General features: G+C 65.9%; 56 protein-coding genes (2 of these 56 only partly in view). 44 read left to right on the top strand and 12 right to left on the bottom strand.

All coding sequences use genetic code 11. From position 1 onward, the window contains the following. On the bottom strand, positions 1-1,495 hold the 5' portion of the coding sequence (locus ACN0SE_RS07000) for a peptide ABC transporter substrate-binding protein (RefSeq protein ID WP_417523789.1). Its footprint begins 203 nt before the window's first position; 1,495 of the gene's 1,698 nt are visible here — the first part of the coding sequence; it begins with the start codon at positions 1,493-1,495; its stop codon lies off the left edge, out of view. 250 nt (positions 1,496-1,745) lie between these two features. Here ACN0SE_RS07000 and ACN0SE_RS07005 point away from each other — a divergent pair, with 250 nt between their 5' ends. After that, the gene (locus tag ACN0SE_RS07005; RefSeq protein WP_417523790.1) at positions 1,746-3,566 is read left to right on the top strand and encodes a dipeptide ABC transporter ATP-binding protein; all 1,821 of its coding nucleotides are present in this window, start codon (positions 1,746-1,748) and stop codon (positions 3,564-3,566) included. Between the two features lie 56 nt (positions 3,567-3,622). Beyond that, entirely contained in the window at positions 3,623-4,786 is a 1,164-nt protein-coding gene (locus ACN0SE_RS07010) for a M20 aminoacylase family protein (protein WP_417523791.1), read from the top strand. A gap of 302 nt (positions 4,787-5,088) precedes the next feature. On the opposite strand, the gene rsgA is transcribed toward ACN0SE_RS07010, so the two are convergent. Continuing rightward, a complete protein-coding gene (rsgA, locus tag ACN0SE_RS07015) occupies positions 5,089-6,108 on the bottom strand; it encodes a ribosome small subunit-dependent GTPase A (protein ID WP_417523792.1) in 1,020 nt (339 codons plus the stop codon). A 225-nt stretch (positions 6,109-6,333) separates the two neighbouring features. Further along, entirely contained in the window at positions 6,334-6,741 is a 408-nt protein-coding gene (locus ACN0SE_RS07020; RefSeq protein ID WP_417523793.1) for a DUF2934 domain-containing protein, read from the bottom strand. 187 nt (positions 6,742-6,928) lie between these two features. On the opposite strand from ACN0SE_RS07020, the gene ACN0SE_RS07025 reads away from it, so the two are divergent. Then, the gene (locus ACN0SE_RS07025) at positions 6,929-7,708 is read left to right on the top strand and encodes a glycosyl transferase (protein ID WP_417523899.1); all 780 of its coding nucleotides are present in this window, start codon (positions 6,929-6,931) and stop codon (positions 7,706-7,708) included. A 162-nt stretch (positions 7,709-7,870) separates the two neighbouring features. Here the strand turns inward: ACN0SE_RS07025 and moaA are convergent, their stop codons facing one another. Further along, the gene (moaA, locus tag ACN0SE_RS07030; protein ID WP_417523794.1) at positions 7,871-8,878 is read right to left on the bottom strand and encodes a GTP 3',8-cyclase MoaA; all 1,008 of its coding nucleotides are present in this window, start codon (positions 8,876-8,878) and stop codon (positions 7,871-7,873) included. 82 nt (positions 8,879-8,960) lie between these two features. Here moaA and ACN0SE_RS07035 point away from each other — a divergent pair, with 82 nt between their 5' ends. Beyond that, entirely contained in the window at positions 8,961-9,464 is a 504-nt protein-coding gene (locus ACN0SE_RS07035; protein WP_417523795.1) for a lipoprotein, read from the top strand. Here the strand turns inward: ACN0SE_RS07035 and ACN0SE_RS07040 are convergent. From ACN0SE_RS07040 to glmU, 4 genes are read right to left on the bottom strand one after another with little or no spacing between them, the layout of a single operon-like run. Continuing rightward, complete coding sequence (locus ACN0SE_RS07040) at positions 9,454-10,134, bottom strand: DNA alkylation repair protein (RefSeq protein ID WP_417523796.1); 681 nt, start codon at positions 10,132-10,134, stop codon at positions 9,454-9,456. The two genes, ACN0SE_RS07035 and ACN0SE_RS07040, sit on opposite strands and share 11 nt — an antisense overlap. Continuing rightward, complete coding sequence (locus tag ACN0SE_RS07045) at positions 10,131-10,682, bottom strand: pyridoxamine 5'-phosphate oxidase family protein (protein ID WP_417523797.1); 552 nt, start codon at positions 10,680-10,682, stop codon at positions 10,131-10,133. Before ACN0SE_RS07045 ends, ACN0SE_RS07040 begins: the two co-directional genes overlap by 4 nt. Next, on the bottom strand, positions 10,682-12,505 hold the full coding sequence (gene glmS, locus ACN0SE_RS07050) for a glutamine--fructose-6-phosphate transaminase (isomerizing) (protein WP_417523798.1): 1,824 nt from the start codon (positions 12,503-12,505) through the stop codon (positions 10,682-10,684). Before glmS ends, ACN0SE_RS07045 begins: the two co-directional genes overlap by 1 nt. Continuing rightward, entirely contained in the window at positions 12,505-13,860 is a 1,356-nt protein-coding gene (gene glmU, locus ACN0SE_RS07055) for a bifunctional UDP-N-acetylglucosamine diphosphorylase/glucosamine-1-phosphate N-acetyltransferase GlmU (RefSeq protein WP_417523799.1), read from the bottom strand. Before glmU ends, glmS begins: the two co-directional genes overlap by 1 nt. Before the next feature lie 109 nt (positions 13,861-13,969). On the opposite strand from glmU, the gene ACN0SE_RS07060 reads away from it, so the two are divergent. Both ACN0SE_RS07060 and ACN0SE_RS07065 read left to right on the top strand, forming a co-directional pair. After that, on the top strand, positions 13,970-14,641 hold the full coding sequence (locus ACN0SE_RS07060) for an HAD-IA family hydrolase (RefSeq protein ID WP_417523800.1): 672 nt from the start codon (positions 13,970-13,972) through the stop codon (positions 14,639-14,641). Between the two features lie 433 nt (positions 14,642-15,074). Then, entirely contained in the window at positions 15,075-16,280 is a 1,206-nt protein-coding gene (locus tag ACN0SE_RS07065) for a DegT/DnrJ/EryC1/StrS family aminotransferase (RefSeq protein WP_417523801.1), read from the top strand. Here ACN0SE_RS07065 and ACN0SE_RS07070 read toward each other — a convergent pair. Continuing rightward, positions 16,256-16,732: a CreA family protein gene (locus ACN0SE_RS07070; protein ID WP_417523802.1), complete on the bottom strand. Its 477-nt coding sequence runs from the start codon at positions 16,730-16,732 to the stop codon at positions 16,256-16,258. The two genes, ACN0SE_RS07065 and ACN0SE_RS07070, sit on opposite strands and share 25 nt — an antisense overlap. 339 nt (positions 16,733-17,071) lie before the next feature. On the opposite strand from ACN0SE_RS07070, the gene ACN0SE_RS07075 reads away from it, so the two are divergent. From ACN0SE_RS07075 to ACN0SE_RS07260, 38 genes are all read left to right on the top strand, one after another. Beyond that, the gene (locus ACN0SE_RS07075; RefSeq protein WP_417523803.1) at positions 17,072-17,719 is read left to right on the top strand and encodes a DUF1236 domain-containing protein; all 648 of its coding nucleotides are present in this window, start codon (positions 17,072-17,074) and stop codon (positions 17,717-17,719) included. 742 nt (positions 17,720-18,461) lie between these two features. Beyond that, positions 18,462-19,625 carry an isovaleryl-CoA dehydrogenase gene (locus tag ACN0SE_RS07080; RefSeq protein ID WP_417523804.1) on the top strand — a complete coding sequence of 388 codons (1,164 nt, stop codon included), beginning with the start codon at positions 18,462-18,464 and terminating at the stop codon, positions 19,623-19,625. Positions 19,626-19,688: 63 nt separating this feature from the next. Further along, positions 19,689-20,087, top strand: coding sequence for a DUF1622 domain-containing protein (locus ACN0SE_RS07085; RefSeq protein WP_417523805.1), 399 nt, complete (start codon positions 19,689-19,691; stop codon positions 20,085-20,087). A 38-nt stretch (positions 20,088-20,125) separates the two neighbouring features. Further along, positions 20,126-20,857: a flavodoxin family protein gene (locus ACN0SE_RS07090; RefSeq protein ID WP_417523806.1), complete on the top strand. Its 732-nt coding sequence runs from the start codon at positions 20,126-20,128 to the stop codon at positions 20,855-20,857. 34 nt (positions 20,858-20,891) lie between these two features. Further along, on the top strand, positions 20,892-21,449 hold the full coding sequence (locus ACN0SE_RS07095; RefSeq protein ID WP_417523807.1) for a hypothetical protein: 558 nt from the start codon (positions 20,892-20,894) through the stop codon (positions 21,447-21,449). 62 nt (positions 21,450-21,511) lie between these two features. Further along, the gene (locus tag ACN0SE_RS07100; RefSeq protein ID WP_417523808.1) at positions 21,512-23,119 is read left to right on the top strand and encodes a carboxyl transferase domain-containing protein; all 1,608 of its coding nucleotides are present in this window, start codon (positions 21,512-21,514) and stop codon (positions 23,117-23,119) included. A 66-nt stretch (positions 23,120-23,185) separates the two neighbouring features. Next, a complete protein-coding gene (locus ACN0SE_RS07105; RefSeq protein WP_417523809.1) occupies positions 23,186-25,129 on the top strand; it encodes an acetyl/propionyl/methylcrotonyl-CoA carboxylase subunit alpha in 1,944 nt (647 codons plus the stop codon). Further along, the gene (locus ACN0SE_RS07110; protein WP_417523810.1) at positions 25,126-25,782 is read left to right on the top strand and encodes a glutathione S-transferase family protein; all 657 of its coding nucleotides are present in this window, start codon (positions 25,126-25,128) and stop codon (positions 25,780-25,782) included. Before ACN0SE_RS07105 ends, ACN0SE_RS07110 begins: the two co-directional genes overlap by 4 nt. Positions 25,783-25,784: 2 nt before the next feature. Further along, complete coding sequence (locus ACN0SE_RS07115) at positions 25,785-26,657, top strand: hydroxymethylglutaryl-CoA lyase (RefSeq protein ID WP_417523811.1); 873 nt, start codon at positions 25,785-25,787, stop codon at positions 26,655-26,657. Next, on the top strand, positions 26,650-27,429 hold the full coding sequence (locus ACN0SE_RS07120; protein WP_417523812.1) for a crotonase/enoyl-CoA hydratase family protein: 780 nt from the start codon (positions 26,650-26,652) through the stop codon (positions 27,427-27,429). The genes ACN0SE_RS07115 and ACN0SE_RS07120 overlap by 8 nt, the downstream gene beginning before the upstream one ends. A 267-nt stretch (positions 27,430-27,696) precedes the next feature. Further along, entirely contained in the window at positions 27,697-28,062 is a 366-nt protein-coding gene (locus ACN0SE_RS07125; RefSeq protein ID WP_417523813.1) for an NADH-quinone oxidoreductase subunit A, read from the top strand. A 122-nt stretch (positions 28,063-28,184) separates the two neighbouring features. Continuing rightward, positions 28,185-28,661, top strand: coding sequence for a NuoB/complex I 20 kDa subunit family protein (locus ACN0SE_RS07130; RefSeq protein ID WP_417523900.1), 477 nt, complete (start codon positions 28,185-28,187; stop codon positions 28,659-28,661). Between the two features lie 10 nt (positions 28,662-28,671). Then, positions 28,672-29,301: an NADH-quinone oxidoreductase subunit C gene (locus ACN0SE_RS07135; RefSeq protein ID WP_417523814.1), complete on the top strand. Its 630-nt coding sequence runs from the start codon at positions 28,672-28,674 to the stop codon at positions 29,299-29,301. Continuing rightward, a complete protein-coding gene (locus ACN0SE_RS07140; protein WP_417523815.1) occupies positions 29,301-29,474 on the top strand; it encodes a hypothetical protein in 174 nt (57 codons plus the stop codon). Before ACN0SE_RS07135 ends, ACN0SE_RS07140 begins: the two co-directional genes overlap by 1 nt. Before the next feature lie 2 nt (positions 29,475-29,476). After that, the gene (locus tag ACN0SE_RS07145) at positions 29,477-30,706 is read left to right on the top strand and encodes an NADH-quinone oxidoreductase subunit D (protein WP_417523901.1); all 1,230 of its coding nucleotides are present in this window, start codon (positions 29,477-29,479) and stop codon (positions 30,704-30,706) included. Then, positions 30,703-30,993 (top strand): hypothetical protein, encoded by a 291-nt coding sequence (locus tag ACN0SE_RS07150; protein ID WP_417523816.1) that lies wholly within the window; start codon positions 30,703-30,705, stop codon positions 30,991-30,993. Before ACN0SE_RS07145 ends, ACN0SE_RS07150 begins: the two co-directional genes overlap by 4 nt. A gap of 40 nt (positions 30,994-31,033) precedes the next feature. Beyond that, positions 31,034-31,588 carry a hypothetical protein gene (locus ACN0SE_RS07155; protein ID WP_417523817.1) on the top strand — a complete coding sequence of 185 codons (555 nt, stop codon included), beginning with the start codon at positions 31,034-31,036 and terminating at the stop codon, positions 31,586-31,588. Beyond that, the gene (locus tag ACN0SE_RS07160) at positions 31,588-32,877 is read left to right on the top strand and encodes an NADH-quinone oxidoreductase subunit E (RefSeq protein WP_417523818.1); all 1,290 of its coding nucleotides are present in this window, start codon (positions 31,588-31,590) and stop codon (positions 32,875-32,877) included. Before ACN0SE_RS07155 ends, ACN0SE_RS07160 begins: the two co-directional genes overlap by 1 nt. A gap of 43 nt (positions 32,878-32,920) precedes the next feature. Further along, entirely contained in the window at positions 32,921-33,559 is a 639-nt protein-coding gene (locus ACN0SE_RS07165; protein WP_417523819.1) for a hypothetical protein, read from the top strand. 15 nt (positions 33,560-33,574) lie between these two features. Beyond that, entirely contained in the window at positions 33,575-33,793 is a 219-nt protein-coding gene (locus tag ACN0SE_RS07170; RefSeq protein WP_417523820.1) for a DUF5337 domain-containing protein, read from the top strand. A 15-nt stretch (positions 33,794-33,808) separates the two neighbouring features. Then, positions 33,809-35,107, top strand: a complete 1,299-nt coding sequence (gene nuoF / locus ACN0SE_RS07175; RefSeq protein WP_417523821.1) for an NADH-quinone oxidoreductase subunit NuoF — start codon at positions 33,809-33,811, stop codon at positions 35,105-35,107. A gap of 4 nt (positions 35,108-35,111) precedes the next feature. Continuing rightward, complete coding sequence (locus ACN0SE_RS07180) at positions 35,112-35,450, top strand: hypothetical protein (RefSeq protein ID WP_417523822.1); 339 nt, start codon at positions 35,112-35,114, stop codon at positions 35,448-35,450. Then, positions 35,447-35,842, top strand: a complete 396-nt coding sequence (locus ACN0SE_RS07185; RefSeq protein WP_417523823.1) for a DUF5333 domain-containing protein — start codon at positions 35,447-35,449, stop codon at positions 35,840-35,842. The genes ACN0SE_RS07180 and ACN0SE_RS07185 overlap by 4 nt, the downstream gene beginning before the upstream one ends. A 5-nt stretch (positions 35,843-35,847) precedes the next feature. Next, entirely contained in the window at positions 35,848-37,872 is a 2,025-nt protein-coding gene (nuoG, locus tag ACN0SE_RS07190) for an NADH-quinone oxidoreductase subunit NuoG (protein WP_417523824.1), read from the top strand. Then, positions 37,869-38,276 carry a hypothetical protein gene (locus tag ACN0SE_RS07195; RefSeq protein ID WP_417523825.1) on the top strand — a complete coding sequence of 136 codons (408 nt, stop codon included), beginning with the start codon at positions 37,869-37,871 and terminating at the stop codon, positions 38,274-38,276. Before nuoG ends, ACN0SE_RS07195 begins: the two co-directional genes overlap by 4 nt. Before the next feature lie 6 nt (positions 38,277-38,282). Next, entirely contained in the window at positions 38,283-39,320 is a 1,038-nt protein-coding gene (gene nuoH / locus ACN0SE_RS07200) for an NADH-quinone oxidoreductase subunit NuoH (RefSeq protein WP_417523826.1), read from the top strand. 1 nt (position 39,321) lies between these two features. Beyond that, positions 39,322-39,591 (top strand): hypothetical protein, encoded by a 270-nt coding sequence (locus tag ACN0SE_RS07205; protein ID WP_417523827.1) that lies wholly within the window; start codon positions 39,322-39,324, stop codon positions 39,589-39,591. Next, positions 39,591-40,085 (top strand): NADH-quinone oxidoreductase subunit NuoI, encoded by a 495-nt coding sequence (gene nuoI / locus ACN0SE_RS07210; protein WP_417523828.1) that lies wholly within the window; start codon positions 39,591-39,593, stop codon positions 40,083-40,085. Before ACN0SE_RS07205 ends, nuoI begins: the two co-directional genes overlap by 1 nt. Further along, complete coding sequence (locus ACN0SE_RS07215; protein ID WP_417523829.1) at positions 40,082-40,489, top strand: carboxymuconolactone decarboxylase family protein; 408 nt, start codon at positions 40,082-40,084, stop codon at positions 40,487-40,489. The genes nuoI and ACN0SE_RS07215 overlap by 4 nt, the downstream gene beginning before the upstream one ends. Beyond that, positions 40,486-41,088, top strand: coding sequence for an NADH-quinone oxidoreductase subunit J (locus ACN0SE_RS07220; protein ID WP_417523830.1), 603 nt, complete (start codon positions 40,486-40,488; stop codon positions 41,086-41,088). Before ACN0SE_RS07215 ends, ACN0SE_RS07220 begins: the two co-directional genes overlap by 4 nt. A gap of 86 nt (positions 41,089-41,174) precedes the next feature. Then, the gene (gene nuoK, locus ACN0SE_RS07225) at positions 41,175-41,480 is read left to right on the top strand and encodes an NADH-quinone oxidoreductase subunit NuoK (RefSeq protein WP_417523831.1); all 306 of its coding nucleotides are present in this window, start codon (positions 41,175-41,177) and stop codon (positions 41,478-41,480) included. A gap of 4 nt (positions 41,481-41,484) precedes the next feature. Next, positions 41,485-43,710: an NADH-quinone oxidoreductase subunit L gene (nuoL, locus tag ACN0SE_RS07230; RefSeq protein WP_417523832.1), complete on the top strand. Its 2,226-nt coding sequence runs from the start codon at positions 41,485-41,487 to the stop codon at positions 43,708-43,710. Then, positions 43,710-45,251: an NADH-quinone oxidoreductase subunit M gene (locus ACN0SE_RS07235; protein WP_417523833.1), complete on the top strand. Its 1,542-nt coding sequence runs from the start codon at positions 43,710-43,712 to the stop codon at positions 45,249-45,251. Before nuoL ends, ACN0SE_RS07235 begins: the two co-directional genes overlap by 1 nt. An 11-nt stretch (positions 45,252-45,262) precedes the next feature. Further along, the gene (gene nuoN / locus ACN0SE_RS07240; protein WP_417523834.1) at positions 45,263-46,702 is read left to right on the top strand and encodes an NADH-quinone oxidoreductase subunit NuoN; all 1,440 of its coding nucleotides are present in this window, start codon (positions 45,263-45,265) and stop codon (positions 46,700-46,702) included. A 104-nt stretch (positions 46,703-46,806) separates the two neighbouring features. Continuing rightward, a complete protein-coding gene (locus ACN0SE_RS07245; protein WP_417523835.1) occupies positions 46,807-47,541 on the top strand; it encodes a biotin--[acetyl-CoA-carboxylase] ligase in 735 nt (244 codons plus the stop codon). A gap of 14 nt (positions 47,542-47,555) precedes the next feature. After that, the gene (locus ACN0SE_RS07250; protein WP_417523836.1) at positions 47,556-48,344 is read left to right on the top strand and encodes a type III pantothenate kinase; all 789 of its coding nucleotides are present in this window, start codon (positions 47,556-47,558) and stop codon (positions 48,342-48,344) included. After that, entirely contained in the window at positions 48,334-50,001 is a 1,668-nt protein-coding gene (locus ACN0SE_RS07255) for a ribonuclease J (RefSeq protein ID WP_417523837.1), read from the top strand. The genes ACN0SE_RS07250 and ACN0SE_RS07255 overlap by 11 nt, the downstream gene beginning before the upstream one ends. A gap of 456 nt (positions 50,002-50,457) precedes the next feature. Continuing rightward, positions 50,458-50,883, top strand: a complete 426-nt coding sequence (locus ACN0SE_RS07260; RefSeq protein WP_417523838.1) for an OsmC family protein — start codon at positions 50,458-50,460, stop codon at positions 50,881-50,883. 55 nt (positions 50,884-50,938) lie between these two features. On the opposite strand, the gene ACN0SE_RS07265 is transcribed toward ACN0SE_RS07260, so the two are convergent. The 3 genes from ACN0SE_RS07265 to ACN0SE_RS07275 all read right to left on the bottom strand — a co-directional run. Next, the gene (locus ACN0SE_RS07265; protein ID WP_417523839.1) at positions 50,939-52,444 is read right to left on the bottom strand and encodes a DEAD/DEAH box helicase; all 1,506 of its coding nucleotides are present in this window, start codon (positions 52,442-52,444) and stop codon (positions 50,939-50,941) included. 207 nt (positions 52,445-52,651) lie between these two features. Continuing rightward, positions 52,652-53,596, bottom strand: coding sequence for a glycosyltransferase family 2 protein (locus ACN0SE_RS07270; protein ID WP_417523840.1), 945 nt, complete (start codon positions 53,594-53,596; stop codon positions 52,652-52,654). Further along, a protein-coding gene (locus ACN0SE_RS07275) for a glycosyltransferase family 2 protein (RefSeq protein WP_417523841.1) crosses the window boundary here: on the bottom strand, positions 53,593-55,005 show its 3' portion. 390 nt of this gene lie beyond the right edge of the window; 1,413 of the gene's 1,803 nt are visible here — the last part of the coding sequence; the start codon falls outside the window, past its right edge; its stop codon occupies positions 53,593-53,595. Before ACN0SE_RS07275 ends, ACN0SE_RS07270 begins: the two co-directional genes overlap by 4 nt.

The following is a 55,005-nucleotide window of genomic DNA, read 5'->3' on the forward strand; positions in this document are numbered from 1 at the left end:
CGTAGAGTGCATCGAACTCCGGGTTGCAGTAGCGCGAGATGTTCTCGCCCTGCCATTGCTTTTCAGGGGTCGGTGCCTTGTCGCAGAGACCATTGCCGAAATAGCCCTGCGGATCGGTGCCGCCGAAGGTGTTGGAATACATCTGGATGTCGGCATAGAACTTCTGGAAGGTGTCCGGGCTGCCGGCATCGCCGCCGAAGAAGACGCTGGCGTTGATGTTGCGCAGTTCGGTCTCGATGCCGATGTCCGACCACATCTGCTTGACCAGTTCCTGGGTGTCCTGGCGCACGGCGTTGGTCGAGGTCTGGAACAAGAGCTTCAGCGGCACGCCGTCCTTTTCGCGGATGCCGTCGCCGTCGGTGTCGACGATGCCGGCCTCGTCGAGCAGCTTGTTGGCGCCCTCAACGTCCTGTTCGTCACAGTCGAAGGTGTCGGAGTTGTGCCATTCCGGCGCCGGCACCCAGTTGCAGGTGATCTTGCCGGCCGGACCATAGCCCACTTCGACCAGAAGCTGCCGGTCGATCGCCATCGACATCGCCTTGAAGACCGCGGGCTCCTGCAGGAAGGGATGCGGCCGCACGATGGCACGCTCGTCGGGGCCGAGCGCCGGGTCGGGGTTGGTGTGGTTGAGCATCAGCCGTTCGACCGTCGGGCCGAATTCCGACAGGATGCTGCCTTTGCCGGCCTCTTCCATGCTGGCGATGATGTCGGGCGCGAGCTGCAGGTTCCAGGCGTAGTCGAATTCGCCGGTCTCCATCACCGCGCGTGCCGCCGCTGCCGCGTCGCCGCCGCCCTTGAGCGTGACCTTGGCGAAATGCGGCTTGTCCTCCATGCGGAACCTGTCGTTGGCGGCATAGACGATGACGTCGTTCGGCTTGAACTCCTCGACGACGAAGGGGCCGGTGCCGATGGGGCCGAAGTTGGCCTCGGTGCAGCTCGAAGCCGCGGCGCCCAGGCACTCGGCAAATTGCGCCGCCTGCAGGATCGGGCTTTCGAGACCGACAAAGGCCACATGCGGATTGGGGGTCGGCGCGTCGAAGGTGACCACGACGGTCAGGTCGTCCGGCGTCTCGACCGAGGTGATGCCGCCGAACTTGGTCTGCTGGGCACAGCCGCCTTCGGGGTGGGTGCAATAGTCATAGGTGAACTTGACGTCGGCCGAGGTCAGCGGCGTGCCGTCCGACCAGGTGATGCCCTCTGTCAGCTTCCAGGTGATCTGCGTCAGGTCCTCTGACACGCCGCCGTTGTCGACCGTGGGAATTTCGTCCACCAGCCAGGGCGTCAGCTCGCCACGTTCGTCAAACCGCGCCAGCGGCTCGAGGATCAGGCCGGCGGCCTCGGTATCCTTGCGCCCGCCCGACAGGAAGGGGTTCAGCGTCGACGGCGCCTGCCAGTAGAGCACCCGCACCTCGCCGTCGCTGCCGCGTTCGGCCTGGGCGCTTGCAGCGATGGCGAGGCTCGCAGTCGCCCCGAGCAGAAGGGGTCTTGCATCCATGTCGATCTCCTTGCTGGTTCTGCGCGGCACGGGGTGTCGCAGGGCCGCGGCGCAGGGTCTTGTTTTGAGTGTTGCGACCGGAATTACCCGTATGAGCGGTATTTTGCCACTCTCGCACATGTCGGCATCGAAACAGATGCTGACGAAAATGCAAGAGTTGTCGTGCACGTGCTGTCACAGCGATTTGACACCGTGCCGGGCCCCGCCTAGCGTGCGGGGCATCATTTTCCCACAACCGGAGTTTCGCCAGATGCTCGATCAGCCGATCGCCAGGATCGAAGGCCTGCGGGTCTCTTTCCAGACCGGCCAGGGGCCGGTGATCGGTGTCGAGGACCTGACATTCGACATTCATCCCGGCGAGACGGTCTGCGTGGTGGGCGAATCCGGCTCCGGCAAGTCGGTCTCCTCTCTGGCGCTGATGCGGCTGGTCGAATTCGGCGGCGGCGAGATTGCCGGCGGGCGGCTGCTGTTCGACCGGCGGCAGGGCGGCGAGATCGACCTGGCGCAGAGCGGACAGGACGCCATGCGCGCGATTCGCGGCAACGAGATCGGCATGATCTTTCAGGAGCCGATGACCGCGCTCAACCCGGTGTTCACCATCGGCCGGCAGCTCACCGAAGGGCTGCGCCTGCATCGCGGCATGAGCCGGGGGCAGGCGCAGGCCCGCGCGCTGGAGCTTCTGCAGCAGGTGCGGATGCCGGAACCCGAGCGGCGGCTGCGGCAATATCCGCACGAGCTTTCCGGCGGAATGCGGCAGCGGGTGGTGATCGCCATGGCGCTGGCCTGCAAGCCGCGTCTGCTGATCGCCGACGAGCCGACCACCGCGCTCGACGTCACCATCCAGGCCGAGATCCTGGCGCTGATGGACCGTCTGAAGCGCGAGACCGGCACTGCGGTGCTCTTCATCACCCATGACATGGCGGTGGTGGCGCAGATGGCCGACCGGGTGGTTGTCATGCACCGGGGCCGCAAGGTCGAGGAAGGGCCGGTAGAGCGCATTTTTGCCGCGCCGCAACACGACTACACCAAAGCACTGCTGGCCGCTGTGCCACGGCTGGGCGAGATGCGTGGCAAGCCGGCGCCGGAGCCGATGCGCCTGCTGGGCGACAGCCCGCGCGCCGCCGCGCCGATCCCCGGCAGCGCCGAGCCGCTGCTCGAGGTGCGCAACCTGACCACGCGCTTTGCGGTCAAGGGCGGGCTCTTTCGCCGGACGATGGCGCAGGTGCATGCGGTCGAGGACGTCTCCTTCAGCCTCAACCGCGGCCGCACGCTCAGCCTTGTCGGCGAATCGGGCTGCGGCAAATCCACCGCCGGCCGCTCGATCCTGCGGCTGGTCGAGCCGCTCTCGGGGCAGGTGCGGCTGGGCGAGACCGACATCATGGCGCTGGACCCGAATGCCCTGCGCCGCGCGCGGCGCGACATGCAGATGATCTTTCAGGACCCCTTTGCCTCGCTCAATCCGCAGATGCGGCTGTTCGACCAGGTCAGTGAACCGCTGCGCAACTTCGGCATCGCATCCGGCGCGGAGCTTGCCGACCGGGTTGCGTCGCTCTTCGACCGGGTGCATCTGCCGCGCAGTTTCATGCGGCGCTACCCGCACGAGATGTCGGGCGGCCAGCGCCAGCGCATCGCCATCGCCAGGGCGCTGGCGCTGAACCCCAAGCTGATCATCGCCGACGAGGCGGTCTCGGCGCTCGATGTCTCGGTGCAGGCGCAGGTGCTCAACCTGATGATGGAGCTGCAGGCCGAACTGGGCCTCTCCTATCTCTTCATCAGCCATGACATGGCGGTGGTCGAGCGGGTGAGCCATGACGTCGCCGTCATGTACCTTGGCCGGATTGTCGAGATCGGGCCGCGGGCCGCGGTCTTCGACAACCCGCAACACCCTTATACGCAGGCGCTGATCAAGGCGGTGCCCGTGGCCGATCCGGCCCGGCGCAAGACCGAGGCCGACCTGAATTTCAAGCCGATCCCTTCGCCGATCCACCCGCAGGGCTATGTGCGGCCGCCCTCGGCCTATCGCACCGCCGGCCCCGATCACTTTGTCCTGACGACCGATAGCGGATATTGACGACCGGCGCGGAAAGGCGCACCTCACGTTCAACGCTGCATTCAAGGAGACCGATCATGCCCGTGAAGAACCGTTTTGCCGAGCTTCAGGACGAGATCACCGCCTGGCGCCGCGACCTGCACGAGAACCCCGAACTGCTGTTCGACACCCATCGCACCGCCGCCACCGTCGCCGACAAGCTGCGCGCCTTCGGCTGTGACGAGGTGGTGACCGGCATCGGCCGCACCGGCGTGGTCGGCGTGATCCGCGGCAAGGCCACCGGCTCTGGCAAGGTGATCGGGCTGCGCGCCGACATGGACGCGCTGCCGATCCACGAACAGACCGGGCTCGACTATGCCTCCAAGACCCCCGGCGCCATGCATGCCTGCGGCCACGACGGCCATACCGCCATGCTGCTGGGCGCTGCCAAGTACCTGAGCGAGACGCGCAATTTCGACGGCACCGTGGTGGTGATCTTCCAGCCCGCCGAAGAGGGCGGCGGCGGCGGCAAGGTGATGTGCGACGAGGGCCTGATGGAGCGCTGGGGCATCCAGGAGGTCTATGGCATGCACAATTGGCCGGGCCAGCCGGTGGGGGCCTTTGCCATCCGCCCCGGCGCCTTCTTTGCCGCCACCGACGAGCTTCAGGTGACTTTCGAAGGGAAGGGCGGCCATGCCGCCAAACCGCAAGAGACCGTCGACAGCACGGTGATGGCGGCGCAGGCGGTGCTGGCGCTGCAGACCATCGCCTCGCGCAATGCCGATCCGGTCGATCAGATCGTGGTGTCGATCACCTCGTTCCAGACCTCGTCGAACGCCTTCAACGTGATCCCGCAGCGCGTCGACCTGCGCGGCACCGTTCGCACCATGTCGCCCGGGATGCGCGACATGGCCGAGACCCGGGTCAAGGCGATCTGCCACGGGATCGCGGCGACCTTCGGCGGGACGGCGGAGGTGACCTATCACCGCGGCTACCCCTGCATGGTCAACCACGAGGAACAGACCGCCTTTGCCGCCGATGTCGCGCGCAAGGTCTCCGGCAACTGCGACACCGCCCCGCTCGTGATGGGCGGCGAGGATTTCGCCTACATGCTCGAGGAACGTCCGGGGGCCTACATCCTGGTCGGCAACGGCGACACCGCCTCGGTGCACCACCCGAAGTACAACTTCAACGACGAGGCCATTCCCGCCGGCTGTTCCTGGTGGGCGGAGATCGTCGAGAGCCGCATGCCGGCGGCGTGAGGTTTGGCAGGGGCTCCGAGTGACGCCGAGGGTGCCGCGCCCCGGACCTGATCCGGGGCCCCGCCCTCAACGTCAACCATGAGGTCCCGGGTCAAGCCCGGGACGGCACCAGGGGACAACCGTAGCCACCCGCGACCGCCGCCCCGGACTTGATCCGGGGCCTCCCCTCAAACGCCGCTCAAACGTCAACAATGAGGTCCCGGGTCAAGCCCGGCAGGTCGCCAGGGGACAACCTTCACCACCCACGCGACCACCGCCCCGGACCTGATCCGGGGCCTCGCCTCACGCCAACGAGCGCCCGCTCACCGCTCCACGTCCCGCTTGATCTGCGCCTTCTGCATCGCGCCCTTCACCCGCTTGGTGAACCGCTTCTGCCGGTCGCGCGACTGCGCCAGGGTCTCGGAGTTGTGCTGGTCCTCGCGCAACAGCTTCTGCCAGCGTGCCACCCGTTCCGGCTCGATCGCGCCACTGTCCACCGCCGCCTTGATCGCGCAGCCCGGCTCGCTGGCATGGCCGCAGTTGCTGAAGCGGCAGTTGGTCGCCAGCTCCTCGAGATCGTCGAACACTGCGCCGATCCCCTCGGCCGCATCGGTGAGCTGAAGTTCGCGCATCCCCGGCGTGTCGATCAGCCAGCCCCCCGCCAGTGTGGGCCGCAAAGCGCGAAACGTGGTGGTGTGCCGGCCGCGCGCATCGTCTTCGCGAATCTCCCGGGTCTCGGCGGCCTCGCCGGTCAGCGCATTGCGCAGGGTGGTCTTGCCCACCCCGGACGAGCCGATCAGCGCCAGGGTCTGCGCCCCCGAACACCAGGGCGTCAGCCGCCCGGCATCCTCGGTGTCCTTGGCATTGAGCGCCAGCGCGGTCACCAGAGGCGAGAGCTGCTCGGCCCGGCGCAGGTAGTCGCGCGGGTTGTCGACCTTGTCGGCCTTGGTCAGGATCACCAGCGGCAGGCAGCCGGCAGACGACACCAGCGCCAGGTAACGCTCCAGCCGCGGCACCGAGAAATCCTCGTTGCAGCTGGTGACGATGCCGATGGTGTCGATATTGGCGGCGATGCGCTGCGCGGCCACGCCGGGCCCGGCAGCGCGGCGGCTGAGATCGCTGCGCGGCTCCAGCCGGCGCACCGCCGAGGTGCCATCGGTCAGCACCCAGTCGCCCACGGCATAGGCGCCGCTGGCCTCTCGCGGGTGCAGGTTGAAGGAGCCCTCGGGCGTGATCGCCACCAGCCGGTCGCGGTGGATTTCCGCAATGCGGGCAGGGGTGAGGTCCGCGTCGCTGTCGGTCAGCTGACGCGCGAAGTCTTCTGACCATCCGAGGTCAGACAAGGTTTTGTCATTCAATGGTTTTGTCCTGTTTCAGAAGGATCGCATGCTCGGGGTCCAAGCATTAGTCCGAACCGGGCGCCGTCAGACGGAGGCCCGCAGGGTGCCGACATTTTCCATGAAGCCCTCCTGCGCTGAAACATTGGCTGCGGTGACCTTAATCCGCCGGATGCGGCGGATCAAGGGATTTGGCGGGCGGCTGCAGCGCGCGCCCCGCCGGTGCAAGGCTCAGGCCTTGGACTTGGCCGCGGCTTTCGCAGCGGTCTTGGTGGCCGTCTTCCTGGCCGCAGCCGGCTTCGAGGCCGTCTTGGTGGCAGCCTTGGCCGCGGCAGGTTTGGCCGCCGCTTTCGCCGCAGCAGGCTTGGCCGCCGCTTTCGCCGCTGCCGGCTTTGCAGCCGCCTTGCTCGCGGCCTTGGGCGCAGCTTTCTCCGCCGGTTTCGCAGCCGCCTTCTTCGGCGCAGCGGCCTTCTTGGTGACAGCGCGGCGCGCCTTGGGCTTGGCAATCGCCGCGGTCAGCGATTTCTCGGCGCGCAGCCAGAATTCCTGGTCCCGGCCATGCGGCTGGCCCTCTTCAAGCCACAGGTAGAATGCGGCTTCGGCAATTGCAGTGGTGTCGGTGGCATGACCCTCGGACATGGTTTCCCCCTCGCTCGTAGGATGTGTTTAGCGCTAACATGGATAGCAAATTTTCTGCATCTGCACAATTCCCCGCCCCTGTGCAGAAATGTCACGCCCCGTCTGGCGTGGCAAAACTATCCGCGATAAGCCGGGGAGGGCAGCAAGAAGGAGCCGAAGGGTGACGCAAGCGCAGACCGCCAACATCATGTGCATCAAGTGGGGCACGCTCTTCGGCCCGGAATACGTCAACCGGCTCTATTCCGGCGTGCGGCGCAACATCGACCGGCCGGTGCGCTTCTTCTGCATGACCGAGGAACGCGCCGGGCTGCACCCCGACATCGAATTGCTCGACCTGCCGGTCGAACCCTTCGCCGAACCGATGGCAGCCGCCCTTGCGGTGGCCAACCGACAGGGCGCCATGCGCAAGGTCTCGCTGTTCCGCCCCGGTCTGGTGCCCGACCTCGACGGCCCGGTGCTGGGCTTCGACCTCGACGTGGTGATCACCGGCGATCTCACCCCGATCTGGGAGATGTCCCCGGGCCGCATCGCCATGCGCCATGACTGGACAGAAGCGCGTAAGGGCCGGCCCACCGGCCACGGCTCGGTCTTCCGCTTCGACCCGGCGCAGCATGGCTTCCTCTACGAGGACCTCGCCGCCAATCCCTATGAAGAGGTCGAAAAGGCCCGCGGCTCCGAGCAGCGCTACACCTCGCACAAGGCGATGGACAATGGCGTCTTCGACTACATCCCCGGCGACTGGGTGGTGAGCTACAAATACGACTGCAACCCGTTCCCGCGCAACTATGTCGCCGCCCCGCGTCTGCCGGAGGAGGCGCGCGTCGTCTGCTTCCACGGAAGGCCGAAAATGCCTGACGCCGTCGAGGGTTACACCGGGTCCTTCATCCGCTATTCCAAGCCCTGCGACTGGCTGCAAGATCACTGGATCGACCGCGCCCGCGACGATCTCGGGCCTGACTGGGCCTGAGCTCGCGGCCACTTTTTGCCGAGGGCAGCGCGCCAACCCGGCGTCGGACAAAGTGCAACGGGAGTCGCAGGCGTATTTAGGAAAGAGAAGAAACACCTGCTGCTTCTTCTCTTTGGCAAATACGCTGCGTGACGGCAGCCACCGGGCGCGTCGTTTGTGATGTCAGCCGCCGGTATGGCTCATGTGGCGCGAGACCTGGCCATCGGCGCGCTGGCGCGAGTAGTCGAAGTCGTGGCCCTTGGGCTTCAGCGCGATGGCGGCGCGGATTGCGGCCTCGAGGGGGGCATTGTCGCCGGGGTGATTGCGCAGGGCGGCGCGCAGGTCGGCGTTGTCTTCCTGGCCCAGGCACATGAAGAGCTCGCCGGTGCAGGTCAGGCGCACGCGGTTGCAGCTTTCGCAGAAATTATGCGTCAGCGGGGTGATGAAGCCGATCTTCTGGCCGGTCTCCTCGAGCCGCACGTAGCGGGCCGGGCCACCGGTGCGTTCCGGCAGATCGGTGAGCGTGTAGGTCTGACCCAGCTGGCCGCGCAGGTCGTCGAGCGACCAGTACTGGCCGACCCGGTCCTCGTTGCCAAGATCGCCCATCGGCATGACCTCGATGAAGGTGAGGTCGATATCGCGGCTGGCGCACCATTCGGTGAGGGTGAAAAGCTCGTCCTCGTTGAAGCCCTTCAGCGCCACGGTATTGATCTTGACCCTGAGACCGGCGTTCTGCGCCGCGTCGATGCCGCGCAGCACCTGGGGCAGGCGGCCCCAGCGGGTGACGCGGGCGAATTTCTCTTCATCCAGCGTGTCGAGCGAGACGTTGACCCGGCGCACCCCGGCGGCAAAGAGCTGATCGGCGAAACGCTCCAGCTGGCTGCCGTTGGTGGTCAGCGTCAGCTCCTTGAGCGCACCGCTGTCGAGATGGCGGGTCATCGACTGGAAGAAGGTCATGATATCGCGGCGCACCAGCGGTTCTCCGCCGGTGATGCGCAGCTTTTCCACACCCAGGCCGACAAAGGTCGAACACATCCGGTCGAGCTCTTCCAGCGTCAGCAGTTCCTTCTTCGGCAGGAAGGTCATGTTCTCGGCCATGCAGTAGACACAGCGGAAATCGCAGCGGTCGGTGACCGAGACCCGAAGGTAGGAGATCGGGCGCAGGAAGGGATCGACGAGTTTCAAGGTCATGTGCTGAACGTAAGGGGGCGGCAAGGTCCGAACAAGGGGAATGTGGCGTTGACGACCGGGACCAATGGCGTAACCTGCGGCCATGATGAACCGGATTTTGCTTGGCGCTTCGGCGCTTGTTGTGCTGACGGGCTGCACCGACATGGGCGGCCTGTTCCAGCAACGTGAGCGGCAGGCCGAGGCGCCTGCCGAAGCCCCCGTAGACGACACGGCGCCGCTCGACACGGTGGCGCCGGCAGACCCGCCGCCGGCGAATGCCGCCTCGGAAGAGGATTTCGACACCACCACCGCCGAAGACCGGGAAAAGGCCGCGGCGGTGCCGGAGCCGGGCGGCGAGCAGCTCTTGGGCACCACGGTGGCCTCTCTGGGCGATCCGACGCGGTCGGGCTTCTGGCTCGAGACGCCGCTGGTCGACGTGGTGACGCAGGGCCGCGTCGAATTTCCCGAATCGGGCAAGTCGGCGCAGGTCGAGCTGATCCCGATCGACGGGCCGGCCACCGCCGGCAGCCGCATCTCGCTGCCCGCCATGCGGCTGATCGAGGCGCCGCTGACCGACCTGGCGACAATCCGCGTGTTCAGGAACTGAGGTACTTGCCCGCCTCGCGGCGGGCAAAGGGCTTCATCGCCTCGCCATGGGTCTCGAGGAAGGCGCGCGTCTGGTCGGGCGCGTGTTTCGACAGGTCACGCAGCCACCAGGCCACGGCCTTCTGGATGAACCAGTTCCGATCCTCGACGTAGCCCGCCGCCCAGGACAGGATGCGGGCGCGCTCGGCTTCTTGCGCGGGTTTCAGGTGATCCATCTTGGCCCAGGGCAGGGTGATGACCAGAGCGGCGCGGCGGGTCCACATGTGATCCGACGTGGTCCAGGCCTCGACCTCGTCGAGCCGCGCCGGATCGGCGATCAGCCGCCGCTCACCGGCGGAACAGACGTGATCTGCAATCGCCCAGCCGTCGAACTCCGGCACCCAGGACCGGATCACCTCCCAGACCTCGGTATCGGGGCGAATGCGGGCCTGGGTGAGCAGCTTGGCGGCCAGGACCCGCGCCTCGTGGATGTCGCTTTGCCAGAGCGCCTGTGCCAAGGCCAGTCGGTCGGGCAGTGAAAGCGCCTGTCGCCAGGCCTTGGCGAGGTCGTTGAGCGCCGGGTTGCGTACGCCCAGGTAGCTGCGCGGGGTCTTGTGATAGGCGGCCATCTCCTCGGCGCGGCCGGGCTCGACATGGGCCTGAAGCGCGGCCAGCGCCTCGTCGAGGGTCATTCGAGGTTGGCTTCGATGCCGGTGGGCAGCCCGTCAATGGTCTTGCGGTTGCGCTCGTCCCAATAGGTGCGAATGCCCTCGGGGCCGCGGTCCTCGGCCCAGCGGGTCAGGGTGTCGCGCTCACCGGCGAAGTCCATGAAGGGGATCGAATAGCCGCAGGAGGTCTGCACCATCTCGATGGTCAGATCATAGATCTGCCGAGCCCCCAGCCTGTCGCCGAAATGCGCCAGCATCTCGTCCCAGTCGGCGGCATCGCGGTGCAGCGCGCGGGCGGTGCCATAGGTGCGCAGGATCTGCGGCCGCTTGTCGAAGGAGCACCACATCAGCGTCATCCGCGGGTTCAGCGCAAGGTGACCGGCGGTCTCGTTGCCGGAACCGGTCATGTTGAGCCAGACGATGCGGTCGGGGCCGAGCACCCGCAGGCTGTCCATCCCCTTGGGCGAGACATTGACCCGTCCCTCGGCGGCAGCGGTGCCGCAGAAGAACATGTGCTGCGCCTCGATAAAGGTGCGGTGGGCGTCGCTGAGGCTGTCGAACTGCTTGCCCATTACTCCACCGTGACCGATTTCGCGAGGTTCCGCGGCTGGTCGACGTCGGTGCCCTTGGCGATGGCGGTGTGATAGGCCAGAAGCTGCGCCGGGATGGCGTAGAGGATCGGCGACAGCACCTCAGGCACCGTCGGCAGGGCCAGGCTGTGCCAGACGTCGCCGCCGGCCTCGGACTGGCCCTTGGCGTCGGTGATCAGCACCACGCGGCCGCCGCGGGCGATGACCTCCTGCATGTTCGACACGGTCTTGTCGAACAGCGAGTCGCGCGGCGCCATGACCACCACCGGCACATTGGGATCGACCAAGGCGATGGGGCCGTGCTTGAGTTCGCCTGACGCATAAGCTTCGGCGTGGATATAGCTGATTTCCTTGAGCTTCAGCGCGCCTTCCAGCGCCAGCGGATACATCAGCCCACGACCGAGGAACAGCACGTCGCTGGCTTCCGAGATGTCGTGCGCGATGCTCTTGAGTGCGTCGCTCAGGGTCAGGGCATCGTTGATCTGGCCGGGCAGAGCCCGCAGGGTGGCGAGGTGATCCTGAAGCTCTTCGGTGCTGATCTGCTTGCGGTCATGCGCCGCCTTGAGCGCCAGCAGGAACAGTACGGTCAGCTGGCAGGTGAAGGCCTTGGTCGAGGCGACGCCCACCTCGACACCGGCATGGATCGGCAGGGCGGTATCGCTCTCGCGGGCGATCGAGCTTTCGGGGACGTTGACCACCGAGATCACGTGATCGGCCTTGTCGCGGACATAGCGCAGGGCGGCGAGGGTATCGGCGGTCTCGCCCGACTGGCTGACGAACAGCGCGGCGGTGCGCGGCGAGATCGGCGGCTCGCGGTAGCGGAATTCCGAGGCGATATCGACCTCGACCGGCAGGCGGGCAATGCGTTCGAACCAGTATTTCGCGGTGAAACAGGCGTAGAAGGCAGTGCCGCAGGCAACCATGGTCAGCCGGTCGATCTGCGAGAAATCCGGCACGCTCTCGGGCCAGTCGAGGCCGGTGCCGGCCTCGTTCAGGTACTTGGTGATGGCGTTCTGGATCACCGCCGGCTGTTCGGCGATCTCCTTGGCCATGTAATGCTTGTAGCCGGCCTTGTCGACGCGGGTGGCATCGAGCGCCACGGTCTTGGTGGCGCGGTTGGCCAGCTGGCCGCGTTCGTCACGGATCTCGAGGCTGGTGCGGGTCACGACCGCGCGGTCGCCTTCTTCGAGATAGGTGATCTTGTCGGTCAACGGTGCCAGGGCGATGGCGTCGGAACCCACGTACATCTCGCCCTCGCCATGGCCGATGGCCAGGGGCGAGCCCTTGCGGGCGGCGACCATCAGATCCTCTTCGCCGTCAAACAGGAAGGCCAGCGCAAAGGCGCCTTCCAGCTGGTCGAGCGCGGCATTGGCGGCCTCGACCGGGGTCTTGCCTTGGCTCATGTGGTAGTGGGTCAGCAGGGCGACTGTCTCGGTGTCGGTGTCGGTCTCGGTGGCGATGCCGGCGGCGGCAAGCTCTTCGCGCAGGGCGCGGAAGTTCTCGATGATGCCGTTGTGCACAACGGCGACCTTGCCGGTGAAATGCGGGTGCGCATTGACCTCGGACGGCGCGCCATGGGTGGCCCAGCGGGTGTGGCCGATGCCGGACTTGCCGGCCAGCGGTTCGTGCACCAGCTTGTCGGACAGGTTCACCAGCTTGCCGACCGCGCGGCGCCGCTCCAGCTTGCCATCGTGAACGGTGGCGATGCCGGCGCTGTCATAGCCGCGATATTCCAGCCGTTTCAGCGCGTCCACAAGTATCGGTGAGGCCTCATGGCTGCCGAGGTATCCGACAATTCCGCACATTATTGCTTGCTCCCGGCCTGTTCGGCCTTTTTGGATTTTAACATTTCGAACAATTTACGGGCGAGCCCGGGTTTGTTCACCTGATCGGCCCGTGCCAGCGCCAGCGCGCCCTCGGGCACGTTTTTGGTGATCACCGCGCCGCTGGCGGTCATCGCTTCGTCACCGATGGTGACCGGGGCCACCAGCATGGTGTTCGAGCCGATGAAGGCGCGTTTGCCGATCTCGGTGTGATGCTTGAAGACGCCATCGTAGTTGCAGGTGATGGTGCCGGCGCCGACGTTGGTTTTCTCGCCGATATGGGCGTCGCCGATGTAGGTCAGGTGGTTGACCTTGGCGCCCTCGTCAAGCACCGCGTTCTTGATCTCGACGAAGTTGCCCACCCGGACATCTTCGGCCAGTTCCGCGCCCGAGCGCAGGCGGGCGTAGGGCCCGACGACGGCGCCGCGCGAGACGTGGCAGCCTTCGAGATGGCTGAAAGCGCGGATATGCGCGCCGTTCTCGACGGTGACGCCGGGTCCGAAGACGACATTGGGTTCGATCTCGCAATCCGGCCCGATCCAGGTGTCATGGCCAAACCAGACGGTGTCCGGTGCGGCCATGGTGACGCCAGAGACCAGCAGCTCTGAGCGTTTGCGGGCCTGGAACCCCGCCTCGGCAGCGGCGAGGTCGACACGGGAATTCACGCCCATGGTCTCGGCCTCGTCGCAAGACACGGCTGTGGCCGACAGCCCGGCCTCGCGGGCCAGTGCCACGATATCGGTCAGGTAGTATTCGCCGGAGGCATTGTCGTTGCCGACCCGGTCGAGCAGGGCGAAGAGCGTCTCGGAACTGGCTGAGATCACGCCGGAATTGCAGAAATCTATGGCGCGTTCGCGCAGGCCTGCGTCCTTGAACTCGACGATCTGCATCAGCTCGTCGCCGTCCATCACCAGCCGGCCGTATTTGCCCGGATCGGCTGCGGTGAAGCCCAGCACTACCACGTCGTGGCTCTTGCGCGCCTCGGCCATCGCCTCGAGCGTCTCGGGGCGGATGAAGGGCGTGTCGCCATACAGCACGATGACATCGCCGTCGAAGCCTTCGAGCGCCGGACGCGCCTGCAGCACCGCGTGGCCGGTGCCCAGCTGTTCGAATTGCAGGACGCAGGTGGCGGTCTCGTCGATCTCGCGCGCGGCGGCCTCGACCTGCTCGGCGCCGTGGCCGGTGACGATCACCGTGCGTTCCGGCGACAGGCTGCTGCCCGAGGCCATGGCATGGGCCAGAAGCGGCGCACCGGCCACCTTGTGCAATACCTTGGGCAGGCCGGAGCGCATCCTTGTGCCTTTGCCGGCGGCAAGAATGACGAGTGCAATGCTCATAACAGATTCTCTTTGTAATTAGGTCGGTCCCGTTTTATCCGCTGAGGCGCGCGCCGCAAGGTTGCGCCCCTCACTTTGGATTTCCGTCTGTGTCAGGAAAGGCACGCCGATGCGCACCGTGATCTTCGACCTCGACGGCACCCTGGCCGACACCAGTGGCGACCTGATCGCCGCCGCCAACGCCTGTTTCCGGGCGATGGGCGAGGGCGAACTGCTTGATCCCGCGCGTGACGCCGGCACCGCGCTGCGCGGCGGGCGGGCAATGTTGCTTCTGGGGATGGAGCGGCTGGGGCGGGCGGATGATTTCGCCACGATCGCCGCCTGGTATCCCCGCCTGCTAGAGGAATACGACGCCGCGCTGCATCACACCACGGTGCTTTATCCCGGCGCGGTCGAGGCGATCGGCGCGCTGCAGGGCGCCGACATCCGCACCGGCGTCTGCACCAACAAGCCCGAACGGCTGGCGCACAAGCTCCTGGTGGCGCTTGGCGTGCGGGATCTCTTCGGCTCGTTGGTGGGGGCGGATACCCTGCCGGTGCGCAAACCCGACGCCGCACCCTATCGCGCTTCGGTCGAGCGGGCAGGTGGCGCGGTGGCGCGCTCACTGCTGGTGGGCGACAGCGTGACCGACCGGGAAACCGCGCGGGCAGCTGGCGTGCCGAGCGTGCTGGTGACTTTTGGTCCTTCGGGGGACGACATGGCGGCCTTGGCGCCGGAGCATCTGCTGGACGATTACGCGGACCTGCCGGGGGTGGTGGAGCTGGCTCTGGGTGGTCGTTAGGCGTCGTGCGATGGTGGGCAGGGACTGCCCACCCGAAGCATTGCGGCGGCGGCCGTATCGGTGCCACGCGCCCCGGACTTGATCCGGGGCCTCCCGGCTGGCTTTTTCTCCGGACCTCCACAGAATGCGGCCCGAGGCGACCTCCGCTCCAAGGCGCGGAATCAAGGCCGCAGGCCGCCGCGCCATCGCCGGGCCGCCCCTATGGCCCGGCGATTGGGTGACGTGAGCGCTTCGTTCATTCCAAGCGCGCCAGTGACGGGGATAAAGTGCACAGACCCGTCGTTGCGTCGCCGTGCCGCGGCCCGACGATGGCGCGGCTTGGGCGGTGGTCTGACGGCATGGCATCTGACGCCAAGGAGGTGGGCAGGGGCTGCTCCCCCTACGTGCTATTCTGACAGTTGACCTTGCCTGAACCGCGCCGCAAGACTGGCGCATGAGCGAGCGATTTCACGGCAGATTCACCCAGCAGGAACCGATCCCGGAAGAGGGCATCGAAGCCGCCCTGGCGGTGCTCCGCTCGGGTCGCCTCCACCGATACAACGTGGCCGAAGGCGAGGCCGGCGAGGTGGCGCTGCTGGAACAGGAGTTCGCGGCGCAGGTCGGGGCGAAATATTGTCTCGCGGTGGCCTCCGGCGGCTATGCCATGGCCTGCGGGCTGCGCGCGATCGGGGTGCAGCCGGGCGACCGGGTGCTGACCAATGCCTTTACCCTGGCGCCGGTGCCGGGGGCGATCGCCTCGGTCAGTGCGGTGCCGGTCTTTGTCGGCGTCACCGAAGATCTGGTGATCGACCTCGACGACCTGGCGGCCAAGGTGGGTCAGGCCGATGTGCTGATGCTGAGCCACATGCGCGGCCATATCTGCGACATGGACCGGCTTATGGCGATCTGCAACGCGGCCGAGGTGCAGGTGATCGAGGATTGCGCCCATACCATGGGGGCCGCCTGGCGCGGGGTGCCTTCGGGCCGGCACGGAGTGCTGGGGTGCTATTCCTGCCAGACCTACAAGCATGTGAACTCCGGCGAAGGGGGCCTTTTGGTCACCGATAACGAAGAGGTCGCGGCGCGGGCGGTGATGCTCTCGGGGTCCTACATGCTCTATGGTCGGCATCTGGCGGCGCCGGGGCCCGAGGTCTTCGAGCGGGTGAAATACGACACGCCCAATGTCTCCGGCCGGATGGACAACCTGCGGGCGGCGATCCTGCGGCCGCAGTTGCGCGCGCTGGAGACCCAGATCAGCCGGTGGAATGACCGCTACAAGGTGGTCGAAGAGGGGTTGCACGGCACCCCGGGGCTGATGGTGGTCGAGCGGGACGCCCGCGAGGCCTTTGTCGGCTCGTCGATCCAGTTCCTGCTGCTCGACTGGTCAGAGGAGGCGGTGGCCGAGGCCCTGCGGCGCTGCGCCGAGCGCGGCGTCGACCTGAAGTGGTTCGGCGGGGCAGAGCCTGTGGCCTTTACCTCGCGCTACGACAGCTGGCGCTATGCGCCGTCAGCGCCGATGCCCGCCAGCGACCGGGTGCTGAAGGGCATCGTCGACATGCGTCTGCCGCTGACCTTCAGCCTGGAGGATTGCGCCTTGATCGCGCGGATCATCCGGGCCGAGGTGAGCGCTGTCTATCAGTCCTGCAGCACCGCGCCGTAAAGCGGCACCGTCGACATCGACACCTTGGCCGAGCCGTCGGTCAGTTCGGCGGCATGGGCGACATAGATCAGCGTCTGGTTCTTTTCGTCGAAGATCCGCTTCACCCGCAATGATTTCAGGATGATCGAGCGCGAGGTGCGGAAGACATCCTCGCCTTCCTCGTCCAGGTCGATATCCCCGACCGAGATCGGCCCGGTCTGGCGGCAGGCGATCGAGGCATTCGAGGGGTCCTCGAACCAGTTGCCCTTGGACAGCCGATCGAAAAGCCCACGCTCGAAATAGGCGATGTGGCAGGTGACGCCCTTGACCTTGGGGTCGGCGATGGCCTCGACGATGATGTCGTTGCCCACCCAGTCGACGTCGATCTCGCCGACCTGTTCGGCACCGGCGGCGCTGGCACAGGCAAGACAGAGGGCGGCGGCAGAGCCGAGGCGGGCGAGGGCGGGGATCATGGCGGTCTCCTGACAGGGGCGCGCCGGGCTGGCGCGCAGACATCTGGCCGCAAAAACGACCGGGGTGCAACGCGAACGCGCGCGCCGCGCGCGCGGTTCCCCGAGGCACGGGGCGCGCGCATGTCATCAGGCCGGAAAAGGTTGCATCACGCTTGCGCGCATCGGCGCTTCCCTGCCGGTGATTTCTGCCGCTTCCGGCGGAAATTTGCCAATGAGCTGAACTGCTTGAAGGGGCCGGAAGATTTCTGCAGGGCGGCGGAACAAACCCCCGGGGATGGTCATTGATGCCTCGAACGCGGCGCATCCTGTGCTGCTTCGAAAGTACCAAAGGAGACTACCATGTTTCGCAATACGATCCTGACCGCTTCGACCGCAATTTTCGCCGCTGGTTCGGCCATGGCCGCAACCTCGGCAACCGCCGTCACCGACCTCAACCTGCGCGCCGGCCCCGGGCCGCACTACGAGATCATCGGCGTGATCGACGCACAGGCCGAGGCCGACGTCGACGGCTGCCTCGAGGAGGCAAACTGGTGCAAGGTGATGTATGACGGCAAGGAAGGCTGGGCCTATGGCGAGTACCTGACCGCGATGGTCGAGGAAAACCCGGTGGCCGTCGTGTCGCCCACCGTGACCGTCGAGACCATCACCTATGACAACTCCAAGGATGCCGAAGCCTTTGCCGGCGCCGGGACCGTGGGTGCCGTGGCAGGCGCGCTGATCGCCGGCCCGGTGGGTGCTGTCGCCGGTGGTCTGCTGGCCGGTTCGGCCGGTGCGGCCGCACAACCTGACGAGCGTGTCGTGACCTATGTCCAGACCAACACGCTGGAGCCGATCTACCTCGAAGGTGAAGTGGTGACGGGCGCCGTGGTGCCGGACACCGTCGAGCTGGTGGAAATTCCGGACGCCGAGCTGCGTTACGTCTACATCAACGGCCAGCCCGTGCTGGTGGAGCCGGAAGAGCGCAAGATCGTCTATGTCGTGCGCTAAGCCGGACAGGTTTGGTAGTGAGTTTCAGGGCAGCCCGCGTGGCTGCCCTTTTTCGTTTGTTCATTTGGCTGGACGCGGGATCAAGGCCGCAGGCCGCCGCGTCCTCGCCGGGCCACCCCTCCGGCCCGGCGATGGGGTGACGTTTGCGCGTCGCTCATTCAAAGCGTGCCAGTGGCGGGGATAAAGCGCACAGACCCAAGGTAGGCTCGCCGGACCGTGGCCCGACAATGACGCTGCTTGAGCGGTTGGTCTGACGCTGAGGACGCGGAATCGAGGCCGCAGGCCGCCGCGTCCTCGCCGGGCCACCCCCATGGCCCGGCGATCGGGTGACGTTTGCGCGTCGCTCATTCAAAGCGCGCCAGTGACGGGGATAAATTGCACAGACCCAAGGGAGGGTCGCCGCGCCGTGGCCCGTCGATGACACGGCTCGCGCGATTGGTCTGACAGTCAGGGCGCGGAACCAAGGCCGCAGGCCGCCGCGTCCTCGCCGGGCCACCCCCTGGCCCGGCGATTGGGTAACGTGAGCGCATCGATCATTCAAAGCGCGCCGGTGGCGGGGATAAACCGCACAGAACCAAGGTAGGATCGCCGGACCGTGGCCCGGCGAGGTCGCGGCTTGAGCGAACCGGGCAGGGCGCTGAAAATGACCCCGCGCACCCCGGCAAACAGAGGCATTGACCGACTCGGCCGCTGCTGTTATCCAATTATTGAACACTCGTTCATTAATCGGGAGGCAAGGGTCATGTTCAACGCGGTGATGGCGTTCGATCTGGGCGAAGACGTAAACGCGCTGCGCGAGATGGTGCACCGCTGGGCGCAGGACCGCGTCCGGCCGATGGCGGGCGAGATCGACGCGAAAAACGAGTTCCCCAACGAGCTCTGGAAGGAAATGGGCGAGCTGGGTCTACTGGGCGTTACCGTGCCCGAGGAATACGGCGGCGCCGGCATGGGTTATCTCGCGCATGTCATCGCGGTCGAGGAAATCGCGCGGGCCTCGGCCTCGGTCTCCCTTTCATATGGCGCGCATTCCAACCTCTGCGTCAACCAGATCAAGCTGAACGGCACCGAGGAGCAGAAGCAGAAATACCTGCCGCGGCTCGTCTCGGGGGAACATGTCGGCGCTCTGGCGATGTCGGAGGCCGGCGCCGGGTCCGACGTGGTGTCGATGAAGCTCAAGGCGGAAAAGCGCAACGATCACTACCGTCTGAACGGCAACAAGTTCTGGATCACCAACGGCCCCGACGCCGATACGCTGGTGGTCTATGCCAAGACCGACCCCGAGGCCGGGTCCAAGGGCATCACGGCCTTCCTGATCGAGAAGGAGATGAAGGGCTTCTCCACCTCGCAGCATTTCGACAAGCTCGGCATGCGCGGCTCGAACACCGCCGAGCTGATCTTCGAGGACGTGGAAGTGCCCTTCGAGAACATCCTCGGTGAAGAGGGCCGGGGCGTGCGCGTTCTTATGTCGGGGCTCGACTATGAACGGGTGGTGCTGGCGGGCATCGGCACCGGCATCATGGCCGCCTGCCTCGACGAGATCATGCCCTACATGGCCGAGCGCAAGCAGTTCGGCCAACCGATCGGGAGCTTCCAGCTGATGCAGGGCAAACTGGCCGATATCTACACCAAGATGAACTCGGCCCGGGCCTATGTCTACGAGGTGGCCAAGGCCTGCGACCGCGGCCAGGTGACCCGTCAGGACGCCGCGGCCTGCTGTCTCTATGCCAGCGAAGAGGCGATGGTGGTGGCGCATCAGGCGGTGCAGGCGATGGGCGGCGCGGGCTTCATGAACGAGACCCCGGTCAGCCGGATCTTCCGCGATGCCAAGCTGATGGAAATCGGCGCCGGCACCAGCGAAATCCGCCGCATGCTGATCGGCCGTGAGATGATGGCCAAGATGGGCTGAGCGGAACCTGCGCTTCCGGGGTCGGGTTGGTTCTCCAACCCGGGCCCGGCAAGGAGGTAAATGATGGGAAGTCTTGTCGATCTGGAGCTCGAGGGCGGCATCCTGCACGGCCAGTTTCACTGGCTGGTGGAGCTGCTGGAATGGTGCGCGGCGCTGGTCGATATCGCCGCGGTGGTGCTGATCCTCTTGGGCGCAGTGCGCTTCATCATAGGGGTCAGCGGCGCCGAGATCTTTCGCCGTGGCGCCGAGCGCGTCAACAAGACCAACCGCGAACGCATCGAGCTGGGCCGCTACATCCTGGCCTCGCTCGAGCTCTTCATCGTGTCGGATATCATCCACACCGCGCTGAGCCTCGCCTTTGCCGACCTGATGTTCCTGGGCTTGCTGGTGGTGATCCGCTCGATCATCTCGTTCTTTCTCGACCGCGAGCTCGAGCAGCTGAAGAAGGACCTGGGGGATTGACCCCGCCGTGCTAGGCTTGTCCCTTGGGAGGAATTCACATGTCAGAGACTGATCAAGCCTTCGCCGGCCTCAAGGCGCTCTATATCAACACCTCGCTGAAACGCGACGGGGAAAAGAGCCATACCCGGCTGCTGATGGGCGCCTCGGGCGACATCATGGCGAAAAACGGCGTCTCGGTGGAGCATGTTCACATGCTCGATCACCAGGTGCCACCGGGCGTCTACCCGGACATGACCGAGCACGGCTGGGCGCAGGACGACTGGCCGCAGCTCTGGGAGAAGGTCAAGGCGGCGCATATCCTCGTGGTCGGCACGCCGCTCTGGCTGGGCGAGGAAAGCTCGGTCTGCCGGGTGCTGATCGAGAGGCTCTACGGCATGTCGGGTGAGCTGAACGACAAGGGGCAGTCGATCTATTACGGCAAGGTCGGCGGCTGCGTGATCACCGGCAACGAGGACGGCATCAAGCACACCGCGATGACCATCGGCTATGCGCTGAGCCATCTCGGCTACACCATCCCGCCGCAGGCCGATTGCGGCTGGATCGGCGAGGCCGGGCCAGGGCCGTCGTATGGCGATGAGCAGGAGGGCGGCGGCCGGGTCGGCTTTGACAACGATTTCACCCGCCGCAACACCACGATCATGACCTGGAACCTGATGCATCTGGCAAAGATGCTGAAGGACGCCGGCGGCTATCCGAACGAAGGCAATGACCGCAATGCCTTCAAGGCCGGTTGCCGGTTCGACTACGAAAACCCGGACTATCGCGCCTGAGATGGGACAGGGGGCGCAGATAACCGGTGGCGCTATGGCGGCCCTCGTGGGGCTGGCCGGCGCCTTGCGGGCCGAGGACGAACTGCCGGAGTTCGCCGCCTGCCTGAGCGCCGAGGCGGATCGCTACGAATGGCGGTTGCAGCTGCACCGCGGGCGCGCGCTCGACGCCGAGGATTTCGATCTCTGGGATGTGCGCGGCGTGGAATATTGCGGCAATATCGGCGTGACCCGCTGTGACCGGTCGGAGGCACCCCTGGACTGCCAGAGGGCACTGACCGCCGAGCAGGAGGCGCTGCATGGCGAGGTGATGGCGGGGCTGCCGGCGCCGGAAGTGACGGGCGAGGGCCTGCCGGAGCGGCTCTATCACACCGCCTGGCATCTGGCGCGGGATGTCTCGGCCGGGCCGGATTGCGCCGGGTCGACCGAGGTGATGGCGACCTGGTGCGCGGCGCGCGAGGCCAACCTGAGGCTCAAGAGCGCGGTGCTGGCCTGGCAGGTCGGGCGTTACCTGGGCCTCGCCCAACCGGCGGTCATCGCCGGCTGGGCCAAGCCGCCACCCCCGCCGCGCCCGAGGCTGCGGCCGGAAGACTGACAGATGAGACAGGACGACAGACCCTCGCGACGAGGGCAGGGATTGCGCAGGAGGCGCGGAATATGAAGCTGACATCGAAGCTTGTGACCGGATCGGAAGCGGCAAAGGCCAATCGCGCGGCGCATGAAGAGGCGCTGCGGGTGGTCCGCGAGGCCGCCGAGGCTGCAGCCGCAGGCGGTGGCGAGAAATCACGCGAACGCCACGTGTCGCGCGGCAAGATGCTGCCGCGCGAGCGGGTGGCCAACCTGCTCGACCCGGGCTCGCCCTTCCTCGAGGTTGGCGCCACGGCGGCGCATGACATGTACGGCGGCGCGGCCCCCGCGGCGGGCGCCATTGCCGGCATCGGCCGGGTGATGGGCCGTCAGGTCATGGTGGTCTGCAACGACGCCACGGTGAAGGGCGGCACCTACTACCCGATGACCGTCAAGAAGCACCTGCGCGCCCAGGAGATCGCCGAGGAGAACCATCTGCCCTGCATCTACCTGGTAGACTCGGGCGGGGCGAACCTGCCCAACCAGGACGAGGTCTTTCCCGACCGCGACCACTTTGGCCGGATCTTCTACAACCAGGCGCGGATGTCGGCCAAGGGGATCGCGCAGATCGCCGTGGTCATGGGCTCCTGCACGGCAGGCGGCGCTTACGTTCCGGCGATGTCGGACGTCACGATCATTGTCAAGGAACAGGGCACGATCTTCCTCGCCGGCCCGCCGCTGGTCAAGGCGGCGACGGGCGAGGTGGTGACCGCCGAGGACCTGGGTGGCGGCGATGTTCACACCCGGCTGTCAGGCGTAGCGGATTACCTGGCCGAGGATGACAGCCATGCTCTGGCGCTGGCGCGGCGGGCCGTGAGCTCGCTCGGCGGCCACGGGGGCGGTGGGTTGCAAACCCACCCTACGGGGACGGCGCCGGCCTATGACCCTGACGAGCTGTTCGACGTGGTGCCGGGGGACCTGCGCACGCCGTATGACATCCGCGAGGTGATCGCGCGGCTGGTCGACGGCTCCTACTTCGACGAGTTCAAGCCGCGCTTTGGCGAGACGCTGGTGACCGGCTTTGCCGAGGTCAACGGCGCCCCGGTGGGGATCGTCGCCAACAACGGCGTTCTGTTTTCGGAAGCGGCGCAGAAGGGCGCGCATTTTGTCGAGCTCTGCTCGCAGCGCAAGACGCCGCTGGTCTTCCTGCAGAACATCACCGGCTTCATGGTCGGTCGGAAATACGAAAACGAAGGCATCGCGCGCCATGGCGCCAAGATGGTGACGGCTGTCGCCACCACCTCGGTGCCGAAGATCACCATGCTGGTCGGCGGCTCCTTTGGCGCCGGCAACTACGGCATGTCGGGCCGGGCCTACCAGCCGCGCTTCCTCTGGACCTGGCCCAACAGCCGGATCTCGGTGATGGGCGGGGCGCAGGCGGCGGGCGTCTTGGCCACGGTGAAACGCGACGCCATCGAACGCTCGGGCGGCAGCTGGAGTGAGGAGGAGGAGGCCGAGTTCAAGCGCCCCACCATCGAGATGTTCGAAGAGCAGAGCCACCCGCTTTATGCCAGCGCGCGGCTCTGGGACGACGGCATCATCGACCCGCGCAAATCGCGCGAGGTGCTGAGCCTGAGCCTGCAGGCGGCGCTCAATGCGCCGATCGAAGACACGCGCTTCGGCGTCTTCCGGATGTGATCGGGGCAGGCGGCATGAGGCGTATTTGCAAAGAGAAGAAGATGCGGACCAGCGAAGGGAAGCACGATGTTTGACACGATCCTGATTGCCAACCGGGGCGAGATCGCCTGTCGGGTGATGAAGACGGCGCAGAGCCTGGGCGTGCGCTGCGTGGCGGTCTATTCCGAGGCCGATGCCGGGGCGGCGCATGTGGCAATGGCCGATGTGGCGCGCTGCATCGGACCGGCGGCGGTGGCCGAGAGCTATCTCAAGGGCGACCGGATCATCGAGGTGGCCCTGGCCGAGGGCGCGCAGGCGATCCACCCGGGCTACGGCTTTCTCAGCGAGAACCCGGAATTCGTGGACGCGGTGGAGGCGGCCGGCCTGACCTTCATCGGGCCCTCGGCCAAGGCGATCCGGGCCATGGGCCTCAAGGACGCGGCCAAGGCGCTGATGCAGGAGGCCGGCGTGCCGGTGGTGCCGGGCTACCACGGGGCCTCGCAGGAGGGGCTGGCGGAACGCGCCGAGGAGATCGGCTATCCGGTGCTGATCAAGGCGGTCGCCGGCGGCGGCGGCAAGGGCATGCGGCTGGTGGAACAGCCCGGAGAGTTCGACCGGGCGCTGGAGTCGGCCCGCGCCGAGGCGCGCACCGCCTTTGGCAATGATGCGGTGCTGATCGAGAAGTTCGTCACCCAGCCGCGCCATATCGAGGTGCAGGTCTTTGGCGATGGCGACCGCGCCGTGCATCTGTTCGAGCGCGACTGTTCGCTGCAGCGCCGGCATCAGAAGGTGATCGAAGAGGCGCCGGCGCCGGGCATGACCGAGGAAATGCGGTCGGCCATGGGCCAGGCGGCGGTGCGCGCCGCCGAGGCCATCGGCTACAAGGGCGCTGGCACGGTCGAATTCATCGTCGATGGCTCTGACGGGCTGCGGCCTGACGGCTTCTGGTTCATGGAGATGAACACCCGCCTGCAGGTGGAACATCCCGTGACCGAGATGATCACCGGGGTCGACCTGGTGGAATGGCAGCTGCGCGTGGCGGCGGGTGAGAGCCTGCCGGCGCAGCAGGAGGACCTGACGATCAACGGCCATGCCTTCGAGGCGCGGCTTTATGCCGAGGACGTGCCGGCGGGGTTCCTGCCCGCCACCGGCCGGCTGACGCATCTGGCCTTCCCCGAAGGCGCGCGGGCCGACACCGGCGTGCGCGGCGGTGACGAGATCAGCCCCTGGTACGACCCGATGATCGCCAAGCTGATCACCCATGGCCCGACTCGCGAGATCGCGCTGAAACGCCTGCGTCAGGCGCTGGCGCGGACCGAAGTGGCAGGCTCGGTGACCAACCTGGCCTTCCTCGGCGCTTTGGCGGCGCATGAGGGTTTTGGCCGTGGCGAGGTCGACACCGGGCTGATCGGCCGCGAGATCAAGGCGCTGACCGCGGTGCCGGAAGAGAACGCCGCGGCGCTGGCGCAGGCGGCGCTGGTCGAGGCCGGGCTCTGGGAAGGCGACGGCTGGGCCACCGGCTTCACGCTCTGGCAGCCGCTGGCGCGGATTCTGGTGCTGGACGAGGGCGAGACGCGCCACGTGCTGAGACTGATGAGCCGGGGGCCGGGGGCCTGCGATGTCGAGATCGGTGACCAGGTGATCGAGGCGCGTCGTGGCCCGGGTGGCTGGACGCTGGACGGCAAGGCGGCCTGGCCTTTTGCGGTGGCGGGTGACGTGGTGACGGTCTTTGCCGACTACGGCCGCGCCTACCGGGTGATCCGGGCGCTCGACCGGGCGGCGGGGGCGGCCAGCGATGCCTCGGTGATCGAGGCGCCGATGCCGGGACTGGTGCAGAAGGTCGACGTCACCGGGGGGCAGGAGGTTCAGGCAGGCGACCGTCTGGCGGTGCTCGAAGCGATGAAGATGGAACATGCGCTGACCGCGCCGCGCGATGGTGTGGTGGCCGAGGTGCTGGTCACGGCCGGCGCGCAGGTCGAGGCTGGGGCCGCGCTGATCCGGCTGGCAGATGCCGAGGACGACGCCGCATGATCCGATTGCACCACGTGCCGCTGGGGCGCTCGTTCCGGGTGCTCTGGCTGATGGAGGAGCTGGGGCTCGATTTCGAGGTGGCCTATTACTCGATCCGCGACGGCTCGATGCGGACGCCGGAGTTTCGCGCGCTTTCGCCGGCGGGCCGTGTGCCGGCGCTGGAATACGGCGACCGCGTGCTGTTCGAGAGCGCGGCGATCCTGCAGTGGCTGTGCGAGACCCATCCGGAGCCCAAGCTGCAGCCCACGCCGGGCGAGGCGGAGCGGGCGCGCTACCTCGAGTTCCTGTCCTATTCCGAGACAATTGGTTGTCTCGTCGAGAACCTCAACCTCAACCGGGTCTTCCTGCATGACCCGGCGGATGCCTCGCCGGTGGTGATCAAGCTGCTGACCGCGCGGCTTCGGGCGGCGCTGAAGGCCATTGAGGAGCGCTGGGCGCAGGACTATTGCCTGAGCACCGGCTTTTCGGCGGCGGACGTGATGTTCGCCTACGGCTTCGAGCTGGCGCGCTACTACGTGCGCTTTGACGAGTTCCCGAAGCTGCAGGCCTATTGGGACCGTCTTAAGGAACGACCTGCCTACCAGCGTGCCAAGGCGCGCGATGGCGAGCAGGATCTCTATGACCGGGACTTCTATCCCTTGCCGGAGGCATGAGTATGGCCGAGAGCGTCGAAATCTTCGAAGTCGGCCCGCGCGACGGGCTGCAGAACGAGAAACGCCGGATACCCACGGCAGAGAAGATCGCGCTGGTCGATTGCCTCAGCCGCGCCGGGTTTCGCCGGATCGAATGCGCCAGCTTCGTCTCGCCGAAATGGGTGCCGCAGATGGCGGATTCCGGCGAGGTGCTGGCCGGGATCACGCGGGCGACGGGCGTGTCTTACGCTGCGTTGACGCCGAACCTGCGCGGGCTCGAGGGCGCCGTGGCGGCCAGGGCCGACGAGGTGGCAATCTTTGGTTCGGCCTCGGAGGGGTTCTCAAAGGCCAATATCAACGCGACCATCGCCGAAAGCCTTGACCGCTTCCGCCCGGTGGCCGAGGCGGCCAGGGCGCAGGGCCTGCCGGTCAGGGGCTATGTCTCCTGCGTGGTGGAATGTCCCTATGATGGCGCGACGCCCCCGGCCTCGGTGGCGCGGGTGGCCAAGGCGCTGCTGGACATGGGTTGCTACGAGATTTCGCTGGGCGACACCATCGGGCGGGCGACGCCCGAGGGGATCACCGAAATGCTCGAGGCGGTGACGCAGGAGGTGCCGGCGGCGAAACTGGCCGGACATTACCACGACACCGCCGGCCGGGCGCTCGACAATATCGAGGCCTCGCTGGCCCAGGGCCTGCGGGTCTTTGACGCGGCGGTCGGGGGCTTGGGCGGTTGCCCCTATGCGCCCGGCGCGGCGGGCAACGTGGCGACCGAGGCGGTGGCCGAGCGGCTGGCGGCGCTTGGGTATGATACCGGGCTCGACCTCGCGGTAATTGCCGAGGCGGCGGAGATGGCCCGACAGATGCGCGTGGCGCGGGAGACGGACGATGTATGAGACGATAAGAACCGAGACCGATGCGCGCGGCATGGCGACCCTGACGCTGGCGCGGAGCGAGAAACACAACGCCATGTCGGCGCAGATGCTCGACGACCTGGTGGCGGCCTGCACGGCGCTGGGCGCGGATGATGCGGTGCGGGTTGTGGTGCTGGCGGCCGAGGGCAAGACCTTCTGCGCCGGTGGCGACCTCGGCTGGATGCGCCAACAGTTCGAGATGGATGCAGCCACCCGGCGGCGCGAGAGCGCCAAGCTCTCGGTGATGCTGCAGGCGCTCGACACCCTGCCCAAGCCGCTGATCGGCCGGGTGCAGGGCAACAGCTTCGGCGGCGGTATGGGGCTGATGTCGGTCTGCGACGTGGTGGTGGCGGCCGAGACCGCCAAGTTCGGCTTTACCGAAACCCGGCTGGGGCTGATCCCGGCCAATATCGGGCCCTTCGTGCTGCGCCGCATGGGGCCGGCGATGGCGCGGCGGGTCTTCATGTCGGCGCGGATCTTCGACACCGACGAGGCGATCTCGCTGGGTCTGGTGGCGCGCGCCGTGCCCGTTGAGGCGCTGGACGAGGCTGTCGAGGCCGAGGTCGCGCCCTACCTTGCCTGTGCGCCCGGCGCGGTGGCCGAGGCCAAGGCGTTGATCCGCGCTCTGGGCGGCGGTGTCAGCCAGGACGAGATGGATTTTGCCGCCGGTGCCCTGGCCGAACGCTGGGAAAGCGCCGAGGCGCAGGAGGGCATCGCCGCCTTCTTCGACAAGCGCAAACCCGGCTGGGCCTGAGCGCGCAAGGCCCGTGCGCCGCCCTCACCGGCGGCGCAACCTGCCGTTAGCGCGAACAAATCGGGCCGGATTGCCGCAGCGGCCCCGGGCCATACCCCGGAAAATCCCTCGGAAATGCCTGAATTCCGGGGGTTTCCCCGACCCATCTAATATCGCTATTCTCTCTCGGGTGGATTGACCCCCTTGGGCGGCGGGGATAAACCCGGACCAAGCCCAGCGAGCCATTTGAGCGCACGCCCGATCCGCGTGCTGAAAGGAGCCTGCCCCGTGGAAGAGATGCTCAGGGAATATCTTCCCATTCTCGTCTTTCTCGCCGTTGCCGTCGGACTTGGCATTGTCCTCATCCTGGCCGCCGTGATCCTCGCCGTCCGCAACCCGGACCCCGAGAAGGTTTCGGCCTACGAATGCGGCTTCAACGCCTTCGATGACGCCCGGATGAAATTCGACGTGCGCTTCTACCTCGTCTCTATCCTCTTCATCATCTTCGACCTCGAGATCGCCTTCCTGTTTCCCTGGGCGGTCAGCTTCCGCGATGTGAGCATGGTCGGCTTCTGGTCGATGATGGTGTTCCTCGCCGTGCTCACCATCGGCTTTGCCTACGAATGGAAGAAGGGGGCGCTGGAATGGCAGTGAACCAGACACCCGAGCCCGATGTCACCGACGTTCAGGGTATCGGCGAACAGCATGACCGGGTGAAATCCGGGGCCTCGGCCCAGGCGGCAATCCTGCCGCCGAGCCTGCCGTCCGACACCCAGATGCTCAACGCCGAGCTGCAGGACAAGGGCTTCCTGCTGACCTCGACCGAGGACATCATCAACTGGGCGCGCACCGGCAGCCTGCACTGGATGACATTCGGCCTGGCCTGTTGCGCCGTCGAGATGATGCACACCTCGATGCCGCGCTACGACGCCGAGCGCTTCGGCATCGCGCCGCGCGCCTCTCCGCGCCAGTCCGACGTGATGATCGTCGCGGGCACGCTGACCAACAAGATGGCGCCGGCGCTGCGCAAGGTCTACGACCAGATGCCCGAGCCGCGCTACGTGATCTCGATGGGCAGCTGCGCCAATGGCGGCGGCTATTATCACTACAGCTACTCGGTGGTGCGCGGCTGTGACCGGATCGTTCCGGTCGACATCTACGTTCCGGGCTGCCCGCCGACGGCAGAGGCGCTGCTCTATGGCCTGATGCAGCTGCAACGCAAGATCCGCCGCACCGGCACGATCGCAAGGTAGGGGGCAGGGCATGACCGCAGCACTCAAAGAGCTTGGCACCCATATCGAGCTGAAACGCACCGACTGTGTGCTCGGCTGGTCGGTCGACCATGGCGAGCTGACCGTCAATGTCACCCCGGCCAACCTGACCGGCCTGGTGGAGTTCCTGCGCAGCGACCCGAACTGCCAGTTCTCGTCGCTGGTCGACATCACGGCAGTCGACTACCCCGAGCGGCAGAAGCGCTTCGACGTGGTCTATCACTTCCTGTCGATGTACCAGAACCACCGCATCCGCCTGCGGCTGTCGATCCGGGAAGAGACGATGGTGCCCTCCATCACCACCATCCACCCCTCGGCCAACTGGTTCGAGCGCGAGGTGTTCGACATGTTCGGCATCCTGTTCTCCGGCCACCCCGACCTGCGCCGCATCCTGACCGACTATGGCTTTCGCGGCTTCCCGCTGCGCAAGGACTTCCCGACCACCGGCTATACCGAGGTGCGCTACGACGAGGCGCTCAAGCGCGTGGTCTATGAGCCCGTCAAGCTGGTGCAGGAATACCGGCAGTTCGACTTCATGAGCCCCTGGGAGGGTGCCGAGTACATCCTGCCCGGCGATGACAAGGTGGCGCCGGACGGCCATGTCAGCAAGGAGGCCAAGTGATGGGTACCGTGATCTGGCTTATCATGGCCGTGCTCACCATCATCCCGATGATGAAGCTGCTGCCGCATTTCGGATATGACAAGCTCTGGGCGCTGGCCTGCGTGATCCCGCTGGGCACGCTCATTCTGCTGTGGCTGATGGCCGCCAAGCTTCAGGAAATGGAGAAGCGCTGATGATGGACGGCTCCAAGTTCGACGACGGCAGCACCGACGCGCTGTCGGGTGAACAGAAAATCCGCAACTTCAACATCAACTTCGGCCCGCAACACCCTGCGGCGCACGGGGTTCTCCGGCTGGTGCTCGAGCTTGACGGCGAGATCGTCGAGCGCTGCGATCCGCATATCGGTCTGCTGCACCGTGGCACCGAAAAGCTGATGGAGAGCCGCACCTACTTGCAGAACCTGCCGTATTTCGACCGGCTCGATTACGTCGCGCCGATGAACCAGGAACACGCCTGGTGCCTGGCGATCGAAAAGCTGACCGGTGTCGAGGTGCCGCGCCGCGCCTCGCTGATCCGGGTGCTCTATTCCGAGATCGGCCGCATCCTCAACCACCTGCTCAACATCACCACCCAGGCGATGGACGTGGGCGCGCTGACCCCGCCGCTCTGGGGCTTCGAGGAACGCGAAAAGCTGATGGTGTTCTACGAGCGGGCCTGCGGCGCGCGTCTGCACGCGGCCTATTTCCGCCCCGGCGGCGTTCACCAGGACCTGCCGCCCGACCTGATCGACGATATCGAGACCTGGGCGCATGAGTTCCCCAAGGTGGTCGCCGACATCGACGGCCTGCTGACCGAGAACCGCATCTTCAAGCAGCGCAACGCCGATATCGGCGTGATCACCGAGGAAGACATACAGCAGTGGGGTTTCTCCGGCGTCATGGTGCGCGGCTCGGGCCTGGCGTGGGACCTGCGGCGGGCGCAGCCTTATGAATGCTACGACGAGTTCGACTTCCGGATCCCGGTGGGCAAGAATGGCGACTGCTACGACCGCTACCTCGTCCGTATGGAAGAGATGCGCCAGTCGCTCAAGATCATCCACCAGGCGATCGAGAAACTGCGCGCGCCGGAGGGGCAGGGCGACATCCTCGCCCGTGGCAAGATCACCCCGCCGAAACGCGCCGAGATGAAGACCTCGATGGAAGCGCTGATCCATCACTTCAAGCTCTATACCGAAGGCTTCCACGTGCCCGCGGGCGAGGTTTATGCCGCCGTCGAGGCCCCCAAGGGCGAGTTCGGCGTCTACCTCGTGTCCGACGGAACCAACAAGCCCTACCGCGCCAAGCTGCGCGCGCCGGGCTTCCTGCACCTGCAGGCGATGGATTATGTCGCCACCGGCCACCAGCTGGCCGACGTGGCGGCGATCATCGGTACGATGGACGTGGTGTTCGGGGAGATTGACCGGTGAAGACAGTGCGTTACGGCCTTTTCCTCTCCCCCGTTCTGGCGCTTGCCGGCTGCATGGACATGCCGCCCAGCGGCACCGGTATCGAAGACCTCGCGGCCTATGATGCCGCCGTGGCCACGGTCGGCTGTCAGCTGGTGACCGAGGCCGATTACGGTGCGGTCCAGTTCCAGGCCGGCCTGACCCGCGAGCAGACGATTGCCATCACCGAGCAGCGGCTGGCCCGCGACGAGGCGGTGCGGCTCGACAGCGGCGGCGTGCGCCTGATCAGCGGGAGTTGCGCCGCGTGAGGACCCAAGTCCGCACATATGACCTTGCGGGGCGGGGCGCATGACGGCGCCCGGCACTGGCAAACCCGTGCGCGACACCTCGACCGTCGTGCTGGCGGCGTCGACCCTGGTGGCGGCGCTGTTCGTGGCCGTTCAGGCCTGGTATGCGCGCACCTCCTTTGTCGAGGCCTCGGAAACCCGCTTTCTCGAACGCAAGCTCGACATCTGCTTCGACAATTTCGACGCTGCCGCCCAGCTTGACCTCAAGCTGCGCGCCGCGGTGCCGGAAATGGCGACGCAGGAGGTCTGGCCGCCGCAGGTGGTGGTCCAGACACCCGAGCGGCTGGCGGTGTTCCACCGCGAGGTGGTGCCGCGTCTCGATGCTCTGGACGCCGGGCTGACCAAGGCCAGCGTGCTGGAAAGCCTCGACAAATACCGGGCCTACCTGGCCCAGAAAATCCGCGGCCTGTCGAAACGGCTGATGGATATCTCGCCGGGCGATCTGAGCCCCGAGAACAAGGATACACAAGCGGTCTTTGCCGCGCTGAGCGAATTTCTGGGTGGTCAGTACCAGGTCCTGACCGGTTGCCGCCTGGTTGCGGAAGGAAAAGCCTGATGCTGCGACGTCTCTATCCCGATCAACCCGAAAGCTTTGCCTTCACCGAGGCCAACCTGGCCTGGGCCGAAGCGCAGGTGACGAAATATCCCGAGGGCCGGCAGGCCAGCGCGGTGATCCCGCTGCTGTGGCGCGCGCAGGAGCAGGAAGGCTGGCTGACCCGCCCGGCGATCGAACATGTCGCCGACATGCTGGGCATGGCCTATATCCGGGTGCTCGAAGTGGCCTCGTTCTACTTCATGTTCCAGCTGCAACCGGTTGGCAGCGTGGCGCATTTCCAGGTCTGCGGCACCACGTCCTGCATGATCTGCGGCGCCGAGGACCTGATCGGCGTCTGCCGCGAGAAGATCGCCCCGGCGGCGCATCAGCTCTCTGAGGATGGCCGCTTCTCCTGGGAAGAGGTGGAATGCCTCGGCGCCTGCGCCAATGCGCCGATGGTGCAGATCGGCAAAGATTACTACGAGGATCTCACCGCCGAGCGCTTTGCCGAGATCATCGACGAGATGGCCGCAGGCCAGGTGCCGGTGCCGGGGCCGCAGAACGGTCGCTATACCTCTGAACCCGCCTCGGGGCTGACCAGCCTCACCGAGGGCGCCGACGACCGTCACCAGTACAACGCCTCGGTGCAGCTCGCGACCGACATCGGCGACACGATCAAGCGGATCGACGGCACCGAGGTCGAACTGCGCGCGCCCTGGCAGAAGGGTGCCAACCATGGCGATGCCCCGGCCAGCGTGACCGCGCCGATGACCGAGCCGCTGCGCCCGACCGAGGATGAGCCGGCCGACGAGACCGGCTATGACAACCGCGAGGCCGAGGCCACCACCAAGGGCCACCCGATCTCCTCGCGCTCGCCCAAGACCGATGCCGAGGCCGCGGGCCACCCGACGGCGGATGCCGAGGACATCACCGCAGATGTCGACGACAAGGCCGAGGACACCAAATCCACCGCCAAGCCCAAGGTGAAACCCGCAGCCAAGGCCGAAGAGCCGCAGGGCGAGGCGGTCAACGTCGGCCAGCGCCCGCAGGCGCTGGACGGGCCGCGCGACGGCAAACCCGACGATCTCAAGAAGATCAAGGGCATCGGGCCGAAGCTGGAGAAGATGTGCCACCGGCTGGGCTTCTACCATTTCGACCAGATCGCCGGCTGGAGCGAGGAAGAGGTCGCCTGGGTCGATCACAATCTCGAAGGCTTCAAGGGCCGGGTGACCCGCGACGACTGGATGTCTCAGGCCAAAGTACTAGCCGAAGGTGGAGAGACTGACTCTGCCGCCCGTGATACAAAGTGAGGTGTTCCAGAACATCGACACCAGGAAAACGGGAGACAGGATCATGACCAGGACCACCAAGGGAAAGTGCAGCACCGCCTGCTGGAGAGGCTCCGCCGCGGCGGGGGCCTTGTTGTTCGTGATCCTTCTGTCCACCGGCACCGGCTTCTTCAGCGCGCTGCTGATCGGGCTGGTGGTCTATGGTCTGATGGGCTTTGGCCTGACGATGACGATGTGCGGCGATGCCAAGCGGGGCGCAGCGGTGAGCCAGAGCGCTGCCGCCGCCGGCACCAGCACGGCCGCAGCACCCGCCGGCACCGTGGCCCCGACGCCGCAACCGGCGCCCGAGCCCGTGGTCGATCCTGCGCCCGCGGGAGAGCCCGAGCCCGTGGCAGAGCCGGAAGCGCCCGCCGCGGCCCGCGTCAGCCCCTCGGCGTCGCTGGACGGCGAGGCGGAACTGGCCGGTCGCAAGGGCGAATGGCGCTACGAGGACAAGGGTCAGGCGGCCGAGAGGGCAGAGCCCGCGCCGGTCGAGGTGGCGCCCGAGCAGGCGGCCCCGGCAGAGGCCGCCCCCGAACCGACACCGGCAACCAAAGCCGAGGCACCGGCCCGGCCATTGATCACACCCTCTGCCGTCCTCGCGGGCGAGGCAGAGCTGAGCACACGCAAGGGCAGCTGGCGCTACGAGCGTCCGGCAGGCTGACACAGGACAAAGGGCATGACACGCGAGACAGAGCAACAGATCGCACGGCAGGGGCGCCTCACGGCGCTGGTGATCGCCGGCACGATGCTGCTCTGGCTCGCGGCCCAGTTCATCGGGCCAAGGATCGGTCTGGCGGGGCGTTATGCGCTCCTGATCGATCTTCTGGCCTTGGCGGCGTTCATCTGGGCGTTCGTCAATATCTATCAGATCTGGCGCAAGCGTCAGGGCAACTAAAAGGTGGCATCGCACATGCTTCAGGATCAGGACCGGATCTTTACCAACATCTACGGGATGCATGACCGGACTCTGGACGGCGCAAGGAAGCGCGGCCACTGGGACGGCACCGCCGACATCCTCGAGAAGGGTCGCGACTGGATCATCGACCAGATGAAGGCCAGCGGGTTGCGCGGTCGTGGCGGGGCGGGCTTTCCCACCGGTCTGAAATGGTCCTTCATGCCCAAGGAAAGCGACGGTCGCCCGGCTTATCTGGTGGTCAACGCCGACGAATCCGAGCCCGGCACCTGCAAGGACCGCGAGATCATGCGCCATGATCCGCACACGCTGATCGAAGGCTGCCTGATCGCCAGCTTCGCCATGCAGGCCCATGCCTGCTACATCTACATCCGCGGCGAATACATCCGCGAGCGCGAGGCGCTGCAACTGGCCATCGACGAGGCCTATGATGCGGGTCTCGTGGGGCGCAATGCCGCCGGCTCGGGCTATGATTTCGACATCTACCTGACCCATGGCGCCGGCGCCTATATCTGCGGCGAGGAAACCGCCCTGATCGAAAGCCTCGAAGGCAAGAAGGGCATGCCCCGGATGAAGCCGCCGTTCCCGGCGGGCGCGGGGCTTTATGGTTGCCCGACCACCGTCAACAACGTCGAGTCGATCGCCGTGGTGCCGACCATCCTGCGCCGGGGGCCCGAGTGGTTCGCCGGTTTCGGCCGCGCCAACAACGCCGGCACCAAGCTGTTCGCGATCTCCGGCCACGTCGAAAACCCCTGCGTCGTCGAAGAGGCGATGTCGATCTCCTTTGAAGAGCTGATCGACAAGCATTGCGGTGGCATCCGTGGCGGCTGGAAGAACCTGCTGGCGGTGATCCCCGGCGGTTCTTCGGTGCCCTGCGTCCGCGGCGAGCACATGAAGGACGCGATCATGGACTTCGACTACCTCCGCAACGAGCTGGGCTCCGGCCTCGGCACCGCGGCGGTGATCGTGATGGACAAGCAGACCGACATCATCAAGGCGATCTGGCGGCTGTCCAAGTTCTACAAGCACGAGAGCTGCGGCCAGTGCACGCCCTGCCGCGAAGGCACCGGCTGGATGATGCGGGTGATGGATCGTCTGGTGCGCGGCGAGGCCGAGGTCGAGGAGATCGACATGCTCTTTGACGTGACCAAGCAGGTCGAGGGCCATACCATCTGCGCGCTAGGCGACGCGGCGGCCTGGCCGATCCAGGGCCTGATCAAGAACTTCCGCGAGGAGATCGAGGACCGGATCAAGGCGCAGAAGACCGGGCGCATGGGCGCCATGGCGGCGGAGTGACCTGATGCGCAGCCTGATCCTCCCGCTTGTTGCCTGCCTCGGCCTCGCTGCCTGCGATGGCGTGCGAAGCTTCTTCACGTCGGAGCGGGTGACCTTTGACGGCGTGGCCTTTCGCGGCCAGGCCAAGGCGGTGGACAAGTCCGACCGGCGGCATTTTATCGCCTCGGCCGGGCCCGCCTCGCGCAGCATGGCGGGGGCACGCGAAGCGGTGCGCTATCAGGGCACGCGCTACTGCATCCTCAACTTCGGCATCTCCGACATCGCGTGGGAGATATCGCCGGAAACCGAGGTTCTGCCGATGGACGGTGACAAGGTGGTGTTGAAAGGGCGGTGTCTGGAATGAAACGGTTTGCTTTTGTGATCACCCTCGCGCTGGCCGGGCCCGCGCTGGCACTGCCGCCCTTGTCGACGGTGGGGCCGATCAACGACGGGCTGCGGTCGATCATGATCGCCGATCAGATCCGCATTGCCTGTCCTTCGATCAGCCCGCGGATGATCACCGCCTGGTCCTTCATTCGGGGGCTCGAGGCGGAGGCGCGGAAAATGGGCTACAGTGAGACCCAGATCGAGGATTTCGTCGAGAGCAAGTCCGAGCGCAAGCGCCTCGAGAGCGAGGCGGCGGCCTACATGAAGGCGCGCGGCGTGGTTGGCGGCAAGCCCGAGACCTATTGCGCGCTGGGGCGTCAAGAGATCGAGAAGGGCAGCCAGATCGGCGCCTTTCTGAAAGTGAAGTGAGAGCCATGAGCGACCTGAAAAAGATCATCATCGACGGCAAGGAAGTGGAAGTGGACGGGGCGATGACCCTGATCCAGGCCTGCGAGGTCGCCGGCATCGAAGTGCCGCGTTTCTGCTATCACGAACGTCTGTCGATCGCCGGCAACTGCCGCATGTGCCTTGTCGAAGTGGTGGGTGGCCCGCCCAAGCCCGCGGCCTCTTGCGCCATGCAGGTGCGCGACCTGCGCCCCGGTCCCGAGGGCCAGCCGCCGGTGGTCAAGACCAACTCGCCGATGGTCAAGAAGGCCCGCGAAGGGGTGATGGAGTTCCTGCTCATCAACCACCCGCTCGACTGTCCGATCTGCGATCAGGGCGGCGAATGCGACCTGCAGGATCAGGCGATGGCTTACGGCGTGGATTTCTCGCGCTACCGCGAGCCCAAGCGCGCCGTTGACGATCTTGATCTGGGTCCGCTGGTCGAAACCCACATGACCCGCTGCATCTCCTGCACCCGCTGCGTGCGCTTCACCACCGAGGTCGCGGGCATCACCCAGATGGGGCAAACCGGGCGCGGCGAGGATGCCGAGATCACCGCCTATCTCGGCGAAACGCTCGACAGCAACCTGCAGGGCAACATCATCGATCTCTGCCCGGTGGGCGCGCTGGTGTCGAAACCCTACGCCTTTACCGCCCGCCCGTGGGAGCTGACCAAGACCGAGACCATCGACGTGATGGATGCGTTGGGGTCCAACATCCGGGTTGACACCAAGGGCCGCGAAGTGATGCGCATCCTGCCGCGCAACAATGACGCGGTGAACGAGGAATGGATTTCCGACAAGACCCGCTTCGTCTGGGACGGGCTGCGCCGCCAGCGGCTCGACAAGCCCTACATCCGCGAGAACGGCAAGCTGCGTCCGGCGACCTGGGGCGAAGCCCTGGCCCGGGCCGCAGAGGCCCTGAAAGGGGCCGAGAAGGCCGCGGGCCTGGTCGGTGATCTCGCACCGGTCGAGGCCGCCTATGCGCTCAAGCAGCTGATCGAAGGGCAGGGCGGCAGCGTCGAATGCCGCACCGATGGCGCCAAGCTGCCGGCGGGCAACCGTTCGGCCTATGTCGGTACCGCCGCGATCGAGGATATCGACAGCGCCGGCGCGATCATGCTGATCGGCTGCAACCCGGCGGTCGAGGCCCCGGTGCTCAACGCCCGCATCCGCGGTGCCTGGGCGCGCGGCGCCAAGGTCGGCGTGGTGGGCGAGGCGGTCGATCTGACCTATGACTACTTCCACATCGGCACCGGCCGCGCGGCCCTGCAGAAGCTGGTCGACGGCGACAATTCCGACGCGCTCAGCCGCGAGACGCTGGTCATCATCGGCCAGGGCGCGCTGCGCGAGGCCGACGGCGAGGCGGTGCTGGCCAAGGCGATGGCCTTTGCCGCCCATACCGAGAGCAAGTTCCTGGTGCTGCATGGTGCGGCCAGCCGCGTCGGCGCGATGGACATTGGCGCGGTGACCGAGGGTGGCATGGACGCGGCGCTAGATGGCGCCGACGTAGTCTACAACCTCGGTGCCGACGAGATCGAGATCGGCGAAGGCCCCTTCGTGATCTACCAGGGCAGCCATGGTGACCGCGGCGCGCACCGTGCCGACGTGATCCTGCCGGGTGCGGCCTATACCGAGGAAAACGGTCTTTTCGTCAACACCGAGGGCCGGCCTCAGTTGGCGCTGCGTGCCGGTTTCGCGCCGGGCGAGGCAAAGGAAAACTGGGCGATCCTGCGGGCGCTCTCGGGCGAACTGGGTGCGAAACTGCCCTTCGACAGCCTCGCGCAGCTGCGCCAGGCGCTGGTCAAGGCACACAAGCATCTGGGCAAGGTCGACGAACTGGCCGAGAACACATGGCAACCGCTCGACAGCGACAAGCCGCTGGGCGACGCGGATTTCCGCAATGCGGTCAGCGACTTCTACCTGACCAACCCGATTGCCCGCGCCAGCGCCCTGATGGCCGAGCTGAGCGCCGCCCACAAGGCCCGGACGGAGAAGCGAATTGCGGCTGAATGATCCGGCATATCCCGATATGGCTCCGGGCAGCAGTGCTGCCCGCGATGGCGCTTGCGGGGTGCGAGGTGTCTGACCGCGCAGGCGATATCCCGTTCGAGCCCGACTACCGGGGCATCGAGACCCGCCTGCTCGAAGGCGATCTGGTCAACTTCCACGTGAAGATGACCGGTGCGCGCGATGTGCGGGACGTTGCGGATTACGCCGAATGCGCCGCGGCGCAATATGCGCTGATCCGCGGCTACGGATTTGCCCGCCACGTGCGGACGACAAGCGAAGTTGAGTCTGGCCTTTGGCGGGGGGATGCGGTTTACACCATCTCGCCAGCGCTGCCCGACGGATTGAAGACGATTGATGCCGAAGTTGTGGTGGCCAACTGCCGCGAACGACGCATTCCGACTGTGTGAGGGACCATGGCTGAATTCTTTACTACCCCGCTCGGGATTGGTCTCACGATCCTGGCGCAGTGCCTTGCGGTGCTGGGCTTCGTGATGATCTCGCTGCTGTTCCTCGTCTACGGCGACCGCAAGATCTGGGCCGCTGTCCAGATGCGCCGCGGCCCCAACGTGGTGGGGGTCTTCGGGCTGCTGCAATCGGTGGCCGATGCGTTGAAATACGTGGTCAAGGAAGTGGTGGTGCCCGCCGGCGCCGACAAGCCGGTGTTCTTCCTCGCGCCGCTGATGTCCTTTGTGCTGGCGGTGATCGCCTGGGCGGTGATCCCCTTTGCCGACGGCTGGGTGTTGTCGGAAATCAACGTCGCCATCCTCTACGTCTTCGCGGTCTCCTCGCTCGAGGTCTACGGCGTGATCATGGGCGGCTGGGCGTCGAACTCCAAGTATCCCTTCCTCGGATCGCTGCGCTCGGCGGCGCAGATGATCTCCTACGAGGTCTCGATCGGTCTGATCATCATCGGCGTGATCCTGTCGTCCGGGTCGATGAACTTCGGCGAGATCGTCGCAGCCCAGGACGGCCGCTTCGGCTTCTTCTCGTGGTACTGGCTGCCGCATTTCCCGATGGTCTTCCTGTTCTTCATCTCGGCCCTGGCTGAAACCAACCGCCCGCCCTTCGACCTGCCAGAGGCCGAATCCGAGCTGGTGGCAGGTTACCAGGTGGAATATTCCGCGACGCCTTTCCTTCTGTTCATGGCTGGCGAATACATCGCCATCTTCCTGATGTGCGCGCTGACCTCGCTGCTGTTCTTCGGCGGCTGGCTGTCGCCGATCCCGGGCCTGCCCGACGGCGCCTTCTGGATGGTGCTGAAGATGGCCTTCTTCTTCTTCATCTTCGCGATGGTGAAGGCGATCACCCCGCGCTACCGCTACGACCAGCTGATGCGCCTTGGCTGGAAGGTCTTTCTGCCGTTCAGCCTTGTCTGGGTGGTCTTCGTGGCCTTCGCGGCGAAGTTCGACTGGTTCTGGGGCGCTTATGCCCGCTGGGCCGTGGGAGGCTGAGATGACCGATCTGAAAGACGCAATTCTCGACGCGAAATACATCGACATGGTGTCGCTGGCGGATTTCGTGGTGCAGGACTGCGGGCTGCCCGACTATGACGACGACGGCAACCCGTTGCCGCAGCAGAACGAGATCGCCGCCGCGATCTTTCGCTGGGCGGCCCGGCAGAACGCGGCGCCGGAACCGGCGGCCGCGGCCGAAGACGACAAGCGCAACTGGCCAAACATCGGCAAGCTGCCGGAAAAAACCAGCGGCAAAGGGGACGAGTGATGGCTGATATCGACTATGGCCGCGCGGCCAAGTACTTCCTGCTTCAGGACTTCTTCCAGGGCTTCAAGCTCGGGCTGAAATACTTCTTTGCTCCCAAGGCGACGCTGAACTATCCGCACGAAAAGGGCCCGCTCAGCCCGCGGTTCCGCGGCGAGCACGTGCTGCGGCGCTATCCCAACGGCGAGGAACGCTGCATCGCCTGCAAACTGTGCGAGGCGATCTGCCCGGCGCAGGCCATCACCATCGACGCCGAACCGCGCGAGGACGGCAGCCGCCGCACCACGCGCTACGACATCGACATGACCAAGTGCATCTACTGCGGCTTCTGCCAGGAGGCCTGCCCGGTGGATGCCATCGTCGAGGGGCCGAACTTCGAGTTCGCCACCGAGACCCGCGAAGAGCTGTTCTACGACAAGGCCAAGCTGCTGGAAAACGGCGACCGCTGGGAAGCTGAAATTGCCGCCAATCTCGCCGTGGACGCGCCCTACAGATGACCGCTGGAAAAACCCCGTTCGAGCTGATGATGGAGCAGGCGCAGGAGATGGCCAAGGCCTTTAACCCGGCGCTCGAGACCTTTTCGCCCAAGGGCTACGAGTCGCTCTGGCCGACCATGCCCAAGGAGATGATGGAGATGGCCTTTGGCCGCGGCATCTCGAAAGAGGGGCTCGATGCCAAGACGCGGCTTCTGCTGACGCTCGCCGGGCTGACCATGCAGGGTGCCCAGGCCGAGACGCCGTTCCGCATGACCGTGCGCCACGCCCGAGAGGCCGGGGCCACCAAGGATGAAATCGCCGAGACCATCGCCCAGATGTCGATGTTTGCCGGCCTTCCCGCCATGACCCGTGCGATGGACCTCGCCCGCGATGTCATGGACGACAAAGAGGATGACGAAAAATGACCGTCTTCGCCTTTTACCTCTTCGCGCTCAGCACCCTGGCCGGCGGGCTGTTCACCGTTGTCAGCCGCAATCCGGTGCATTCGGTGCTCTGGCTGATCCTTGCCTTCCTGTCTGCGGCGGGGCTGTTCGTCCTGCTGGGGTCGGAATTCGTGGCGATGCTCTTGATCATCGTCTACGTCGGCGCGGTGGCGGTGCTCTTCCTCTTCGTGGTGATGATGCTCGACGTCGATTTCGCCGAGCTCAAGGCCGAGATGGCGCAATACATGCCGCTGGCGCTGCTGATCGGGGTGATCCTGGTGATGCAGGTCGGCATGGCAGTGGGCGCCTGGCACACCTCCGAGGCGGCCGAGGGTCTGCGCGCCCATGTGACGCCAGTCGATGTGCACAACACCCATGCCCTGGGCGTGATCCTGTATGACCATTACTTCCTGCTGTTCCAGCTGGCGGGCCTGATCCTGCTGGTGGCGATGATCGGCGCAATCGTTCTGACCCTGCGCCACCGCCAGGACGTCAAGCGGCAGAACGTGCTGGCGCAGATGTACCGCGATCCGGCCAAGGCGATGGAGCTGAAGGACGTGAAACCGGGGCAGGGGCTGTAAGGACCGCGGCCCGCGACGAGACAAAGACACCCCGGGCCTGCCGGGCGACGCAAGACCAGAACAGGGCCAAAGCCCAGAGGGACGACATGATCGGACTTGAACATTATCTGACGGTGGCCGCTGTGCTGTTTGTCATCGGCATCTTCGGCCTCTTTCTCAACCGCAAGAACGTGATCATCCTGCTGATGTCGATCGAGCTGATGCTCTTGGCGGTGAATATCAACCTCGTCGCCTTTTCCGCCCATCTCGGCGATCTGGTGGGGCAGGTCTTCACCCTGTTCGTCCTGACCGTGGCAGCGGCGGAGGCGGCCATCGGGCTTGCCATCCTCGTCTGCTTCTTCCGCAACCGCGGCACCATTGCCGTGGAAGACGTCAACGTGATGAAGGGGTAGGCCCATGGAAAGCATCATCCTCTTTGCCCCGCTCGTTGGCGCGATCATCGCCGGCTTCGGCTGGAAAATGATCGGCGAACGTGGCGCCATGTGGATCTCGACCGGTCTGCTGTTCACCGCCTGCGCCTTTTCCTGGATCGTCTTCCTGACCCACGGGGCGGAAACCCAGCACATCCAGATCATGCGCTGGATCGAGAGCGGCTCGCTCTCGACCGACTGGTCGATCCGGCTCGACCGGCTGACCTCGATCATGTTGATCGTGGTCACGACGGTCTCGGCGCTCGTCCACCTCTACAGCTTCGGCTACATGGATCACGATCCGCAGTGGCGCGAAGGCGAGACCTACAAGCCGCGCTTCTTTGCCTATCTGTCGTTCTTCACCTTCGCCATGCTGATGCTGGTGACCTCCGACAACCTGGTGCAGATGTTCTTTGGCTGGGAAGGCGTGGGCGTCGCGTCCTACCTTCTGATTGGCTTCTACTATCGCAAACCCTCGGCCAATGCCGCGGCGATGAAGGCCTTTATCGTCAACCGCGTCGGCGACTTCGGCTTTGCGCTGGGGATTTTCGGCCTGTTCTTCCTGACCGACTCGATCCGTTTCGACGACGTCTTTGCCGCCGCGCCCGAGATGGCGACGACGCAGCTCACCTTCCTCTGGACGGAGTGGAATGCCGCCAACCTGATCGCGTTTCTGCTGTTCATCGGCGCGATGGGCAAATCGGCGCAGCTCTTCCTGCACACCTGGCTGCCCGACGCGATGGAAGGCCCGACACCGGTCTCGGCGCTGATCCACGCCGCGACCATGGTCACCGCCGGTGTCTTCCTCGTCTGCCGCATGTCGCCGCTGATGGAATATGCGCCGGAAGCCACCGCCTTCATCACCTTCCTCGGCGCCGCGACGGCCTTTGTCGCCGCCACGATCGGTCTGGTGCAGAACGACATCAAGCGTGTGATCGCCTATTCGACCATGTCGCAGCTGGGCTACATGTTCGTGGCCGCAGGCGTCGGCGTCTACTCCGTGGCGATGTTCCACCTGTTCACGCACGCCTTCTTCAAGGCGATGCTGTTCCTCGGCGCCGGCTCGGTGATCCACGCGATGCACCACGAGCAGGACATGCGGAACTACGGCAACCTGCGCAAGAAGATCCCCTATACCTTCTGGGCGATGATGATCGGCACGCTGGCGATCACCGGCGTCGGCATTCCGCTGACCCACATCGGCTTTGCCGGTTTCCTGTCGAAGGACGCGGTGATCGAGAGCGCCTGGGCCGGCACGCAGGGCGGCTTTGCCTTCTGGGCGCTGGTCGTCGCGGCGCTGTTCACCAGCTTTTACAGCTGGCGGCTGATGTTCCTGACCTTCTACGGCAAGCAGCGCGGTGACAAGCACACCCATGAGCATGCCCATGAGAGCCCGACCGTCATGCTGGTGCCGCTGGGCGTTCTGGCGCTGGGTTCGGTGCTGGCGGGGATGATCTGGTATGGCTCGTTCTTTGGCGATCACTCCCAGGTCAACAAGTTCTTCGGCATTCCCGATCACCACGCCGAGGCCGATGCCGGCCACGGCGAAGAGCCCGAGGCCCATGCCGCCGAAGAGGGCGGTGACCACGGCGAAGGCCTTGGCGCCGCGGCCCGCGAAGCGGCCGAAGGCGATGGCGAAGGTGTGGCCGATGCGCTGACCGAAGATGCCGTGACCGACACCGACCACGGGGTCGAGGCCGGCGGCGCCGACAATGCCGCGCCCACCGATGACGATCATGCGGTGGCCCGGGGCGAGGCGCCCAAGGGGGCGATCTACATGTCGCCCGACAACCACGTCATGGACGAGGCGCACCATGCCCCGGTCTGGGTCAAGGTATCGCCCTTCGTCGCCATGCTGATCGGCTTTGGCACCGCCTTCTGGTTCTACATCGTCAACCCGGCGCTGCCGGCCCGCCTGGCCGAGCAGCAGCGGCCGCTGTACCTCTTCCTGCTCAACAAGTGGTACTTCGACGAGGCCTATGATTTCCTCTTCGTCCAGCCGGCCAAGGCGGTGGGCCGCTTCCTGTGGAAACGCGGCGACGAGAACACGATCGACGGCACGATCAACGGCGTCTCGATGGGCGTGATCCCGTTCTTCACCCGTCTCGCCGGGCGGTTCCAGTCCGGCTACATCTTCAGCTACGCCTTTGCCATGGTGATCGGCCTCGCGCTTCTGATCACCTGGATGACCATCGGCGGAGGAGCGCACTGATGGATAACCTGCTTTCCATTGTCACCTTCATCCCGGCCCTCGGCGCGCTGATCCTCGGCGTCTTCCTGCGCGGCGACGATGCCGCGGCCAACCGCAATGCCAAGTGGCTGGCGCTGATCGCGACCGGGGCGACCTTCCTGATCTCGCTCTTCATCCTGGCGCAGTTCGATCCCGCCGACACCGGCTTCCAGTTCGTGGAAGAGGCCGAGTGGCTGCTGGGCCTGAAGTACAAGATGGGCGTCGACGGCATCTCGGTTCTGTTCGTGCTGCTGACCACCTTCATCATGCCGCTCTGCATCGCGGCCAGCTGGAACATCAGCGTCCGGGTCAAGGAATACATGATCGCCTTCCTGGTACTGGAGACGCTGATGCTCGGCGTCTTCATGGCGCTGGACATCGTGCTATTCTACCTGTTCTTCGAGGCCGGTCTGATCCCGATGTTCCTGATCATCGGCATCTGGGGCGGCAAGAACCGGATTTACGCCAGCTTCAAGTTCTTCCTCTATACCTTCATCGGCTCGGTGCTGATGCTGGTGGCGATGGTGGTGATGTTCGCCCAGGCCGGCACCACCGACATTCCGACGCTGATGAACCACGAGTTCGGATCCGAGAGCTTCTCGGTGCTGGGCATTCACGTGGTGGGCGGGGCGCAGACGCTGATGTTCCTGGCGTTCTTCGCCAGCTTCGCGGTCAAGATGCCGATGTGGCCGGTGCACACCTGGCTGCCCGACGCGCACGTTCAGGCGCCGACCGCAGGCTCGGTCGTGCTGGCGGCGATCCTCTTGAAGATGGGCGGCTACGGCTTCCTGCGCTTCAGCTTGCCGATGTTCCCGGTAGGGGCGGACGTTCTGGCGCCGCTGGTGCTCTGGATGTCGGCCATCGCCATCGTCTACACCTCGCTGGTGGCGCTGGTGCAGGAGGACATGAAGAAGCTGATCGCGTATTCTTCGGTCGCGCACATGGGCTACGTCACAGCCGGCATTTTTGCCGCCAACCAGCAGGGCATCGACGGCGCGATCTTCCAGATGATCTCGCACGGCTTCATCTCGGGCGCGCTCTTCCTTTGCGTGGGCGTGATCTATGACCGGATGCACACCCGCGACATCGACGCCTATGGCGGTCTGGTGAACCGGATGCCGGCCTATGCGCTGATCTTCATGCTCTTCACCATGGCCAATGTCGGCCTGCCGGGCACCAGCGGTTTTGTCGGCGAATTCCTGACACTGATGGGCATTTTCCAGGCCAATACCTGGGTTGCGGCGGTCGCCACCTCTGGCGTGATCCTCTCGGCGGCCTATGCGCTCTGGCTCTATCGCCGGGTGGTGTTCGGCGACCTGATCAAGGAAAGCCTGCGCACCATCACCGACATGACCGGCCGCGAGCGCGCGATCTTTGCGCCGCTGGTGGTGATGACCATCCTGCTGGGCGTCTACCCGGCGCTGGTCACCGACATCATCGGGCCCTCGGTCGAGGCGCTCGTTTCCAACTATCAGACGGCGCTGGCCGCATCGGGTGATGCGGTCCAGGTTGCCGGGCATTAAGGAGCCGGAACATGATCCAGGCTGATCTGAGCGTCATTCTCCCCGAGATCGTGCTTTCGGTCTATGCCATGCTGGCACTTCTGGCGGCGGTCTACACCACCAAGGACCAGCTTGCCGGGCTGCTGACATGGATCACCGCCGGGGTGATGGCGGCGCTGGCCTTCTATATCGCCACCAGCGGCGGCACCACGGTGGTGGCCTTCCACGGCATGTTCATCGACGACAGCTTTGCCCGCTTTGCCAAGGTGATGATCCTGCTCTCGGCCGCTTCGGTGCTGATCATGAGCCAGGGCTACCGTGCGGCGCGCGGCATCCTGAAGTTCGAATACCCGTTGCTGATTGCCCTCGCGGTGGTCGGCATGATGATGATGGTCTCGGCCGGCGACCTGATGTCGCTTTACATGGGGCTCGAGCTGCAATCGCTGGCGCTCTACGTCGTGGCCGCCCTGCGCCGCGACAGCATCAAGTCGACCGAGGCCGGGCTCAAGTACTTCGTGCTGGGCGCGCTGTCTTCGGGTCTCTTGCTCTACGGCGCCTCGCTGACCTACGGCTTTGCCGGCACCACGCAGTTTGCCGGCGTGATCCAGGCAGCTTCGGGCGAGACATCGCTGGGTCTGCTGTTTGGTCTGGTGTTCCTGATCTCGGGTCTGGCCTTCAAGGTCTCGGCGGTGCCCTTCCACATGTGGACGCCGGATGTCTACGAAGGCTCGCCGACGCCGGTCACTGCCTTCTTTGCCACCGCGCCCAAGGTGGCGGCCATGGCGCTCTTTGCCCGCGTGCTGCACGATGCCTTTGGCGGCGTCACCGGCGACTGGCAGCAGATCATCGCGCTCCTGTCGGTGCTGTCGATGTTCCTTGGCGCCATCGCGGCGATCGGCCAGAAGAACATCAAGCGGCTGATGGCCTATTCCTCGATCGCCCACATGGGCTATGCGCTGATGGGGCTGGCGTCGGGCACGGTGTTCGGCGTGCAGGCGATGCTGATCTACATGGCGATCTACGTGACGATGAACGTCGGCACCTTCGCCTTCATCATGTCGATGGAGAAGGACGGCGCGCCGGTGGTCTCGATCGACAGCCTGCACCTCTATTCGAAACGCGAGCCCGGCAAGGCGCTGGCGATGCTCTTCCTGCTGTTCTCGCTGGCGGGCGTGCCGCCGTTCCTCGGGTTCTTCGGCAAGCTCTACGTGCTGCGCGCCGCGGTCGAGGGCGACCTTGTCTGGCTGGCGGTGGCCGGTGTGATCGCCTCGGTGATCGGCGCCTTCTACTACCTGCGGATCGTCTTCTACATGTACTTCGGCGAAGAGCGCGACGAGGTGCTGGACCGGGGCGGCTCGCCCATTCTCTATGGCTTCCTGATGGCCTCGGCGGCGGTGATGCTGTTTGGCGTGGTAAATTTCTTCGGCATCGAGACCGTGGCAGAGGCCGCGGCGGCAACGCTTGTCAACTGATCGGACCGGCCGGGCGCCGGACGGGCCGCGCAGGGCATCGAGCCCCGCGCGGCCCGGTGCCGTTCCGGCACGTGCGTATTTGACAAGAGAAGAAGGACCACGTGATGCGCTGGCCTGACGGGTACGGTCGCCGGGTCCTGGCCGAAGTCGACAGCACCAATGCCGAGGCGGCGCGGATCGCCGGGGGGCTGACCGGCCCGGAGTGGATCCTGGCCCTGCGGCAGACCGCCGGGCGCGGCCGGCGCGGGCGGCCTTGGGCTGATCCGGCGGGCAATTTCTCGGCCACCTTGGCGATGCGGGTCGAGGGCGCGCCGCAGCAGGCGGCGCTGCGGTCCTTCGTGGCCTCGCTCGCGCTTTACGATGCCTTTGTGGCGGTGACCGCACGGCCCGAGAGTTTTGCGCTGAAATGGCCCAATGACGTGCTGCTGAACGGTGGCAAGGTGGCGGGCATTCTGCTCGAGAGCCCCAAGCCCGGCCTGCTGGCCATCGGCATCGGCGTCAACCTGGCGCAGGCCCCCGAGGCGGCGGCGGTGGAAGAGCGCGCTTTGCGGCCCGTGTCGCTATTGTCGGAGACCGGCGTGGCAGTGACACCAGAGGATTTCCTGACGGCGCTGGCCGCGGCCTTTGCGGCGCATGAGGCCAGCTTTGTCACCTACGGCTTTGCGCCGATCCGCGAGGCCTGGCTGGCGCGGGCGGCGCGGCTGGGCGAGGTGATCACCGCGCGCACCGGCAAGACCGAGACCACCGGCACCTTCACCGATGTCGACGCCAGCGGCAACCTGGTGCTGCAAACCGCGAAATCCCGCGCCGCCATCGCGGCGGCGGATGTGTTTTTCTGAAAGGGGAGCCCCTGATGCTGCTCTGTATCGACTGCGGCAATACCAATACCGTCTTCTCGATCTGGGACGGCACCAGTTTTGTCTGCACCCTGCGCACCTCGACCCATCATGCGCGCACGGCGGATGCCTATTTCACCTGGTACTCGACGCTGATCAAGCACTACGGCATCGACACCGATATCACCGATGTAATCATCTCGTCGACCGTCCCACGGGTTGTCTTCAACCTGCGGGTCTTTGCCGACCGTTTCTTCGGCTGCCGGCCGCTGGTGGTCGGCAAGCCGGAATGCCTGTTGCCGATCGCCCCGCGGGTCGATGCCGGCACCGCGGTAGGGCCGGACCGGCTGGTCAATTCCGCCGGCGCCTTCGACCGGCATGGCGGCGACCTGATCGTGGTGGATTTCGGCACCGCAACCACCTTTGACGTGGTTGCCGAGGATGGCGCCTATGTCGGCGGGGTGATCGCGCCGGGCGTCAACCTCAGCCTCGAGGCGCTGCACATGGGAGCGGCGGCGCTGCCGCATGTGGACATCAGCCAGCCAGAGAAGGTGATCGGCACCAATACCGTGCAATGTATCCAGTCCGGCGTGTTCTGGGGCTATGTCGGCCTTGTCACCGGCATTACCGAGCGGATCCGCGCGGAATATGCCCGTCCGATGCGGATCATCGGCACCGGCGGGCTTGCGCCCTTGTTCGCACAGGGTGACGTGCTATTTGACACCATCGAAGACGATCTGACGATGCATGGGCTGACGGTGATCCATGCGTACAACAAGGAAAACGGGATTTCCCATGAGCAGTGAACGCATCATCTACCTGCCGCTTGGCGGGGCAGGCGAAATCGGCATGAATGCCTATGTCTATGGCTACGGGCCGGAGGACAACGAACGCCTGATCCTCGTCGACCTGGGGGTGACCTTCCCTGACATGGACGGCACGCCGGGGGTCGACCTGATCTTTCCCGACATGACCTGGCTGATCGAGCGGCGTGACCGGCTCGAGGCGATCTTCATCACCCATGCGCACGAAGACCACGTCGGCGCCATCCACCAGTTCTGGGAACGGCTGGGCGCGCCGGTCTATGCCCGCGCCTTCACCGCCAATATCGCCCGGCGCAAGATGGACGAGAAGGGCCTGCCCGAGAGCACGGTCAAGACCGTCTCGGCCTGGCCGGAAACCACCCAGGCCGGCCCCTTTACCGTGGGCTTCCTGCCGATCTCGCATTCCATTCCGGAAAGCTCGGCGCTGGTGATCGACACGCCGGATGGCCGGGTGATCCACACCGGTGACTTCAAGCTCGACGAGACGCCGATCGTGGGCGAGGCCTTTGACCCGGCGCTCTGGGCCGAGGTGTCGAAGCCCGGCGTCAAGGCGCTGGTCTGCGACTCGACCAATGTCTTTTCGCAGCATGCCGGCCGGTCGGAAGTGACCGTCGGCCCCGAGATCGAGAAGCTGGTGGCCGGGGCCTCGGGCCTGGTCTGCGCCACCACCTTTGCCTCGAACGTCGCGCGGGTGAAGACCCTGGCCGAGGCCGGCCAGCGCGCCGGGCGGTCGATCGTGCTGCTCGGTCGGGCGATGCGGCGGATGATCGAGGCCAGCATCGAGACCGGTGTGCTGAGCGATTTCCCCAAGGTGGTGCCGCCGGAAGAGGCAAGCCAGATCCCGCGCGAGAACCTGATGCTGCTGGTCACCGGCAGCCAGGGCGAACGCCGCGCCGCCAGCGCGCAGCTGGCGCGGGGCAAGTACAACGGGCTCGAACTGAAGGAGGGCGATCTGTTCCTGTTCTCCTCCAAGACCATCCCCGGCAACGAGAAGGGCGTGATCCGGATCATGAACCAGCTCTCGGAGAAGGGCGTCGATGTCGTCGATGATTCCACCGGGCATTATCACGTCTCGGGTCATGCCAACCGGCCTGACCTCGAGCGGATGCAGGACATCGTTCAGCCGCAGATGGTGATCCCGATGCATGGCGAGCACCGCCACCTGCGCGAGCACGTCAAGCTGACCCAGCAGAAGGGCCGCGCCGCGGCGCTGGCGATCAACGGCACCATGCTCAACCTCTCGGGCAATCGCCCCGAGGTGGCGGGCTTTGTCGAGACCGGGCGGGTCTATCTGGATGGCAATGTTCAGGTCGGCGCGATGGACGGCATCATCCGCGACCGGATCCGCATGGCGCTGAACGGTCACGTGATCGTCACGGTGATCCTCGACGAGGACGACGAGCCGCTGGGCAACCCCTGGTGCGAGGTCATGGGACTGCCCGAGATCGGCCGCAGCGATGCGCCGCTGGTCGACGTGCTGGAAGAGGACCTGTCGCAATACCTCGGCCGTGCCGGCGACCGCACGCTGACCGACGACGACAAGCTCGACGAGGACATGCGCCGGATTGCCCGCAACACCACCATGGGCGAGATCGGCAAGAAGCCCGAGGTCACGGTGATTGTCAGCCGGCTGAGCTGACGGGTTTCGCCACGCTTCGCGTGTCGACGGGGATGGGGGGCTTCGCCCCCCATTTCTGGTTCCGGGGGGCGGGCTGCGCCCGCCGGGTTGGACTTCCGTCTGTTCAGAGCGACACAGGCGCGGAACAAGGTGGCAGGTCGTGGCGCCACCGACGGGCTGCCCTCGTAGCCCGTCGATGGGGAGGCATGGTGAGGTGAGGCGGGTGTGAGGGGGGCTTTGCCCTCATTTTGCGTTTGAGCGGGGCGTTGCCCGCCTTTTTCTTTAAGAGGGGGGCTTTGCCCCCCGGCCTGCGGCCTCCCCCCAAGGGTATTTTTGAACAGAAGAAGACCTTGGATCGCGGCAGGGCGGCGGGGGTGAAAATAGATCTGGTTGGGTGATGCAAGTTCTCCTGTGCGCACTATTGTGTGGGGGGAGCGGCCAAAGGTGCCGTGAGATTCAGACAGACGGAGAATGTTCATGATCAAGAAATCCGGTTCCGCCAACTGGAAAGGTGGCCTCAAGGACGGCAGCGGCACGGTCTCGACCGAGTCGGGTGTGCTCGACAAGGTCAACTACGGATTCAACAAGCGCTTCGAAGGCGAAAAGGGCAGCAACCCCGAAGAGCTGATCGCCGCGGCGCATGCCAGCTGCTATTCGATGGCGCTGTCGATGATCCTGGGCGAGGCCGGCTTAACCGCCGATGACATCTCGACCAAGGCGACGGTGTCGCTGGAGCAGAAGGACGGCGGTTTCGCGGTGACCAAGTCGCATCTGGTGCTCGAGGCCAAGGTGCCGGGCGCCAGCGAGGAGGACTTCATGAAGGCAGCACAGACCGCCAAGGAAGGCTGCCCGATCTCCAAGCTGCTGAACGCCGAGATCACCCTGGACGCGAAGCTGGTCTGAGGCTCAAGACCTGCGCAAATGAAGAAGGCGGGGGTTGGACCCCCGCCTTTTTTCGTCAGCTGGCGCGGCGCTCGTCGAAGCTGAGCGCGATGAACTGGGGCATGTGATCGCCCATGCCCACCACCTTGTTGCTGTCACCACCGGAGCGGCCTCGGCCACCGCGGCTGCGCGAGGATTTCTCCTGCGGCTTGCTCTCGGTGCCTTCCGTGCGCTCGGGGCGTTCCGGACGTTCAGCCCGTTCCGGACGCTCGGCGCGCTCTGGACGCTCCTGTTGCTCGGGCACGGTGTCCTTGCGCTCGGACCGGGTGCTGCGGCCGCGGCGTGCGGGCTTGGGCGCACTTTCGGCTGCGGCTTCGGGGGCTTCGGCCGCGGGCGCCTCTTCAGCCTTGGCTGCGGCCGGCTTTTCCTCGGGCTTGAGCGGGTTCTCGACGCGCGGGATCTCTTTCTGCAAGAGCTTCTCGATGGCGTCGAAGTTCTTTTCGTCCTTCGGAACGCAGATCATCAGCGCCTTGCCGTCGCGTCCGGCGCGGCCGGTGCGGCCGATGCGGTGCACGTAATCCTCGGCGTGGCTGGGCACGTCGAAGTTGAACACATGGCTCACCGAGGGCACGTCGAGGCCGCGGGCGGCGACGTCAGAGGCCACGAGGATCCGCAGCTCGTTGTTGCGGAAGGAATCGAGCGTCCGGGTGCGCTGCGACTGGTCGAGGTCACCGTGGATCGGGGCCGCGTCCATGCCGTATTTCTTCAGCGATTTTGCGGTGATATCCACGTCGGTCTTGCGGTTGCAGAAGACGATGGCGTTGGTGCATTTCTCGCCCTCGGCCTCGATCAGCGCGCGCAGGACCTTGCGTTTCTCGCTGCCCTCGCGGTCGCGGCGCGAAGCCTTGAACATCACCACGCCCTGTTCGATCGTTTCCGATGCGGTGGCCTGGCGGGCCACTTCGATACGCTCGGGGTTCGACAGGAAGGTGTTGGTGATCCGCTCGATCTCGGGCGCCATGGTGGCCGAGAAGAACAGCGTCTGACGGGTGAAGGGCGTCAGCGAGAAGATGCGCTCGATGTCGGGGATGAAGCCCATGTCGAGCATGCGGTCGGCTTCGTCCACCACCATGACCTGCACGCCGGTCAGCAGCAGCTTGCCGCGTTCGAAATGGTCGAGCAGCCGGCCGGGCGTGGCGATCAGAACGTCGACGCCCTTGTCGATCAGCAGGTCCTGCTCCTTGAACGAGACGCCGCCGATCAGCAGCGCTTTGGTCAGCTTCACGTGCTTGGCATAGGTGTCGAAGTTCTCGGCCACCTGGGCGGCCAGTTCGCGCGTCGGGCAGAGCACGAGGCTGCGCGGCATCCGCGCCCGGGCGCGACCACGTGCCAGCATGTGGATCATCGGCAGGGTGAAGCTTGCGGTCTTGCCGGTGCCGGTCTGGGCGATGCCCAGAACATCACGGCCCTGCAGCGCCGCCGGAATGGCGCCCGCCTGAATCGGCGTGGGCGTCTCGTAGCCGGCTTCTTCCACGGCCTTGAGAACTTTGGGGTTCAGATCGAGATCAGAAAATTTCGTCATGTGTGTCCGTTGTTTACGGACACCTCTGGCCCGCACGTATTTTGGGAGAGGCCCGTATGGCCCTGCGTTTTCGCAGCATGATCCCCGCGCGGGCTTCTAACCCGCAAAGCCTTCGCGGTCAATCATGCTGCAATGCAGCGTAAACAATGACCCTGAATCGGGCGGTTTGTCGCTATTTCAGAACAGATAAGGGCGATTCAGGCGGGTTCAAGCCCCAGGGAACTGCGCCCGTCGCGCGGCATCCAATGCAAGATCGTGGCGTCTGAGCAACCCTTCTCCCGCCAGACGGTCGCAAACCGCCTCGGATGCAACGCAGATCTCGTCGTAGAAGCGGCGCAGACCGGCCTCGCCCTCTTGGGATTCGATGCTGGTGAAGAGGTCATGCAGGCTCAGCCCGCCGGCCTGTCGGTTGACCTGCGGCTTCAGCTCGGCCCGGTAGGAACCCTTGTGCATCCGGTAGCGATAGCTCTTTTGCCAATCCTCCCAGCTTTGCGCATGCATGTGGCAGAGCTCGGTCTCGGTCAGCGCCACTTCGCCAGGGTTCTGGGTGCCGTCGACCTCGATATTGTGGATTTTGGCGCGCAGCCCGGCGACGCCGGTGCGGTAGAAGAGCTTGCCTGCCACATGGCTGAGAAAGCCGCCGCTGAGATATCGGCCATAGGTGGGAAATACCGTCTCGGCGGCGCGCTGGCGGGCATCGGCGGCGAGGTGGAAGACCTTGAAAGTGGTCTCGGGGCGGATGTCGCCTGGGGCGGGGGCCAGCGCCTCGATCGGGCGGACCCGGGCGCAGAGGCAGCTTTGCGGCAGATCAGCCAGTTGCGCGTCGATCGGGCGCTCGGGCCAGAGGAATTCGTCGACGTCGATATGCGCCAGCCAGTCGACCTCGACCTTGCGGTTGTAGGCGTGGCGGGCGTTGAGGAACTGGCGCGACTGGTGTTTTTCGGGCCGGCCCCGGCGCTTGGCCCACCAGCTGTCGTCGCAGGCCACCACCTTGATGCGGGGATGCGCCTTGAGCCGGTCGAACACCGCCTGGTCCGGCGCATCGAGGTAGATGTAGAGCCGATGCGCCCCACGTTCGAGGTGGTAGGCGGCGAAGTTCAGAATGTCGCGTTCTGGCGCCTTGATGGTCGAGACGATGCCCCAGCGGGTCATGCGGCGCCGGCCTCGCTGGTCTCACTCCGGGTTTCGCGGGGGCCGAAGACCGCGCGCACCTCGGCGTCGAGGTCAAGCGCATGGGTGATCAGCATGTCATGGCGCGCCAGCCGCTCGCGCAGCTCGGGGTTGTCGGTGCAGACCTCGTCGAAGAAGTGCCGCAAGCCGTCCTCGCCCTCGGTGTCGAGCACGAAATCCAGCACGTCGCCCAGCCGCATGGCATCGTCATCCTCGGGCTTGCGATAGGAGCCGCGGGTCAGGCGGAACATCACCCTCTCGCGGAAATGCTCGAAACTCGCGGCGTGGAAATGCGCCAGTTTCATCCGCGGCAACTCGGCCTCGTTGCCCACCGCCGAACCGTCGAGCCGCAGCCCATGGATGCCGAGGCGCACATCGGCCAGGCGGGTGCGGGCAAAGACCTTGCCGCTGGTGTGGCTGATGAAGCCGCCGGTCAGGTAGCTGCCGTAGTTCGGGTAGATCTCGTTCAGCACGGCGCGTTTCTCGCCCGCCTGACGGTGAGTGTTCTTGAAGTGCTGCGGCGGGCCGTCGGTGGGGGCCAGCAGCTCGACCGGGCGCACCCGGGCCTGGGCGCAATCTTCGGGCACGAAGCGCAGGCCCCGGGCGACCTCGATTTCCGGCAGCAGGAATTCGTCGGTGTCGAAATGGCCGATGAAATCGAGCTCGCTGGCGCGGTAGGCCTGTGTCGCGTTATGCGCCTGGCGCAGCTGGTGCGCCTCGGGGCGGGGCTTGCCGGCGGTCTGCCAGAAGGCATCGTCGCAGGTGATCACCTCGACGCTGTCATGTCCGGCGAAAAAGGCATCGACCTCGGGTGCCGGGCTGTCGAGGTAGAGGGTGATGCGATTTGCGCCAAGGCTCAGATAATGCGCGGCAAAGCGCTGGATGTCGGCCAGCGGCGCATGGGTGGTGCAGACCACGCCCCAGCTGGGCAGGGGGCCGCGCCGGGGCGGCACATAAGTGACCGGTGCGGTGACCTTCGGCGCGCCGGGGGCATCGCCCTCGGAGGCCTTGGCGGCATCGCGGCGCTCCTTGCGCTTGCGCATGACGCGCAGCCGGCGAAAGACGGTGCGCGGATCGTGGATCAGCAGGTCGAGCAGGTGATGCGCCAGCGGCCGCAGCACCGCGTCCTCGCCGGAATCGACCCAGAGCCGGCCCAGCATGTTCACGTCGAGCCCGCCGGCGGGCAGGTGAAAGGCGTCCATTTCCAGCGGCAGCGGCCCGCGATTCTTGCCCTTCAGCGCAAAAGGCCGGTCGGCGGCGAGGCCGGAATAGCGCCGCTCGCTCTCGTAGAGCTTCATCATGCCGAAGAGCACGGTCATCGCCTGGCCGATGCGGCGCTGCACTTCGGTCTCGCCGTGATCGCCGAATGTGGTGAGTGCCGAGACCAGCCA

Origin of the sequence: Marinovum sp., assembly GCF_048263515.1 — a bacterium.
GTDB lineage: Bacteria > Pseudomonadota > Alphaproteobacteria > Rhodobacterales > Rhodobacteraceae > Marinovum.

Excerpts from the sequence above, each read along its gene's own strand:
- glmU (WP_417523799.1), bottom strand. The coding sequence starts at position 13,860 with ATGAGCATTGCACTCGTCATTCTTGCCGCCGGCAAAGGCACAAGGATG.
- ACN0SE_RS07085 (WP_417523805.1), top strand. The coding sequence starts at position 19,689 with ATGGGAAGTCTTGTCGATCTGGAGCTCGAGGGCGGCATCCTGCACGGC.
- nuoH (WP_417523826.1), top strand. The coding sequence starts at position 38,283 with ATGGCTGAATTCTTTACTACCCCGCTCGGGATTGGTCTCACGATCCTG.
- ACN0SE_RS07060 (WP_417523800.1), top strand. The coding sequence starts at position 13,970 with ATGCGCACCGTGATCTTCGACCTCGACGGCACCCTGGCCGACACCAGT.
- ACN0SE_RS07010 (WP_417523791.1), top strand. The coding sequence starts at position 3,623 with ATGCCCGTGAAGAACCGTTTTGCCGAGCTTCAGGACGAGATCACCGCC.
- ACN0SE_RS07180 (WP_417523822.1), top strand. The coding sequence starts at position 35,112 with ATGCGCAGCCTGATCCTCCCGCTTGTTGCCTGCCTCGGCCTCGCTGCC.
- ACN0SE_RS07095 (WP_417523807.1), top strand. The coding sequence starts at position 20,892 with ATGGCGGCCCTCGTGGGGCTGGCCGGCGCCTTGCGGGCCGAGGACGAA.
- ACN0SE_RS07120 (WP_417523812.1), top strand. The coding sequence starts at position 26,650 with ATGTATGAGACGATAAGAACCGAGACCGATGCGCGCGGCATGGCGACC.
- ACN0SE_RS07245 (WP_417523835.1), top strand. The coding sequence starts at position 46,807 with ATGCGCTGGCCTGACGGGTACGGTCGCCGGGTCCTGGCCGAAGTCGAC.
- ACN0SE_RS07250 (WP_417523836.1), top strand. The coding sequence starts at position 47,556 with ATGCTGCTCTGTATCGACTGCGGCAATACCAATACCGTCTTCTCGATC.
- ACN0SE_RS07035 (WP_417523795.1), top strand. The coding sequence starts at position 8,961 with ATGATGAACCGGATTTTGCTTGGCGCTTCGGCGCTTGTTGTGCTGACG.
- ACN0SE_RS07145 (WP_417523901.1), top strand. The coding sequence starts at position 29,477 with ATGGACGGCTCCAAGTTCGACGACGGCAGCACCGACGCGCTGTCGGGT.
- nuoF (WP_417523821.1), top strand. The coding sequence starts at position 33,809 with ATGCTTCAGGATCAGGACCGGATCTTTACCAACATCTACGGGATGCAT.
- ACN0SE_RS07110 (WP_417523810.1), top strand. The coding sequence starts at position 25,126 with ATGATCCGATTGCACCACGTGCCGCTGGGGCGCTCGTTCCGGGTGCTC.
- ACN0SE_RS07020 (WP_417523793.1), bottom strand. The coding sequence starts at position 6,741 with ATGTCCGAGGGTCATGCCACCGACACCACTGCAATTGCCGAAGCCGCA.
- ACN0SE_RS07265 (WP_417523839.1), bottom strand. The coding sequence starts at position 52,444 with ATGACGAAATTTTCTGATCTCGATCTGAACCCCAAAGTTCTCAAGGCC.
- ACN0SE_RS07170 (WP_417523820.1), top strand. The coding sequence starts at position 33,575 with ATGACACGCGAGACAGAGCAACAGATCGCACGGCAGGGGCGCCTCACG.
- ACN0SE_RS07270 (WP_417523840.1), bottom strand. The coding sequence starts at position 53,596 with ATGACCCGCTGGGGCATCGTCTCGACCATCAAGGCGCCAGAACGCGAC.
- ACN0SE_RS07160 (WP_417523818.1), top strand. The coding sequence starts at position 31,588 with ATGCTGCGACGTCTCTATCCCGATCAACCCGAAAGCTTTGCCTTCACC.
- ACN0SE_RS07025 (WP_417523899.1), top strand. The coding sequence starts at position 6,929 with ATGTGCATCAAGTGGGGCACGCTCTTCGGCCCGGAATACGTCAACCGG.
- ACN0SE_RS07065 (WP_417523801.1), top strand. The coding sequence starts at position 15,075 with ATGAGCGAGCGATTTCACGGCAGATTCACCCAGCAGGAACCGATCCCG.
- ACN0SE_RS07090 (WP_417523806.1), top strand. The coding sequence starts at position 20,126 with ATGTCAGAGACTGATCAAGCCTTCGCCGGCCTCAAGGCGCTCTATATC.
- ACN0SE_RS07185 (WP_417523823.1), top strand. The coding sequence starts at position 35,447 with ATGAAACGGTTTGCTTTTGTGATCACCCTCGCGCTGGCCGGGCCCGCG.
- ACN0SE_RS07255 (WP_417523837.1), top strand. The coding sequence starts at position 48,334 with ATGAGCAGTGAACGCATCATCTACCTGCCGCTTGGCGGGGCAGGCGAA.
- ACN0SE_RS07040 (WP_417523796.1), bottom strand. The coding sequence starts at position 10,134 with ATGACCCTCGACGAGGCGCTGGCCGCGCTTCAGGCCCATGTCGAGCCC.
- ACN0SE_RS07135 (WP_417523814.1), top strand. The coding sequence starts at position 28,672 with ATGACCGCAGCACTCAAAGAGCTTGGCACCCATATCGAGCTGAAACGC.
- ACN0SE_RS07155 (WP_417523817.1), top strand. The coding sequence starts at position 31,034 with ATGACGGCGCCCGGCACTGGCAAACCCGTGCGCGACACCTCGACCGTC.
- ACN0SE_RS07075 (WP_417523803.1), top strand. The coding sequence starts at position 17,072 with ATGTTTCGCAATACGATCCTGACCGCTTCGACCGCAATTTTCGCCGCT.
- ACN0SE_RS07070 (WP_417523802.1), bottom strand. The coding sequence starts at position 16,732 with ATGATCCCCGCCCTCGCCCGCCTCGGCTCTGCCGCCGCCCTCTGTCTT.
- ACN0SE_RS07215 (WP_417523829.1), top strand. The coding sequence starts at position 40,082 with ATGACCGCTGGAAAAACCCCGTTCGAGCTGATGATGGAGCAGGCGCAG.
- ACN0SE_RS07140 (WP_417523815.1), top strand. The coding sequence starts at position 29,301 with ATGGGTACCGTGATCTGGCTTATCATGGCCGTGCTCACCATCATCCCG.
- nuoN (WP_417523834.1), top strand. The coding sequence starts at position 45,263 with ATGATCCAGGCTGATCTGAGCGTCATTCTCCCCGAGATCGTGCTTTCG.
- ACN0SE_RS07115 (WP_417523811.1), top strand. The coding sequence starts at position 25,785 with ATGGCCGAGAGCGTCGAAATCTTCGAAGTCGGCCCGCGCGACGGGCTG.
- ACN0SE_RS07100 (WP_417523808.1), top strand. The coding sequence starts at position 21,512 with ATGAAGCTGACATCGAAGCTTGTGACCGGATCGGAAGCGGCAAAGGCC.
- moaA (WP_417523794.1), bottom strand. The coding sequence starts at position 8,878 with ATGACCTTGAAACTCGTCGATCCCTTCCTGCGCCCGATCTCCTACCTT.
- ACN0SE_RS07195 (WP_417523825.1), top strand. The coding sequence starts at position 37,869 with ATGATCCGGCATATCCCGATATGGCTCCGGGCAGCAGTGCTGCCCGCG.
- ACN0SE_RS07080 (WP_417523804.1), top strand. The coding sequence starts at position 18,462 with ATGTTCAACGCGGTGATGGCGTTCGATCTGGGCGAAGACGTAAACGCG.
- nuoG (WP_417523824.1), top strand. The coding sequence starts at position 35,848 with ATGAGCGACCTGAAAAAGATCATCATCGACGGCAAGGAAGTGGAAGTG.
- ACN0SE_RS07260 (WP_417523838.1), top strand. The coding sequence starts at position 50,458 with ATGATCAAGAAATCCGGTTCCGCCAACTGGAAAGGTGGCCTCAAGGAC.
- nuoK (WP_417523831.1), top strand. The coding sequence starts at position 41,175 with ATGATCGGACTTGAACATTATCTGACGGTGGCCGCTGTGCTGTTTGTC.
- nuoL (WP_417523832.1), top strand. The coding sequence starts at position 41,485 with ATGGAAAGCATCATCCTCTTTGCCCCGCTCGTTGGCGCGATCATCGCC.
- ACN0SE_RS07220 (WP_417523830.1), top strand. The coding sequence starts at position 40,486 with ATGACCGTCTTCGCCTTTTACCTCTTCGCGCTCAGCACCCTGGCCGGC.
- ACN0SE_RS07205 (WP_417523827.1), top strand. The coding sequence starts at position 39,322 with ATGACCGATCTGAAAGACGCAATTCTCGACGCGAAATACATCGACATG.
- ACN0SE_RS07130 (WP_417523900.1), top strand. The coding sequence starts at position 28,185 with ATGCTCAACGCCGAGCTGCAGGACAAGGGCTTCCTGCTGACCTCGACC.
- ACN0SE_RS07045 (WP_417523797.1), bottom strand. The coding sequence starts at position 10,682 with ATGGGCAAGCAGTTCGACAGCCTCAGCGACGCCCACCGCACCTTTATC.
- ACN0SE_RS07105 (WP_417523809.1), top strand. The coding sequence starts at position 23,186 with ATGTTTGACACGATCCTGATTGCCAACCGGGGCGAGATCGCCTGTCGG.
- glmS (WP_417523798.1), bottom strand. The coding sequence starts at position 12,505 with ATGTGCGGAATTGTCGGATACCTCGGCAGCCATGAGGCCTCACCGATA.
- ACN0SE_RS07165 (WP_417523819.1), top strand. The coding sequence starts at position 32,921 with ATGACCAGGACCACCAAGGGAAAGTGCAGCACCGCCTGCTGGAGAGGC.
- ACN0SE_RS07235 (WP_417523833.1), top strand. The coding sequence starts at position 43,710 with ATGGATAACCTGCTTTCCATTGTCACCTTCATCCCGGCCCTCGGCGCG.
- nuoI (WP_417523828.1), top strand. The coding sequence starts at position 39,591 with ATGGCTGATATCGACTATGGCCGCGCGGCCAAGTACTTCCTGCTTCAG.
- ACN0SE_RS07005 (WP_417523790.1), top strand. The coding sequence starts at position 1,746 with ATGCTCGATCAGCCGATCGCCAGGATCGAAGGCCTGCGGGTCTCTTTC.